Origin of the sequence: Kitasatospora sp. NPDC001261 (genome assembly GCF_042896795.1) — a bacterium.
In the GTDB taxonomy this organism is placed as follows: Bacteria; Actinomycetota; Actinomycetes; order Streptomycetales; family Streptomycetaceae; genus Kitasatospora.
The window spans coordinates 1-56,172 of the sequence record NZ_JBIAXP010000043.1 but is presented as its reverse complement, the minus strand read 5'-3'; the positions used below and the strand labels follow the sequence as shown (position 1 = coordinate 56,172).

The following is a 56,172-nucleotide window of genomic DNA, read 5'->3' as shown; positions in this document are numbered from 1 at the left end:
GGTGGACTCGGCGTACGACCTGTTCGAGGAGAACCTGCGGTACTTCCCCGCGCTGCTGCCGATCTGCGACGACGAGGACCCGATGAAGGTGCTGGCCTCCGGCGGCGCGCCCAGGCTCGCCGAGATGCGGCTGCACAACGGCACCATCTACCGCTGGAACCGCCCGGTGTACGACATCGCGGGCGGGGTGGCGCACCTGAGGGTGGAGAACCGGGCGCTGCCGGCCGGGCCGACGGTCGCCGACACGCTCGCCAACGCCGCCTTCTACTACGGGCTGGTGCGGGTGCTGGCCGAGCAGCCCCGGCCGATCTGGACCCGGCTGCCGTTCGAGCGGGCGGACGAGAACTTCCAGCAGGGCGCCCGGTACGGCATCGACGCGGTGTTCCAGTGGCCGCGCTCGGGGCGGGCCGGGCGCGGCGGCGGGCTGCAGACCGTGTCCGCGGTCGACCTGGTGCTCAACGAGCTGCTGCCGATGGCCTACCAGGGGCTGGACGAGTGGGGCGTGGAGCCCGCCGACCGGGACCGCTACCTGGGCATCATCGAGCAGCGCTGCCTGCGCCGCACCAACGGCGCGTCCTGGCAGACCGCCACCTTCCACCGGCTGCGCGAGCAGTACGGGATGGACCGGCCGGCCGCGCTCGCGGCGATGACCAGGCGCTACGCCGAACTCATGCGCGGCGGCGAGCCGGTGCACACCTGGCCGGTGGGCTGAGCCCTCCCCGTCGGGGCGGTCCGGCGGCTGTGTCAGGATGATCGCTCCGGTGGTCGGCCGACGGCCGGAGCGACCGCCCGTCCGCTGGAGCCCCCGTGACCACCGTCCCGACCGCGCCGGAGACCGCGAAGCCCACCCGTCGGCTGTTCGGCGCGGAGCTGCTGATCGTCCTCGGCCTCTCGCTCGGGGCCAGCGGGATCAGCGCGCTGATCAGCTTCACCGGCTCGCTCACCGAACCGCTCAAGCTCGGCCAGCAGGTCGCCACGCTGAACGGCTCGCGGGCGCCCGGGCGGCCCTGGCTGGACCTGGTGTGGCAGCTGTACTACATCGGGCGCGGGCTGATGCCGGTGGTGCTGGTCGGGTACCTGCTGGTGCGCGAGGGCGTCGCGCTGCGGGTGCTGGGCTTCGACCTCGGGCAGAAGCTGCGCGACCTGGGGCGGGGCGCCGCCGTCGCGGCCGCGATCGGCGGGTCGGGGCTGGCGCTCTACCTGGCCTCGCAGGCGGCCGGGTACAACCTGACGGTGGCGCCGTCCGGGCTGCCGGACGTGTGGTGGCGGGTGCCGGTGCTGCTGCTGTCGGCCTGGCAGAACGCGATCCTGGAGGAGGTCGTCGTCCTCGGCTACCTGCTGCGCCGGGTGGGGCAGGTCGGGTGGTCCTGGCCGGCGGCGGTGGCGGCGAGTTCGGTGCTGCGCGGCTCGTACCACCTCTACCAGGGGGTCGGCGGGCTGGTCGGCAACATGGTGATGGGCGTGGTGTTCTGCCTGCTGTACCGGCGCTGGGGGCGGGTGATGCCGCTGGTGGTGGCGCACGCGCTGATCGACACGGTGGCCTTTGTCGGGTACGCGCTGCTGGCCGGGCACGTCAGCTGGCTGCCGACCCCTTGAGCGACCGCGCCCGGCCGCGCGGCGGACGGGCGAGCAGCCGGTCGACGTGTCGGCGCTCCAGGCCCTCGCCGGGGTCGACGGGCAGCAGCAGGCGGTCCCGGCGCAACCGGGAGCGGCGGACCAGCCGCGGCGGGATGACGTCGTCCACCCAGGCGAACGGCCGGCCGGCGGCGTAGCGCAGCAGCGGGGCCCACTTGGCGGCGGAGAACAGCTCCATCAGCGGGACGCGCGGGTCGCCGGGCCGCGGGACGTAGCCGGTGAAGGTGACCACCGGGAGCGGGTCCAGGCCGATCGCCGGGGCGATGTGGGTGTTCGCGTTCTCCTCCCACGTCGTCGCCCAGACCAGGTCGTACGTTCCGGCGAGCTCGCGCAGCCAGGTGCCGTGCCGGGCGGACAGCAGGACGGTGTAGCCGAACAGGGTGTGGGTGTCGAACCCGGCGTCCGGGTGGGGGCGGACCGGGTTGAGGACGCCGTCGACGTCCAGGAACAGCAGTGGCTTCGGCACCGGTGGCCCCTCGGAGACGGTGGTTTTTCCTGACACTTCGGACGTCACCCGCGCACCTGCGGTTGCCCACGGGCGGGCGCACGCGGGGCGCACAGGGGGCTCACGGAGCGGGCGCGGGCTCGCTGACGGGCACCGGTGCGTCCGTCGTGCCCCGACGGCTCAGCCGGCGCACCTGCGGGTCCAGCAGGACGACCGCGCTGAGCACCAGACAGGCGGCGGCGCACGCCCAGAGCGCGCCCGACAGGCCGAGCGCCACGGCGGCGGGGCCGGCCAGCGCGGTGCCGACCGGGGCCAGCGAGTAGGAGCCGAGCTCGTCGTACGCGGTGACCCGGGAGAACATCTCCTCGGGTATCTCCTGCTGGAGCGCGACCATCCAGTTGACGCCGAAGACGGTGACGCCGACGCCGGACAGGAACATCGCGACGACCAGCAGCGGCAGCGGCACCTCGGCGGCGAGGGCCAGGGCGGGCACGCCGAACAGGAAGACCCCCCAGTTGCCGACCAGCAGGATCCGGCGCGGCCGCCAGCGCGTCATCAGCACGCCGGTGGCCACCAGGCCGACGCCGTAGGCGGCCATCGCCAGGCCCCAGGCGCCCGCCCCGCCGAGCCGCTCCTTGGCGGCGGTCGGCCCGTACACCGACTCCACCGCGTTGATGCAGGCGACCAGCACCGAGAACTGGAGCACGATCACCCAGAGCCAGCGGCGGGAGGCGAACTCCCGCCAGCCCTCGCGCAGGTCGCGCAGCATGCTGCTGCCGGAGGACGCGGGGGCCTTCTCCGGCTCCAGGAAGAAGCGGAGGGCGGCGGCGACCAGGAAGCACAGGGCGTCCAGGGCGAGCACCCAGCCCGGGCCGACGAGGGCGGTGAGCGCCCCGCCGAGGGCGGCGCCGCCGATCTGGGAGGCGTTGAGGCCCATCCGGAAGACCGCGAAGGCGCGGGCGGCATGCTCCTGGGGGACGGCCTGCATGATCATGCCGCCGGAGGCGGGGGAGTAGAGGGCGTAGCCGGCCCCGCCGGCCGCGGAGAGCGCCAGCATCTGCCAGAGCCGGACGTCACCGGTCAGCACCAGGGCGGCCAGGACGGCCTGGGAGACCCCGCTGAACACGTTGGCGGCGACCATGATCAGGTGGCGCGGCAGCCGGTCGGCGAGGGTGCCGCCGACCACCATCAGCAGGACGGTGGGCACCAGCCGGGCGGCGGTGACGTAGCCGACCTCGGCCGTGGTGCCGCCGGTGCCGAGCACGGCGAAGGCGGTGGCGATGGGGGCGCCGGCGTTGCCGAGGCCGCTGACCACGGTGGCGGCGGTCTGGATGCGGAAGTTGCGGCTCGCCCAGGCGAAGCGGCGTGAGGGTGGGGTCGGCACCCGGAGACTATGCCGTGGGGGCGTACGGGTGTCCATCCGGTTGTCGTACCGGGGCGTCGGGAGGGTGGGGTTTCAGCCGAGCTTGCCCCGTCGGCCGAGTTCGCTCCGTCGGCCGAGCTTGCCCCGTCGGCCGAGGTGGCCCCGTACGTCGAGGTCTGCCCCGTCGGCCGTGCCGGCCCCGTCAGCCGAGGTGGCCCCAGAGGAAGGTGACGGTGCGGCGCCAGGCGATCCGGGCCTGGAGCGGGTCGTAGGTGCCGATCAGGTTCTCGTCGTTCATGAAGGCGTGCCCGGCCGGGTAGAAGTGGATCTCCGGGCGGACGTCGGTGGCCTCGCCGATCCGGATCGCCGCCTCGTCCACGGCGGCCATCGGGATCGAGCCGTCCAGCTCGCCGAAGTGGCCGAGCACGTGGGCGGTCAGGCCGCGGTAGTCGAAGTCCGGGTCGGGCGGCAGGCCGTAGAACGGGACCACGGCGGCCACCCTGTCGCCGGCCCGGGCGGCCAGCAGCAGGGCGAAGCCGCCGCCCATGCAGAAGCCGACCACGCCGACCGCGTCGCCGACCACGCCGTCCAGCGCGAGCAGGTGGTCGACCGCCCCGGCCAGGTCCTCCACCGCCCGGTCGACCGGCAGCTCGCGCCGGAAGCGGGCCGCCTCGGTGCCGTCGTGGGTGGTGGCGCCGCCGAACAGGTCGGGGGCGAGGACGGTGAAGCCCTCGGCGGCGAAGCGGTCGGCCATGTCGGCGATGTGCGAGGTCAGGCCCCACCACTCCTGCACCACCACCAGGCCCGGTCCGACGCCCTGCGGCGGGCGGGCCAGGTAGCCGTGCGCGGTACGGCCGTTGCTCGGGAAGGTGACGTTCTGCCGGGAGCCGCCCTGGTCAGCCCATCTCCTCCAGGGCGCGTCCCTTGGTCTCCTTGATGCAGAAGGCCACGAACGGGATGGAGAGCAGCGCGAAGGCCGCGTAGATGACGTACGTCGCGGAGAGGTTCCAGTCGGCGAGGTCCGGGAAGCTGACGGTGATCGCCCAGTTGGCGATCCACTGCGCCGAGGCGGCGACGGACAGCGCCAGCGCGCGGATCCGGTTGGGGAACATCTCGCCGAGCAGGACCCAGACCACCACGCCCCAGGAGAAGGCGAAGCAGAGCACGAAGACGTGCGCGGCGACCAGGGCGACGGTGGCGTGGGTGTTGTCCAGGGTGGCGGTGTCGCCGGTGCCCTCCCGGTAGGAGAACGCCCAGGCGGCGGTGCCCAGCGCGGCCGCCATGCCGATCGAGCCGGCCAGGGCGAGCGGCTTGCGGCCGATCCGGTCCACCAGGGCCATCGCGATCACCGTGCCGATCACGTTGATGATCGAGGTGGAGAGGCTGATCAGCAGCGAGTTGGACTCGTTGATGCCGACCGACTGCCACAGCAGGGACGAGTAGTAGAAGATCACGTTGATGCCGACGAACTGCTGGAACACCGAGGCGCCGATGCCGACCCAGACGATCGGCAGCAGGCCGAAGCGGCCGCCCATCAGGTCCTTCATCCGGGGCTTGTGGCTGGACTCCAGTACCGAGCGGATCTCCGCGACCCGGGCGTCCAGGTCCACGCCCTCGCCCTCGACCTCGACCAGGACCTTGCGGGCCTGCTCCTCGCGGTGGTCGGCGATCAGGAAGCGCGGCGACTCCGGGATGGCGAGCGCCATCAGCCCGTACACCAGGGCCGGGATGGCCTCGACGCCGAGCATCCACTGCCAGGCCTGGATGCCGCCGAGGTGGTTGGTGGACTCGCCGCCGGCGGCCTGGTTGAGGGCCCAGTTGGCGAGCTGGGAGACGGTGATGCCGAGCACGATCGCCATCTGCTGGAAGGAGGCGAGCCGGCCGCGGTACGCGGTCGGGGCGACCTCGGCGATGTAGGTCGGGGCGATCACCGAGGCGATGCCGATCGCGATGCCGCCGACCACGCGCCAGGTGGCGAGGGTCTCGATGTTCGGCGGGAACATCGAGCCGATGCCGCTGGCCGCGAACAGGGCGGCGGCCAGCAGCATCGTGCGGACCCGGCCGAGGCGGTCGGCGAGCCGGCCGGCGATCACCGCGCCCACCGCCGAGCCGAGCAGCGCGATCGCCACCACGAAGGCGGTGGTGCCGTGGCCGACCCCGAAGTGCTTCTGGATGCCCGTCACGGCGCCGTTGATCACCGCGCTGTCGTAGCCGAACAGGAAGCCGCCCATGGCGGCGGCCGCCGAGATGAACACCACGTGGCCGAGGTGGGCCTCGCCGGCCGCCCGTTGGCTGTTGACTGAGGACACGCGCGCTCCCGGGGGTGGACGGGCCCGCTCTGACGCCGAGTGGGCAGGGCTCGTCTCACATTCGAGCAGCGCGGCGGCCGACCTGCCCGAGGGGGCGGCCGACCGGGTGATCCGGGGTCAGTCGGCGGCGCGCGGCCGCTCGGTGCGCCGGTCGACGGTGCGCGGGAGGTCGGCGCGGAGGTTGTCGCCCACGGGGCCGGCCGCGCCCCGCGGCCCGTCGGTGCGCCGCCGGTGACGGCGGAGCAGCTGGGCCCGGGCGGCGGCGTACTGGTCGCGGCCGCGCCCCCGGCCGTCGGCGCGTTCGGCGAGCCGGTCGGCGATCGCGTACTGCGCCTCGGCGGGCTTCTTGTCGTCGTACTTGAACTTGGCCCGCACCTCGTCGACGGTCAGCCGGAGCCCGCGCAGGCCGGGCAGCTGCCGGGCCGGCTCGCCCTCGCCGGGCACCACCCGGACCTCCGGCGTCTCGGGCTGGAAGTGCGCCAGCTGGCGGTTGAGGATCTCGGCCTTGCCGGCCGCGGACTCCACCACCTCGGCGGTGCAGTGGAAGTGGACGGAGGCGTAGTAGCTGGTGGGCGTGCCCGGTGCGCCGCGCCAGTGGCCCGGGGCGAAGGCGTAGCCGTCGGTGACCGCGAGGGTGACCTTCGGGTCGGCCCGGACGGCGGCCAGCAGCGGGTTGGGCGCGGCGAGGTGGAGCAGGATCTCGCCGCGGTCGGCGTCCAGCAGGAAGTGCGTCGGCACCAGCACCGGCCCCTCGCCGGGGCCGCCGTTGGCGGCGAGCAGGCCGAAGTCGCGGCCCTCGGCCAGCCAGGCGCGCCACTCGGCCTCGTCGCCGCGGTCCCAGGATCTGATCAGCACGGGTGGGCCTCCCGTCAGCGGGGGTAGCCGCGCAGGTGCGCGGGGAGCGGGACGGCGGTGCCGGGGTGCGGCTCGGGGGTGCCGTGCACGGTGGTGACCGGGATCAGCCCGGACCAGTACGGCAGGCCGGTGTCCTCCGGGTCGTCGGCGGCGCCGTCCTCCCGGGTCTTGGCCGAGACCTCGTCCAGCTCCAGCCGGACGACGGCGGTGGCGGCGAGCTCCTTGGCGTTGGCCGGACGGACCTCGGCGGAGCGCCCCGGTATCGCGTGGTCGACCAGGGCGGCGAGCGCGACGTCCAGTTCCTCGGGGTCGGTGACCTGGTGCGCGGTGCCGTGGGCGACCACCGAGCGGAAGTTCACCGAGTGGTTGAACGCGGACTTGGTCAGCACCAGCGCGTCGACCTGGGTGACGGTGACGCACACCGGCATGCCCTGCTCGCCGGAGGCGTTGCGCATCGGGCGGCTTCCGGTGGAGCCGTGGACGTAGAGCCGGCTGCCGACCCGGGCGAAGATCGTCGGCAGGACCACGGGGGCGCCGTCGACGACGAAGCCGAGGTGGCAGATGTAGGCGCTGTCGAGGATGGCGTGGATCGCCTCCTGCTCCCAGGTGGCCCGGTCCCGGTAGCGGGTGGGGGTGGTCCTGGGGGTGCGGGAGTAGCTGGGCGAGTCTTCCGGGTTGGCCGACATGACATCCTCTATGTACTAGTGCATACTTAGCTTTGTGCTAGGAGACTATCCGCTGAAAGGGCGACGCGCCAGCGAAATCGCGGCCCACGTCGAGCAGGGCGTGAGCAGCGGGCAGCTCGCCCCGGGAACCGCGCTGCCCCCGCTGCGCGACCTCGCCGCCGAACTGGGCGTCAACCCCAACACCGTCGCCGCCGCCTACCGGCTGCTGCGCGACCGCGGCGTGATCGAGACCGCCGGCCGCAAGGGCAGCCGCATCCTGCCCAGACCCGCGCTCACCCCGCGCGACCAGATCCGCATCCCCGTCCCGCCGCACGCCCGCGACCTGTCCACCGGCAACCCCGACCCGGCCCTGCTGCCCGACCTCGCCCAGGCCCTCGCGGCCGCCGCCGAGGCCGCGCGCACCGACCCCGTGCTGTACGGCCACGCCGGCGTCGACCCGCGGCTGCTCGCACTCGCCCGCGCCTCCTTCGAGGCCGACGGCCTGCCCGGCGGCCCGATCGCCGTCGCCTCCGGCTCGCTGGACACCGTCGAACGGATCCTCGGCGCCCGGCTGCGCCCCGGCGACGCGGTGGCCGTCGAGGACCCGGGCTGGGGCAGCCTGCTCGACCTGCTGCCCGCGCTGGGGCTGAAGCAGGTGCCCGTCCGGCTGGACGACGAGGGCCCGCTGCCGGGGTCGCTGGCCGCCGCGCTGGCCGAGGGCGTCCGGGCCGTGGTGGTCACCAGCCGGGCGCAGAACCCGACCGGTGCGGCGCTCACCGCGCGGCGGGCCGAGGCGCTCAAGGCCGTCCTGGCCGAGCACCCCGGGGTGCTGCTGATCGAGGACGACCACGGGCACGGCATGGTCGACCAGCCGTACCACCCGCTGGTCGGGGCGGGCACCCGGCACTGGGCGGTGGTGCGCTCGGCGGCCAAGGCGTACGGGCCGGACCTGCGGGTCTCGGTGGCGGTCGGGGACGAGGAGACGATCGGACGGGTGACCGGCCGGCTGCGGCTGGGCGCCGGCTGGGTCAGCCACCTGCTGCAGCGCACCGTCGCGGAGCTGTGGAGCGGCGACGCCGCGCCGGCCGACCGGGTGGCCGCCGCGTACCGGGCCCGGCGGGACGCGCTGCTGGACGAGCTGGCGGCGCGCGGGATCGCGGCGCACGGGCGGAGCGGACTGAACGTCTGGGTGCCGGTGCCGGACGAGACCTCGGTGCTGGCGGCGCTGGTGCAGCGCGGCTGGGTCGCGGCGCCCGGCGCGCGGTACCGGATCCAGTCGCCGCCCGGGTTGCGGTTCACCACGGCGCGACTGGAGGCGGCCCAGGCGCGGGAGCTGGCGGAGGACCTGGCGGCGGTGCTGGGTGCGGGCGGGGGCGGGTCGCGGCTGGTGTGAGTCGTGGTCGGGCCCTGGGGTGCGGGGCGGGTGGGGCAGGTGTGGCGGGTATGAACCGCGGGCGGCGTCCGGGCGTCGCCCGCCCGGTTGGTCTGAACCCGGCGGTAACAAAAGCGGAAACCTCCCGCAGACGCCTAGCGGTGGTGGGCGCGCGCATGTCATCTTCATCGCGCCACCGGCCGGCGGCCCACCCTCACCCAGGCGTCCTCCCGTTCCCCGTTTCCCCGGGAGGACCGAGCCGCAGGAGTTCCGCAGTGCCCGAGAACTGTTCGAGCAGCGCCCGCAGCACCCGCAGCACCGGCAGCGCCCCTCGCCCCGGCCGACGGCTGCTCGCCGCGGCCCTGGCCCTCCCGATCGCCGTCGCGGGGCTGGCCGTCGCCTCGCCGGCCTCCGCCGCTCCGTCCGCCCCGGCCGCACCGGCTGTCGTGCCGTCCGGGCCCACCGCCAGCGTCACCCTCGGCGACAGCTACATCTCCGGCGAGGCCGGCCGCTGGAAGGGCAACGCGGCCGGCACCGGCGGCGGCCGCAACGGCACCGACCGGGCCTGGACCGGCAGTTCGTACGACCCCTCGCGGGTCTACGGCGCCACCGCCGCGAGCGGGTGCGACCGCTCGGACGTCGCCGAGGTGCTCAGCGCCTCGACCGGGGCCCAGAACGAGATCGACCTGGCCTGCTCCGGCGCCGTCAGCGCCAACGTCTTCCGTGCCGCCAACGGCGGGCAGTCGCTCAAGGGCGAGGCCCCGCAGGCCGACCAACTCGCCACCGTGGCACGGCAGAACAACGTCAAGCTGATCACCCTGTCGATCGGCGGCAACGACCTGGGCTTCTCGGACGTCATCTCCACCTGCGTGCAGGACTACCTGATCTGGTACTCCTACTGCCACGACTCCGCGCAGTCCGGGATCGACGCCAAGATGCCCGCCGCGATGGCCGGGGTCGGCAAGGCGATCGACGAGATCCGCGCGGTGATGGCCGGCGCCGGCTACGCGCAGTCGGACTACCGCCTGGTGCTGCAGTCCTACCCGTCGCCGATCCCGCGCGGCGCCGAGATGCGGTACCCGGAGAGCGGCTGGACCCGCTCCAACACCGGCGGCTGCCCGTTCTGGGACGGCGACGCCGACTGGGCCCGCGACTCGATGGTGCCGCAGATCTCCCAGGCGCTGGCGGGCGTCGCCACCGCCAAGGGCGCGCAGTTCCTGGACCTGTCGGACATGCTGCAGGGCCGCGAGGTCTGCTCGACGGCCACCCGGCAGCCGACCGCGAGCTCCGGTCCGTCCGCGACCACCAGCGAGTGGGCGCGCTTCCTGGACGGCGGCCTCAACTCCACGCAGGGCGTGCTGCAGGAGTCGATGCACCCCAACTACTACGGCCAGCAGGCGGTCGGGCGCTGCCTGACGCTGCTGTGGGCGCGCCCGAGCGGTGACTACGCGTGCCGCAACACGGCCGGGCAGGACGCGAGCGGGATGTACCTGACCGCACGGTGAGCACACGGTTCGGCGCCCCCGCGGCCTCGGCCGTGGGGGCGCCGTTCCGCCGTTCCGCGGTGCTCAGCCCTTGGCGAGCAGGGACTGGGCGTGCGCGATGACCTGATCCTTCGTCAGGTACGCGTCGGTGTACTCGAAGTCCTGCAGCCGGGCGGGCTGGCGGGCGAGGAAGCCGGTCCGGACGAAGTCGTCGCCGGCGGTCGCGTTGAGCAGCCAGTTGGCGCCCACCCGGAACTTGGCCGCGTTGGTGCGCATCGCCATCAGGTGGTAGCCGCGCGCCACCAGCTGGGCGGGCACCCCGCGCAGCTCGATGCCGAGCGGCTTGGAGACCGCGTCCTTGCCGCCGAGGTCGACCACCAGGCCCAAGTCCTTGTGGTAGTAAGGCTCCAGGGGCTGGTTGCGGAGCGAGGCGATCACGTTGTTCGCGACCGCGCGGCCCTGACGGGCGGAGTGCTGGGCGGTCGGCGGGCAGACCGCGCCGTCGCCCTTGGCGAGGTCGGGGACGGCGGCGGCGTCGCCGAGCGCGAACACGCCCTCGAACTGCGGCACCCGCATCTCCGCCGTCACGGCGAGCCGGCCGCGGACCGTCTCGGCGTCCAGGGTGCCGATCAGCGGGCTCGCGGCCACCCCGGCCGTCCAGATCAGAGTGCGGCAGGGGAGCACCCGGCCGTCGGTGAACTTGACCGTCTCGGCGCCGACTTCGGCCACCGAGACGCCCAGCGACACCTCGATGCCGCGGTCGCGCAGCACCTCCAGGGCGGCCTCGCCGAGCGGGTCGCCGAGCTCCGGCATCAGCTTCGGGGCGATGTCGATCAGGTGCCACTTGATCTGCCGGGCGTCCAGACGCGGGTAGCGGTGGGAGGCGGCGGTGGTCAGGCGCTGGAGGCAGGCGGCCGTCTCGGTGCCCGCGTAGCCGCCGCCGACCACCACGAACTGGAGCCGGGACTCGCGCTCCTTCTGGTCCAAGGTGGCCGAGGCGAGGTCGAGTTGGGCGATCACGTGGTCGCGGACGTAGGCCGCCTCGGCGAGCGTCTTCATGCCGCGGGCGTAGTCGGTGAGGCCGGGGATGTCGAAGGTGCGGGTGACGCTGCCGGGGGCGAGCACCAGGACGTCGTACTTCTGCGCCACCACCTCGTCGGTGATCTTGCGGACGACGCACACCTTGGAGGCCGGGTCCACACCGATGGCGCCGCCGGGGACGATGTGGGTGCGGCGCAGCGTGCGGCGCAGCGAGACGGCCACGGACTGCGGGGTGAGGACGCCGGCCGCGACATGGGGGAGGAGGGGGAGGTAGAGCTGGTAGCTGAACGGCGTGACCAGCGAGATCTCGGCCTCCGACGGTGACAGCTTGTGTTCGAGGCGGCGGGCGCACTCCAGGCCGGCGAAGCCACCGCCCACGATCAGGATCCGAGGTCGTTCCATCGCTCATCCCTTTGCCGTGAAGGTCCCCATTACTGTCCGCCACACTCGCACGGAGCAGCGGGGGCTGCCACCGGGGCGGGGCCGTGGGGGTGGGGTGGAGGAGGGCGGGGAGAAAAGGGAGAAGAGGGAGAACGGGGTGGCGGCGGGAGGGGGAGAGAGGAAAGGGTGGCGACACCGATAGGCTGTCGGCCGTGCTACCCGAGGTGACGGCGATCCGGTACGTGACGCCACTGCGAGAAGGCGGCTCGATGCCGGGCCTGGTCGAGGCCGACGATCGGCGGCTGTACGCGCTGAAATGGGTCGGTGCGGCGCAGGGCCGCAAGGCGTTGGTCGCGGAGGTGCTGGCCGGGGAGCTCGGCCGGCGGCTCGGGCTGCCGGTGCCGGAGCTGGTGACGGTCGACCTGGACCCGGTGCTCGCGCGCAGCGAGCCCGACCACCAGATCCAGGACCAGATGAGGGCCAGCGGCGGGACCAACCTCGGGATGGCCTTCGTCAGCGGCGCGCTCAACTTCGACCCGCTCTGCTTCGAGGTGGATCCGGAGCTCGCCGGGCAGGTGCTCTGGTTCGACGCGCTGATCGGCAACGTCGACCGCTCCTGGCGCAACCCCAACCTGCTGGTGGCGACCGGCGGGCTGCGGCTGATCGACCACGGCGCGAGCCTGATCTTCCACCACAACTGGCCGGGTGCCGCCGCCTGGATCCGCCGTCCGTACGACGCCTCCGACCACGCGCTGCTGGGGGCCCGGCCGGACCTGGCGGCGGCCGACAAGGCGCTCGCGCCGCTCGCCGAGGCGGCGATCGAGGGCGCGGTGGCGCAGATCCCCGAGGTCTGGCTGGTGGACGAGTTCGGCTTCGACTCGCCCGACGAGGTGCGCGCCGCGTACCGGACCCAGCTGACCGAGCGACTGGCCGGTCCGCGCGACTGGCTGCCGGAGGTGCCCGCATGACCGAGTTCACGCTGTCCGTGCTGCCGGCCACCGTCGAGCTGCACGACTACGAGTACGCCGTGATCCGCGCGGTGCCGAGGGTCGAGCGCGGCGAGTGCGTCAACGTCGGGGTGCTGCTGTACTGCCGACAGGAATCGCACCTGGCCGCCCGGACCCACCTGGACCAGGCCCGGCTGCTGGCGCTGGACCCGGTGGCGGACGTGCAGGGCGTGCGGCGGGCGCTGCAGGGGATCGAGGCGGTCTGCCACGGCGGCCCGCAGGCCGGTCCGGCGGCGGGGGACAGCGCCGGGCAGCGGTTCCGCTGGCTGACCGCGCCGCGCAGCGCGATCGTCCAGCCGGGGCCGGTGCACACCGGGCTGACCGCGGACCCGGAGGCGGAGCTCCGGCGGCTGTTCGACCAGCTGGTGCTCTGACACCGGAGGGTTCCGGGGCGGCTCGCGGACGGTTGCCGTGGTCAAAGCTTGAGTTACTGAAGCACCTGGTCGTACTCTGGCCCCATGGGTTCGACAGCGACGACGACCGTACCGACCAACGCCGAGTTGATGGAGGCGCTGGCCTCCGTCGGTGCCGCGTACTTCCAGGACTTCGCGGCCGCCGCGGCCCGGCACGGGCTCTCCTCCTCGCAGGCCAAGGCGCTGGGCGCGGTGCAGGAGCCGGTGCCGATGCGCGCGCTGGCCGGGAGGCTCGGCTGCGACGCCTCGAACGTCACCGGGATCGTGGACCGGCTGGAGTCGCTGGGCCTGGCCAACCGGGAGGCGGCGGCCGGTGACCGCCGGGTGAAGATCGTGGTGATCACGGCCGAGGGCCGGGAGATCCTGAACCGCATCCGCGGCGAGATGGCCCGGACCCACCAGGCCTTCGAGGCGATGACCGACGAGCAGCGGATCGCCCTGCACTCGATCTGCTCCCAGGTGCTGCCGGTGCTGGCCGGTCGTACGGGCGGCGCGCAGTAGGACCCCGCGCCGCCCGTACGCCACCAGTGCTTCGTCCCGGTCAGAGCAGCCCGGCGAGTTCCGGTGGCAGCGGCCGGTGGTGGAGCAGGGTGAGTGAGCGGGTGGTCCGGGTCAGGGCGACGTAGAGGTCGCGCGGGGCGAGCGCGGCCGGCTCGACCACCACGACCGCGTCGAATTCCAGCCCCTTGGCGTCCGCGACGGTGAGCGCGTCCAGCTCCCCGGCCAGGGCGTCCGGTGCGATCACGCCGAGGGTGCCCGGGCCGACGGGCAGCCGGGCGAGCGCGGCGGCGAAGCCGCCCGCCGGGACGCGGACCGCGCGGGGCCGCTCGGTGCCCGGGCGGATGGACTCGGGCGGCCGGTGGCCGGGTACGGCGGTGCGCAGCACGGCGGCGGCGAGGGCCATGACGGGCTCCGGCGTGCGGTAGTTGACGGTGAGCCGTTCCTCGCGCCAGCGGCCGGGCAAGTGCGGGTCGAGCGTCTCGGCCCAGCTGCGGGCGCCGGCGGGCGAGCCGGTCTGGCCGAGGTCGCCGACGATGGTGAGCGAGGTGGTCGGGACGCGCCGCAGGACGGCGCGCCAGGCCATCGCGGACAGCTCCTGCGCTTCGTCCACGACGACGTGGCCGTACGCCCAGGTGCGGTCGGCGGCGGCGCGCTCGGCGGTGGAGCGGTACGGGCCGTCGTCGCGGAAGCGCTCGGCCAGGGCGGCGGAGTCCAGCAGGGCGTCGTCGGCCTGCCCGGTGATGGTCAACACGCCCTGGGCGAAGGCCAGTTCGTCCGGGTCTTGACCGGTGGGGGCCGAGGGCCCCTCGGCGCCCAGGAGTTCGGCGGCCTCGTCGAGCAGCGGGACGTCCTCGGCCGTCCACTCGGAGCCGGGCGGGCGGAGCAGGGCGGTCACGTGCTCGGGGGCCGCTGCGGCGAGCAACTTCCGGTCGGTGAGCAGGCGTTCGAGCAGCTGCTGCGGGGTGAGCCGGGGCCAGAGCGGGTCGAGCGCGGCGCGGACGTCCGGCCGCTCCCACAGCTCGCGCGGGGCGTAGTGCGCCTCCTCGTCATCGTACGGGCGGCCGAGGGTGAGCGCCTGGCCGATCGCGAGGGCGTCGAGCAGGGTGCCCAGGTAGAAGGCGCGGGCCCGGTTGTGCGGCAGTCGCAGGCCGCGGGCGGCGTCCCGGGCCTCGGCACAGGCCCGGGCGGAGACCCGCAGCCCCTCGCCGAGGTCCAGGCCCTCGGCGGGGGCCGTCTGGTGGGCGGCCACGGCGGCGCGGAGCACCCCGGCCATCCAGGGGCCGCCCTTGGCGAAGGCGGCGGCGGGGTCGTCGGTGCCGGTGGCGGCGAGGCCGGGGAGGAGTTCGGCGACGGTGCGGAGCACCACCTCGGTCTCGCCGAGGGCGGGCAGCACCTCCTCGATGTACCGCAGGAAGCCGGGGTTGGGGCCGATCACCAGGACGCCCCGGCGCTCCAGCGCGGCGCGGTGGGTGAACAGCAGGTAGGCGGCGCGGTGCAGGGCGGCCAGCGTCTTCCCGGTGCCGGGGCCGCCCTGGACGACCAGGGCGCCGCGCAGCGGGGAGCGGATCACCCGGTCCTGCTCGGCCTGGATGGTGGCGACGGCGGTGCCCATCCGGCCGGTGCGCTCGCGGTCGAGGGCGGCGAGCAGGGCGGCTTCGCCGACCAGGGCGCGGCGGCCGGAGTCGTCCAGCCCGGCGAGGTCGAGCGCCTCGTCGTCGAGGCCGGTGAGGGTGCGGCCCCGGGTGTGCAGGTGGCGGCGGCGCACCACCGGGCCGGGGTGGACGGGGGTCGCGGTGTAGAAGGGGCGGGCGGCCGGGGCGCGCCAGTCGAGCAGCAGCGGTTCGTACGTGTCGTCGGTCAGGCCGGTGCGGCCGATGTAGTGGACGGTGCCGTCGCGCTCGTCGAGCCGGCCGAAGCAGAGGCCGCGCTCGACCGCCTCCAGTCGGGCGGCGTGGCGGGCGGCTTCGCGGGAGCGCACCTCGCGCTCCAGCCGGGCCTGGTGGGTGCCGCCGGACCCGGCGCCGTCGTGGGTGCCGTCGGCGGTGCGGCGGGCCCGTTCGCGCTCGGCGTCCAGCCGGGCGTAGAGCCGGGTGAGGTGGGCCTGCTCGGTGCGCAGGGCCGCGGCGAGGGCGCTGGAGTCCCGCGCGGTCACTGGCGGTTCGCTCATCGGTGTGGTATCCTTGCGGTGAGAAGGCTGCGAAGCGTCATCTGAAAGGCGCTCAATTGACCCAGCCTACCCCACTCCGCCGACGTCCGGCGTGACCTCGGCTGTTACTCTTGCGAAGCGTGAGCGCGAAGCCCCAGATCCCCAATGTCCTGGCCTCCCGGTACGCCTCGGCGACCCTGGCCCAGCTGTGGTCCCCCGAGCACAAGGTGGTCCTCGAGCGCCACCTGTGGCTCGCCGTCCTGAAGGCCCAGCAGGACCTCGGCGTCGAGGTTCCGGCGACCGCCGTCGCCGACTACGAGCGGGTGATCGACCAGGTCGACCTCGGCTCGATCGCCGCCCGTGAGCGGGTCACCCGCCACGACGTGAAGGCCCGGATCGAGGAGTTCAGCGAGCTCGCCGGGCACGAGCAGATCCACAAGGGAATGACCTCCCGGGACCTGACCGAGAACGTCGAGCAGCTGCAGATCCGCCAGTCCCTGGAGCACGTGCGGGACCGCACGGTGGCCGTGCTGGTGCGCCTGGCCAAGCTGTCCGCCCAGCACGCCGAGCTGGTCATGGCCGGCCGCTCGCACAACGTGGCCGCGCAGGCCACCACCCTGGGCAAGCGGTTCGCGTCGATCACCGACGAGCTGCTGGTCGCCTTCCGCCGCCTGGAGGAGCTGATCGCCCGCTACCCGCTGCGCGGGATCAAGGGCCCGGTCGGCACCGCCCAGGACATGCTCGACCTCCTCGGTGGCGACACCGACAAGCTGGCCGAGCTGGAGCGCCGGGTCGCCGGGCACCTCGGCTTCGAGAACGTGCTGACCAGCGTCGGCCAGGTCTACCCGCGCTCGCTGGACTTCGAGGTGCTCACCGCCCTCGTCCAGCTGGCCGCCGCGCCGTCCAGCCTGGCCAAGACCATCCGCCTGATGGCCGGCCACGAGCTGGTCACGGAGGGCTTCAAGGAGGGCCAGGTCGGCTCCTCCGCGATGCCCCACAAGATGAACACCCGCTCCTGCGAGCGCGTCAACGGCCTGGCCGTCATCCTGCGCGGCTACGCCTCGATGACCGGCGAGCTGGCCGGCGACCAGTGGAACGAGGGCGACGTCTCCTGCTCGGTGGTGCGCCGGGTCGCGCTGCCGGACGCGTTCTTCGCCTTCGACGGCCTGCTGGAGACCTTCCTGACCGTCCTCGACGAGTTCGGCGCCTTCCCCGCCGTGATCGAGGCCGAGCTGGACCGCTACCTGCCGTTCCTCGCCACCACCAAGGTGCTGATGGGCGCGGTGCGCGCGGGCGTCGGCCGGGAGACCGGGCACGAGGTCATCAAGGAGCACGCCGTCGCCTCCGCGCTGGCGATGCGCGCGGGCGCCCGGGAGAACGAGCTGCTGGACCGGCTGGCCGCCGACGAGCGGATCCCGCTGGACCGGGCCGCGCTGGACGCGCTGCTCGCCGACCGGCTGTCCTTCACCGGCGCGGCCGGTGCCCAGGTCGCCGAGGTGGTCCGCCAGGTAGAGGCCGTCGCGGCCGCCTACCCGGAGGCCGCCAAGTACGCGCCCGGCGACATCCTCTGACGTCTCGTCAGCCCTGAGCCGAGGGCCCCGCCGCCGGACCGGTGGCGGGGCCCTCGCGCGTCGCGGGGACGTGGCCCGGGTCCAGCGGCGGGGTGGTGGTGCCGCACGGCCAGTCGCAGTTCGGTTCGGCCACCTGCTGGTCGTCGGCGGCGAGCACGTTGCCCCGTACGGTCGCGAGGGCGATCAGCCCGCCGGCGGCCAGCAGGCCCGCGCAGATCAGCATCGCGGTGTGGAAGGCGGAGTCGACCGAGGAGGGCACCCGGTAGGCGTCGCCGCTCAGCCCGGCCAGCGCCGGGAGGGCGGCGACCGCGAGCAGGCCGGCCGCGCGGGCGGCGGCGTTGTTGACCCCGCTGGCGATGCCCGCGTGCCGGACCTCGACGGCGGCCAGCACGGTCGCCGTCAGCGGTGCGACCAGCAGCGTCATGCCGCAGCCCATCACCGTGACGGAGGGCAGCACGTCCACCCAGTAGGAGGAGTCCGGGCCGACGCGCAGCATCAGCAGCACCCCGGCGGCGCACAGCAGGGGGCCGACGGTCAGCGGGATGCGCGGGCCGATCCGCTTGCCGAGCCGCCCGGCGCGCGCGGACAGCAGCAGCATCAGCACGGTGATCGGCACCAGCGCGAAGCCCGAGACCAGTGGCGAGAAGCCGGACACGATCTGGAGCTGCACCACCAGCAGGAAGAAGACGCCGCTGAACGCCGCGTACACGCACAGGGTGACCAGGTTCACGGCGGTGAACAGCCGGGAGGAGAACAGTCCGAGCGGCAGCATCGGATCGGGCGCGCGGCGCTCGACCGCCACGAAGGCGACGCCGAGCGCCACTCCGAGCACCCCGCTGACCCAGACGGCGGGGGACAGGCCCTCGCCGGCCGCCGTCAGCGCGTAGGTGATCGCGCCGAGGGCGAGGGCGGCGAGCACGGCGCCGAGGACGTCGAAGCGGCCGGAGGCGCCCTCGTCCCGGCTCTCCGGCACCGACCGGGTGGTGACCGCGATCACGGCGGCGGCGAGCGGCAGGTTCAGCAGGAAGATCCAGCGCCAGCCGGGGCCGTCCACCAGCCAGCCGCCGAGGAAGGGGCCGACCGCCGCCGACACCCCGCCGAGGCCGGACCAGAGCCCGACCGCCGCCGAGCGGTCGTCAGGGTGGAAGACGGCTTGGAGCATGGCGAGCGAGCCGGGGGTGAGCAGCGCCCCGCCGATGCCCTGGACGGCGCGGGCGGCGATCAGCACATGGATGCTCGGCGCGGCGGCGCAGGCCGCGGAGGCGACGGCGAACCAGACCACGCCGATCAGGAAGACCTTGCGCCGCCCGTAGCGGTCGCCGAGCGCGCCGCCGAGCAGGATCAGGCCCGCCAGGGTGAGCAGATAGGCGTTCAGGGTCCATTGCAGGGACGCGAGGGAGGCGCCGAGGTCGGCGCCGATCCGGGGCAGCGCGACGTTCACCACGGTGCCGTCCAGCATCGCCATGCTGGAGCCGAGCACCGTCGCCATTAGTACCCAGCGACCCTGCGCGGTGCCCAGGCGCAGGGTGCCGGCCTCGGAGGTGGCCACGGGCGAATCCTGCGCTGCCGAGGCGCACGTGACAAGGGTCACCGGTGGGTGTGTTGGCGGCTGGCGGTGCGTGAGCGGACGGGTGCGCGGCGTGGCCGATCTCGGCGCAGGGTCGTGGATCAGTGGCGGGGGGTGAATGGGTTGTGTACGCACCGTGGGCTCGGGCCTGCGGAGGGTCACTGGGACAGGGGGGATCGTTGCCGTTTCAAGAGATCGACATTGCTTCACCCGAACGGATGGGTTTTAGTTCAGCGACCGCCCGGCCAGTCCGGACGGATCCGCCGGGTGGAACGCCGAGTCCTGCCGCTGCCCGGTGGTTCGAAACGAACTCTGTACGGCAGGAGCGGGGGACCCACAGGTAAGTCGCCGGACCGGAGTTCGCGCCTCAGGGCGCGGGCGTCCAGGACCGGCTTGGGGTGAAGCCGCGCAAGCGGCCGGGCAACTCCAGCCCGAACCCGACAGCTCACCTCGCAGGCGTCGGAGAGGAAAATTCCATGCCTGCACAGGCTCGTCGTATCGCCCTGCCCCGCGCCGCCCGCATCGGCATCGCCACCGCCGTCACCGGTGTGTCCTTCGCCCTCCCGCTCGTCACCGCGATGAGCGCCCAGGCCCACACCCCGGCCGCTCCGGCCGCCGCCTCCACCGAGGCCAAGCAGGCCGCGAAGGCCGCCGCTCCGGCCGCCCAGGCCGCGCAGGAGAGCTACCGCGTCGTCAGCGGTGACACCCTGTCCAAGATCGCCGACGCCAGGAACGTCGAGGGCGGCTGGCACGCGCTGTACGAGCAGAACCGCTCGGTCGTCGGCGCCAACCCGAACCTGATCTTCCCGGGCCAGCAGCTCGCGCTGTCCGGCCACGCCGCCGCTCCGGCCGCCGACGCCGCCCCGGCGAAGCCCGCCGCTCCGGCCAAGCCCGCCAAGCCGTCCGCTCCGGCGACCCAGGCCGCCAAGCCGCAGGCCCAGGTCCAGGTGCAGACCGAGGCCGCCAAGCCGTCCGCGCAGCTCGAGACCCAGCTCCAGGTCGCCGTTCCGGCCCAGGCCGTGACCGCCACTCCGGTCGCCGCCGCCACCTCCGGCTTCGTCGCCCCGCTGGCGAGCCCGCGGCTCGGCACCGCCTACGGCGTGGCCGGTTCGATGTGGGCCTCCGGCCACCACACCGGCCAGGACTTCGTCGCCTCCACCGGCACCCCGCTGCGCGCCGTCGCCAATGGTGTCGTGGTCAAGGCCGGCAACGGCGGCGCCTACGGCAACGAGGTCGAGATCAGGCTCGCCGACGGCCACTACGCCGAGTACGCGCACCTCTCCTCGATCGGCGTGAGGATCGGTCAGACCGTCACCGCCGGCCAGCAGATCGGCCTCTCCGGCGCCACCGGCAACGTGACCGGCCCGCACCTGCACTTCGAGATCCGCAACGGCTCGGAGTACGGCTCGGACATCAACCCGGTCGCCTACCTGCGCGCGCACGGCGTCGCGCTCTGACCCCGAGAGCTCCGGGGTACCAGGAACCACCGCCGCTGCGGGCGAACCGATCGCCCGGGATGGTCATGTCGGGTGACCGCTCGACCGGGTGATCGCCGCACGGCGGACATGGGCGCGGGACACGCCCAGGCCGGCCCGGCCGCATGAGGACCTCCTCGTGCGGCCGGGCCGGCCGCTTTCGTTCCCGGGCCCGCCCGGGGTGTTCGATCGATCGAACGAAGCGTCAACTCCGGTGTCCCGCAGGGGGTTCGCCGGGATCTCCGGGCGCCTGCGGGCGCCATGCTGGCGGACGGTCAGCGCCCGGCCGGTCCGGCGGTCGGGCGGGCCGGGAGGCGAGGAGGCCGGATGGCGGTCCGCAGCGGGGGCGTGGCGGGGGAGACGGCCGGGCGGGAGCGGCCCGGGGCGGGCGGGGTCGACCGGCTGAAGGCGGACTCGGTCGGCCTGGTCGGCGTGGTGTTCATGGCGCTCGCCACCGCCGCCCCGATCACCGCGATGACCGGCAACCTGCCGATCATCGTCGGTCAGGGCAACGGCGCGGGCGCGCCCGCCGCGTACATCGTGGCGACCGTGGTGCTGACGGTGTTCTCGGTCGGCTACGTGGCGATGGCCCGGCACATCACCGCGGCCGGCGCGTTCTACGGCTACGTCTCGCACGGGCTGGGGCGGGTGGCGGGGATGGCCTCGGGGCTGCTCGCGGTGCTCGCGTACGTCGTCACCGAGGCCGCGGCCCTCGGCTTCTTCGCGTACTCGCTGCGCGGGCTGGTCCGTTCGCAGCTGGGGGTGGACGTCGGCTGGGGCTGGTACGCGCTGTTCGGGGCGGCGGTGATCGGGGTGATGGGCTGGTTCGACCTGCATCTGACGGCCAGGGTGCTCGGGGTCGCGCTGGTGCTGGAGATCGGCGTCCTGTCGGCGGTCTCACTGGCGGTGCTGCTCTCCGGCGGCGGGCCGGACGGGCTCGCGGCCGGGACCCTGAACCCGCTGAACGCGCTGAAGGGGGTGGGGAGTTCGGGCACCTCGGCGGCCGGGCTCGGACTGTTCTTCGCGTTCTGGTCCTGGGTGGGCTTCGAGTCCACCGCGATGTACGGCGAGGAGTCCCGCGACCCGAAGCGGGTGGTGCCGCGGGCCACGCTGATCTCCGTGATCGGGGTCGGGCTGCTCTACGTGTTCGTGTCCTGGATGATCGTGTCCGGCAACGGGGTCGAGCGGGCGGTCGCGGTGGCGGGCGGCGCGGTGCCGGGCAAGGACGGCAACAGCCTGTTCTTCGACCAGCTCGCCGCGCACCTGGGGGCCTGGGCGGTGAAGGTCTTCCAATGGCTGGTCGTCACCGGCTCGTTCGCCTGCGCGATGGCCTTCCACCAGTGCGCGGCCCGGTACCTGTACGCGATCGGGCGGGAGGGGCTGCTGCACCCGGCGCTCGGCCGCACCCATCCGCGGCACGGCTCGCCGCACGTCGCCTCGGTGACGCAGTCGGTCATCGCGGTGGGGCTGGTGGCGGGGTTCCTGGCGGCCGGCATGGACCCGTACGCGCACCTGTACACGCTGCTGGCGCTGCTCGGGACGATGGCGATCCTGGTCGTGCAGACGCTCTGCTCCTTCGCCGTGGTCGGGTACTTCCACGTGCGCGGACGGCACCCGGAGACGGCGCACTGGTTCCGGACGCTGGCCGCGCCGCTGGCGGGCGGGGTGGCGATGGCCGGGGTGGTGGTGCTGCTGGTGCTCAACCGGGACACCGCGGCGGGGGAGGCGGCGCACACGCTGCTGTTCCGGCTGATCCCGTACCTGGTGATCGGGGTGTTCGCGGGCGGGATCGGGCTGGCGCTCGCGGTGCGCCGGTGGCGGCCCGGGCTGTACGCGCGGATCGGGCGGGTGGTGCTGGAGGACGCGGTCGAGCGGTGACCGGGCCGGGGCCGCGGTGGCCGGCGGGCCCGGGCGTTCGCGCCGGGCGGGCCCGGGTTCAGCGCCGGTGGACCGGCAGGCCGTACTGGGCGGCGGCCAGCAGCTCGTGCATCCGGTGGCCGAAGTCGTCGGTGTCCCGGGCGGGTTCGGGGAAGACCAGGCGGACGTCGCGGTGGCCGTGCGAGTGGTCCAGGCGCAGCACCAGGCCGTGGCGGTCCAGGGCGAGCGGGCGGACCTCCGGGGCGTGGGCGAGCACGGCCGGGTCGAGCAGCCGGGTGAGGACGTCGAGCGCCTCGGCGTGGTCGTCGGCGAGGTGGGTGAGCAGCATGGCCTCGTACCGGGCCAGCGGGTCGGGGGTGGCCAGGGCGAGGTCGGCGGCGGTGATCGCGCCGGTGGCGTACGGGGTGGCGAGGACGGCGTGGGCGACGTCCACCCGCAGGTGCACGCCGAGGCCGTCGTCGGTGAGGTGGGCCGGTCGCAGTCGGCCGGCCAGGGTGAGGCGGGCGCGGACGCGGTCGCGGACGGCGACGGGGGCGATGTCGGTGACGTCGAGGACGACGGCGAGGCCCTCGGCGGCGCCGACGGCGGCCGTGGTCAGCGGGTCGTCCAGGGCGGCGCGCAGCCGCAGCCGGGAGCCGTGCACGGAGACCGGGGTGTCCAGGTGGTGGCGCTCGCCCAGGGCGCGGACGGTGAGCGAGGAGGTCGTGCTGAGCAGGCTGTGGATCCGGTCGGCGGTGCTGGGCTCGGGGACCTCGGTGTCGCCGGTGGGCAGGCTCATGGACGGACCTCCAGTTGGTTAGGTGAGCCTAACCTAATGTGCGGCTGGGGGTGTGGCAAGCAGGCGGTGTGGCAAGCAGGCGGTGGGGCGAGCGGGCGGGCCCGGGCAGGCGGAAGGGCCCGGACGCGCGGGTGGCGTCCGGGCCCTTCCGTCGGGCGGGGCCGGGTCAGCCGATGACGGCCTGGGCGTCGATCTCGACCAGCATCGGCTCCTGCGGCAGCTCGACGAAGACGGTGGTGCGGCACGGCTTCACGCCGCCGGGCTTGATGTTCTCGTCGATGAACTCGGCGTAGACCTCGTTCATCAGCGGGAAGTCGGCGCGCTTGGTGAGGTAGACGCGGAACATCACCACGTCCTCGATGGTGGCGCCGCCGGCCTCGACGATGGCCTTGACGTTCTCCAGGGTGCGGCGGGTCTGCGCCTTCACGTCGCCGTGGTGCAGGTACTCGCCGGTGGCCGGGTCCTGCGGGCCCTGGCCGGAGACCTGGAGGAACGGGCCCTTGCGGACGCCCTGGGAGAACATCCAGGCGGGGGCGGGGGCGCCGTCGGTGCGGATCTCGGTCTTCTCGAAGGTCTGGGGGTGCTCGGCGGACATCGGGTTCCTTACGTTGTGTGACGGTTCGTCAGTTGTGGTCGGGGCGGCCGCAGTCGGCCGAGACGGCGCGGGTGGTGGCGAGCAGCTGCGGGAGCAGGTCCAGCACCTGCTCGTACGGCAGGACGACGTCCGGGACGGAGATCGAGGCGGCGGCGACCACCCGCCCGCTGGCGTCCCGGACGGGCGCGGCCACGCAGTTGATGAAGGACTCGTGCTCGGCGTGGTCCTGCGCCCAGCCCTGGGCGGCGACCCTCTCCAGCTCGGCGAGCAGCGCCTCGGGGGTGGTCAGGGTGCGCTCGGTGTGCCGGACGAAGTCGATCCCGGCCACCACCCGGCGCCGCTCCGGCAGCGGCAGGTCGGCCAGCAGCACCTTGGAGACGGCGGCGCTGTGCAGGGCGGCGCGCAGGCCGATCCGGGAGTACATCCGCACCGGGTGGCGGGAGTCGAACTTGTCGATGTAGACCACCTCGCCGCCCTCGTACGCGGCCAGGTGCACGGTCTGGCCGGTGGCGGCGTTCAGCTCGGCCAGGTGCGGGGCGGCGATCCGGCGCACGCCGCGCTGCTCCAGGGCCAGACCGGAGAGCGCGAAGAGGCCGGCGCCCAGGTGGTAGCGGTAGGCCGCGTCGCGATAGACGAACCGTTCCTCTTCGAGGCTCTGCAGCAGTCGGAGCACGGTCGTCTTGTGGACGCCGAGCACCTCGGCGAGCTGGTCGAGGGAGCGCTCGCCCTCGCCGAGCTCGGCGAGGATGCGCAGGGCGCGGGTGACGGTCTGACTCATCGTGCTCCGCTTCGAGGGCTGGGGTTCCCGCTCATTGTGCCCGGGCCCGGTCGGCGGACGACGACCGGTCGGCGCACGGCGTCCGGTCGGCCGGACGCGCGACGCCGGCGGGCAGGGACGGGCCGGTGATGCCCTCCGGGGTGACCCGGGTGGCGGCCCACTGGGCGGGGGAGGCGTCGAGCAGGGCGGCCACCACGGCGGCGTCCGGCAGCTCGGCCTGGTCGCCGGGGGCGGTCAGCGCGCAGGCGGCGCTCAGGTGGCCGAGCCGCAGCCGGCGCCGCTGGTCCAGGCCCCGGACGGTGCCGGCCAGGTAGCCGGCCGCGAAGGCGTCGCCGGCGCCGGTGGCCTCGACCACCTCGACCGCGAGGGCCGGCTCGGTGACCGCCGTACCGTCCTGCTCCAGGGCGGTGACCTGCCGGGCCGCGTCCTTGACCACGACGGTGGCCGGGGTGGGGAAGCGGCGGCGGAGCTCGGCCGGGTCGCCGGTGCCGAAGGCGGCCTCGGCCTCGTCGGCGCCGAGCAGCAGCAGGTCGGCGGCGTCCAGCAGCGGCGGCAGGACGGCCGGGTCGCGGTCGAGCCAGAGCGAGGGGCGCCAGTTGAGGTCGAAGCTGACCAGGCGGTCCGGACGGCGGTCGGCGAGCAGGGCGCGCAGCAGGGCCAGGCAGTCGTCGGAGAGCGCGGCGGTGATGCCGGACAGGTGCAGCAGCCGGGCGCCGGCCAGCAGCGCGGCGGCGGCCGGGTCGGCGAGCAGGCCGGGGGAGAGCGCGGCGGCCGCGGAGCCCCGCCGGTGGTAGTGCAGCCGGCTGCGGCCGGGCCCGAGGTCGTGGCGGTCGCCGGTGGTGCCGCCGACCTCCTTCAGGTAGAGGCCGGTCGGGCGGTGCGGGTCGACCGCGACCGCCGAGACGTCCACGCCGCGGGCGGCGACCTCGGCGAGCAGCCGGCGGCCGAAGCCGTCGTCGCCGACCCGGCTGATCCAGGCGGTCGGCACGCCGTGCGCGGCCAGCGCGCCCGCCACGTTGGATTCCGCGCCGCCGACCGAGAGACGGAAGCTCTCCACCGACTCCAGCGGGCCCGGGCGGTCCGGCAGCAGGACGGCCATCGACTCGCCCACGCACACGGCCGTCGGGGGAGCGCCGGGGCGGGTCGGGCCCTGGGTGTCCTGTCGCGGCATGTGCGGGGCTCCTCGTCTGCGGCCGTTCCGTCGAGAGCGGGCCCACCGGGCCGACTCCGTGGCGCGTGAACGCCGCGTTCGTCCGTGAGCACCGCGTTTCTCCGCGAGCACCGCACGTGAGCCGACCCCGTCGACCGGGAGCCCGGTCCGTTGACCGTGATCCGGCGCCGATGCTAGAACCGTGTTGCCAGCATGTGCAACCCTCGTTGCGCATGTTGCAACCTGTGCGGATGGAGGAACACGGTGGAGCAGACCTTCGCAAGCAGCGGTACCGGGCCGGGGATCGCCCGGGGAGCGGTGGCGGCCCTGGCCGACGAACCGCTCGACTGGCGGTTCAAAGCCGCTCCGCCGCAGTCGTGGGGCCGCAGCACGCGGGAGTGGCTCGCCACCGGCCCCACCCTCTCCTCGCTCGGCACCCCGCTGCTCACCCTCGACGGCGCCGCCCTCGACCACAACGTCCGCACCATGGCCGACTGGTGCGCCAAGGCGGGCGTCGCGCTCGCCCCGCACGGCAAGACCACCATGGCGCCCGCCCTCTGGCAGGCGCAGCTCGACGCCGGAAGCCACGGCATCACCCTCGCCAACCTGCCGCAGGTGCGGATCGCCCGGGCCTTCGGGGTCCAGCGCATCCTGCTCGCCAACGCCCTGCTCGACCCGGCCGGACTCGCCTGGCTCGCCGACGAACTCGCCGCCGACCCGGACTTCGCCTTCCTCTCCTGGGTCGACTCCGTCGAGAGCGTGCGGCTGATGGACGAGGCGCTGCGCGCCGCCGGAGCCGAACGGCCGGTCGAGGTGCTGGTCGAGCTCGGCGGCCCCGGCGGGCGGACCGGCGCCCGCGGCGCGGACGCCGCCGTCGAGGTCGCCGCCGCGGTGCTGCGCGCCCCCACCCTGCGACTGGCGGGCATCGGCGGCTACGAGGGCGCGATCGCGCACGACGCCTCGGCCGAGGGACTGGCTGCTGTCCGCGGCTACCTGCGGGAGCTCGGCGAGCTGCACGGCCGGCTGGCGAGCGCCTACCCGGACGGCACCCCGCCGGTGGTCTCGGCCGGCGGCAGCGCCTACTTCGACCTGGTGGTCGAGGAGTTGGCGAACCTGCCGGAGTCGTTCACGGTGCTGCGCTCGGGCGCGTACATCGCCCACGACGACGGCTTCTACCGGGGCATCTCGCCGCTGGCCCGGGACGGCGGGCGGACGCCGTTCCGCGGCGCGCTGCACGGCTGGGCCCGGGTCGTCTCCCGGCCCGAGCCGCAGCTCGCGCTGCTGGACGCCGGCAAGCGCGACCTGCCCTTCGATGAGGGCCTGCCGGAGCCGCAACGGGTGCGCGGCGGCGCCGAGTTGACCGGAACGGCGGCCCGGATCACGGCACTCAACGACCAGCACGCCTTCCTGCGGGACGCGGGCGACCTCGCGCCGATCGGCGCCGTGCTGCGGCTGGGCGTCTCGCACCCCTGCACCGCCTTCGACAAGTGGACGGCGATCCCGGTGCTGGACTCCGCGGACGCGGCCGAGCCGAAGGTCACCGGCCTGGTCAGGACGTTCTTCTGATGCCCGGGGAGAGAGCGGCCCGCGGGGGCGCGACGGTCTTCCGGGGCGCCACCGTGGTGGACGGCACCGGCGCGGAGCGCTACCGGGCGGACGTCCGGATCGCCGACGGCCTGATCGTCGAGATCGCGGAGACCGGCGAGTCCGGTGAGGGCGGCGGGACCGGCGGGATCGGCAAGGGCCCCGGCACGGCCGAGGTGGTGGACGCCGACGGGCTGGTACTGGCCCCCGGCTTCATCGACATGCACGCCCACTCCGACCTCGCCCTGCTGCGCGAACCCGAGCACCCGGCCAAGGTCACCCAGGGCGTCACCTGCGAGGTCCTCGGCCAGGACGGCCTGTCCTACGCCCCGGTGGACGATGCCACGCTGCCCGCGCTGCGCCGCCAACTCGCGGGCTGGAACGGCGATCCGGACGGCTTCGACTGGGACTGGCGGGACGTCGCCGGCTACCTCGACCGGATCGACCGCAGCGGCGTCGCCGTCAACGCCTGCTACCTCGTCCCGCACGGCACGCTGCGGATGCTCGTCATGGGCTGGGCCAACCGTCCGCCCACCCCCGGCGAACTCGACCGGATGCGGCAGGTGCTGGCGAAGAGCCTGCTGGACGGCGCGGTCGGCATGTCTAGCGGCCTCAGCTACACCCCCGGGATGTACGCGGACACCGCCGAGCTGGTCGAGCTGTGCACCGTCGTCGCGGCCTACGGCGGCTTCCATGCCCCGCACCAACGCTCGTACGGCGAAGGGGCGTTGGAGGGCTACGCGGAGATGGTGGAGATCGCCCGGCGGAGCGGCTGCGCGCTGCACCTGACCCACGCCACGATGAACTTCGGGGTCAACCGGGGCCGGGCCGGCGAGCTGCTGGAGCTCCTCGACCGGGCGCTCGCCGACGGCGTCGACCTCACCCTGGACAGCTACCCCTACCTGCCCGGCTCCACCACCCTGGCCGCCCTGCTGCCGAGTTGGGCCACCGAGGGCGGCCCGGCCGCGACGCTGGCGCGGCTCGACGACCCCGCGCAGTGCGCGAGGATCCGGTACGAGGTGGAGGAGAAGGGCAGCGACGGCTGCCACGGCGTGGTCACCGACTGGGCGACGATCCAGATCTCCGGCGTCGGCTCGGCCCCGCTCGCCGGGACGGTCGGCCGCACCGTCGCCGAACTGGCCGTCGAGGAGCGGCGGACCGGCACCGAGGTCTTCCTGGACCTGCTGCGCCGGGACGGGCTGGCCACCACCATCCTCCAGCACGTCGGGCACGAGGAGAACGTCCGGGCGATCATGCGCCACCGCGCGCACACCGTCGGCAGCGACGGACTGCTGGTCGGCGCCCGGCCGCACCCGCGCGCCTGGGGCACCTTCCCGCGCTACCTCGGCCACTACAGCCGGGAGTTGGGAGTTCTCACGCTGGAGGAGACGATCGCCCGGATGACCGGCCGCCCCGCCGCCCGGCTGGGGCTGGACCGGCGGGGCCGGATCGCCCCCGGCCACCACGCCGACCTGGTGCTCCTCGACCCCGGGAAGGTCCGGGACGCCGCCACCTTCGAGGACCCCCGACTGCCCGCCGAGGGCATCGAGTACGTGTACGTCAACGGCAGCGCCGTCGTCCGGGAGGGCCGCACCACCGGCGCCCGACCCGGGCGTGCCCTGCGCCGAACCGACCGAGGAACCCTGGCCATATGACCGAGCCGTCCGTCCCGACCGACCCCACCTCCGACCCCTCCGTTCCGACCGGGCTTTCCGTCCTGCGCGACGAACCGGTGATCGCGGTGGTCCGCGCACCCCGGATCCCGGACGCCGCCGCGCTTTGCGCCGCCCTCGCCGAGGGCGGCATCAACCTGACCGAATTCACCTACACCACACCGGATGTGACGGACCATCTGCTCCGGGCCTCGAAGGCCGGCTGGCGGGTCGGCGTCGGAACGGTGCTGACCGCCGAGCAGGCGCGGCGCGGGGTCGAGGCGGGGGCGTCCTTCCTGGTCACCCCCGGCTGCCGCCCCGAGGTCGCCGAGGCGGCGGCCGCCGCCGGGGTGCCGGTGGTGCTCGGGGCGCTCACCCCGACCGAGGTGGCGCACGCGGTGGACCTCGGGGCCGCCGCCGTCAAGATCTTCCCGGCCCGGGCGTTCGGGCCCGGCTACTTCAAGGACCTGCGCGGCCCGTACCCCGACGTGCCGCTGGTGGCCTCCGGCGGGGTGAACGCGGGCAACGCCGCCGAGTTCCTGGCGCACGGCGCGCTCGCGGTCTGCGCGGGGACGGACGTGGTGCCGCCGGACGTGGTCGCGGCGGGGGACTGGGCGGAGATCACCCGGCGGGCCCGGGCGTTCACGGCGGCCTGCGCCGGGGCGGCGGGGGCGTAGCGGGTCGTCGGCGTCTGCGGCGGGGGCGCAGTCGGGCCGTCGGTGTTCGCGGCGGGGCATCGGCGTCTGCGGCGGGGCGAGGCGGGCTGTCGGGACGGCCGGGATTGGACGAGAATCGGGGGCACCCGGCTCGGCCCCGGCCGAGCCCGTCCCGGCCCAGCCCCCTCCCCGCCCGGCCAGCCCCGGGCCCCGGACCCGGCAGGAGGAACCGCCCATGACCTCGACCCGCCCCGGCCCCGACTGGCTCGCCGACGCCGTGCTGTACCAGATCTACCCGCAGAGCTTCGCCGACTCCGACGGCGACGGCATCGGCGACTTCGCCGGCATCGCCGAGCACCTGGACCACCTCGCCTGGCTCGGCGTCGACACCGTCTGGCTCAACCCCTGCTTCGCCTCGCCGTTCCGCGACGCCGGGTACGACGTCGCCGACTACCTCACCCCGGCCCCGCGCTACGGCAGCACCGAGGACCTGGCGGCCCTGGTGGAGGCTGCCCGCGGCAAGGGCATCTGGGTCCTGCTGGACCTGGTGGCCGGGCACACCTCCGACCGCCACCCCTGGTTCCTGGCCTCCGCCGAGGACCCGTCCGACCACCGGTACATCTGGTCCGACCGCCCGGTGGACGGCTTCGTCGCCTCGCCCGGCGGCCGCCCCGGCTGGTACCTGCCGAACTTCTTCGACTTTCAGCCCGCGCTCAACTTCGGCTACGCGCGCGGCAGTTCCGAGGAACCCTGGCGGCAGGCGGTGGACGCGGACGGCCCGCGCGCCAACCGGGCGGCGCTGCGCGCGATCATGGCGCACTGGCTCGGCCTCGGGGTGTCCGGCTTCCGGGTGGACATGGCCTACTCGCTGGTCAAGGACGACCCGGGCAAGGTGGAGACCGCCAAGCTCTGGACCGAGCTGCGCGACTGGCTGGACCGCGCCCACCCCGAGGCCGTCCTGCTCGCCGAGTGGGGCGACCCGGCCGCCGCCGTCACAGCCGGCTTCCACGCCGACTTCTTCCTGCACTTCGGCGGCGCGGACCACGGTCTGCCGCTGCGCTCGCTCTGGAACAACAATGGCGGGACGGTCGAGGAGTTCTGGCACCAGGAGGCCTGCTACTTCGAGGCCGAGGGCCGGGGCACCCCGCAGCCCTTCCTGGACGCCTGGCGCTCCGCCGCCGAACTCACCGAGGGCGGCGGGCAGATCGTGCTGCCCACCGCCAACCACGACTTCTCCCGGCTGGCCACCGGTCCGCGCACCGCGGAGCAACTCGCCCCGGCCTTCGCCTTCCTGCTCACCTGGCCCACCCTCCCGGCGGTCTACTACGGCGACGAGATCGGCATGCGCTACCTGCCGGGCCTGCCCGACACCGAGGGCAGCGTCCTCGGGCCGCGGTTCAACCGGGCCGGCTCGCGCACCCCGATGCAGTGGACGCCCGGCCCCACCGCCGGCTTCTCCAGCGCCCCGCCCGAGCGGCTGTACCTGCCGGTGGACCCGGACCCGCACCGTCCGGACGTGCTCTCCCAGCGCGCCGACCCGACCTCGCTGCTGCACACCGTCCGGCGGCTGATCGCGCTGCGCCGGGCGCACCCGGGGCTGGGCGCGGCCGGCGGGGTGGAGGTCCGGCACGCCGGCTACCCGCTGGTGTACACCCGGGCCGGGCGGTACCTGGTGGCGGTCAATCCCCGCCGGGAGCCGGCGTCCGTCCGGCTGCCGGGCCTGCCGGAGGGCGTCCCGTCGGCGCCGGGCGTCCGGCCGCTGGAGGTGCGGGGCGTGCGGGTCGCGGACGGGGAGCTGCGGGCGGACGGGTTCTCGTACGGGGTGTTCGAGCTGGGCTGAGCGCGGGCGGGGCAGCCGGGCCGAGTGCGGCAGCGGTAGCCGGGCCGAGTGCGGCGGGGAGCCGGGTCCTGTTCGGGGCCCGGCTTCCGATCGGTGTCGGATAGTTGTAAGCTACATCGATAGATGGTTGCATTTACCACCCTCATTGGTTGCATTTGCCACCTTCATGATCAAGCTGACAGACACGCCACCGGAGGACGGTACGAACGCCATGAGCACACCCCGGAACCCCGCCGCAGCGCCCACCCTGGGGCACTCGCTCAAGCACCTGGCCATCCACCTGATCACCCCGCTGCTGATGTGCCTGGGGATGGCGCTCGCCTACCAGGGCGCCTTCCACCAGCCCGAGCCCCACCACCTCAAGGTGGCGGTGGTCGGCACCACGCCGCAGGCGCAGGGCCTGGCGCAGGCCATCCAGGGCAAGGCCGGGAACGCGCTCGACGTCCGCACCGTGGACGACCGGGCCGCCGCCGAGCAGCAGCTGCGCGACCGGGACCTGGTGGGCGCCTTCGTGCCGGACGCCAAGAGCCCCGAGCTGATCGTCGCCAAGGGGAACTCGGACACCTCGGTGGTGGCCGCCACGGCGGTGTTCACCAACGTCACCGACCGGCAGGGCGTGCCGCTGCACGTCACCGACCTGACCACCCCGGCCGCGGGCGACCCGACCGGACAGGGCCTGTTCTTCCTGCTGGTCGCGCTGAGCATCGGCTCCTACGCCAGCGTCGCGGTGATCGGCGCCGCCGGCGCGGGGCTGAGCATGGCGGTCCGGGCGCTGGTCGGGGTGGCGGTCTCGCTGGCGGTCAGTGTGATCGGCATCGTCACCGCCGGGCCGGTCTTCCACGTGGTCGACCACGATTACGCGGCGATCTGGGCGCTGGGCTGGCTCTACTCGGCGGGCATCGTGCTGATCGGCATCGGCCTGCACAGCTTCCTGAAGAAGTGGACCACGCTGGCCCTGATGGTGCTGTTCGTGATGCTGAACTTCACCTCCTCCGGCGGCATCTACCGGCCCGAGCTGCAGAACGGGTTCTTCGGCGGCCTGCACGGCTTCTGGACCGGCGCCGGCTTCCTGGAGGGCGCGCGCAGCATCATGTACTTCGACGGCGGCGCGGGCCTCGGCGGGCACGTCGTGACCCTGCTGGCCTGGCTGCTGCTCGGCGGGGCGGCGCTGGTGGCCGCGGCGATGTACGAGGGCCGCGGGCGCCGTCCGGTCGAGACGCCGGCGGAGGCCGAGGAGGAGATGGAGGAGGCGGTCGCGGTCTGACCGCGCCCCTCGGAAGGCTTCACCGGGTGCCGCGGGCATCGGCACCGGGTGGGGATCGGCGGCCCGCGCCCGGCCCTGGACAAGCCGGACGCGGGCCTCGGCGTCCCCCCGTACGCGCCTGGCGGTACGCCGCCTGCCCGGTGAGGGCCTGGCCGGCCACCAGGGTGTGGATCTCGCCGGTGCCCGTCGGGGTCACCCTGGCGTGCGGGTGCGGTGCGGGGTGCTCATGGGCGGTCCTCGGGGTCCTTGTCGTACGGGTCGGTCGGGTAGGTCGGGGCGTCCTGGTCGTGCGGGGCGTGTCGGTCGTACGGGGCGTCCAGCCAGGCGGTGAGCTCGGCGGTGTGCTCGCCGAGCCGGGGCGGGGGCAGGTGGTAGCGGGGCGGGGTGCGGGAGAGGCCGATCGGGTTGGCGACCAGCTCCAGTGGGCGGCCGTCCGGGCCGGGCAGCGGCGCCCGCGGGTGCAGGCCGAGCGAGTCGGCGAGGGCGAAGGCCCCGGCCAGGTCGTTGACCGGTCCGCAGGGCACGCCGAGCGGGGTGAGGACCGCGAACCACTCGGCGGCGGTGCGGCGTTCGAGCCGGGCGGTGAGCTCGCGGGCCAGCGCGCCCACGTGCGCGACCCGGTCGGCGTTGGTGGCGAAGCGTGGGTCGGCGGCCAGCTCGGGGGCGCCCACGCCCCGGCAGAGCGCGGCGAACTGCCGGTCGTTGCCGACCGCGACGACCAGCGGGCGGTCGGCGGCGGTGAACACCTCGTACGGGGCGATGGAGGGGTGGCGGTTGCCGAGGATGCCGGGCACGGCGCCGGCCAGGGTGTAGCCGGCGGACTGGTTGACCAGGCCGGAGAGCAGGGTGGAGAGCAGGTTCAGCTCCACCAGCTGGCCCCGGCCGGTGGCCTCGCGCTCGCGCAGCGCGGCCAGCACGCCGACCGCCGCGTGCAGTCCGGTCAGGACGTCCACCAGCGCGACGCCGGTCTTCACCGGCCCGCCGGGGGCCGGGCCGGTGACCGACATCAGGCCGCCGACGGCCTGCACCAGCAGGTCGTAGCCGGGCAGTCCGGCGCCCTCGCCGGAGCCGAAGCCGGTGATCGAGCAGTAGACCAGCCGCGGGTTGAGCGCCTCGGCGCGGTCCGGGCCGAGGCCGTGGCGGGCCATCGTGCCGGGGCGGAAGTTCTCCACCAGCACGTCGGCGCGGCGGACGAGTTCGACGGCGCGGGCGTGGTCGGCCGGGTCGCGCAGGTCGAGGGTGAGGGAGCGCTTGTTGCGGTTGACGGAGAGGAAGTAGGTGGCCTCGCCCTGGGCGTGCGGCGGGCCCCAGGCGCGGGTGTCGTCGCCGGTGCCGGGCTGCTCGACCTTGATCACGTCGGCGCCGAGGTCGGCCAGCAGCATGGTCAGGTAGGGCGCGGCGAGGACCCGGCCGAAGTCGGCGACCAGGACGCCGTCCAGCGGGAGCCCGGTCACGACCGCCCCCTGGCCGCCCCGGCCGCGGCCGTCGCGTCACCGGTCGCCGCGCCACCGGCCGTCGCGTCGCCCGAGGGGGCGTCGCCGCGCAGGTGCGGGCGGGCCAGCAGGAGGTAGAGGCCGCCGGCCGCGAGCACGACCACCGCCGAGAGCAGCACCAGGTAGTTGTCGTACCAGGCGGCGTCCGGGGTGCGGCCCCAGCAGATGTTGACGATCGCGGCGACGCCGTAGACCAGCGCGCCGATGTTCACCGCCAGGCCCCAGCGGCCGAGCCGGAAGTCCCCGCTCGGGCGCCAGCCGCGCAGTCGGGCCCGCAGGGCGGCCAGCACCACCATCTGGAAGGCCAGGTAGATCCCGATGCTGGAGAAGGAGATGATCTTCGTGAGGGTGCCCTCGGAGAGCGCCGAGGCGCCCACGATGATCACGCCGGGCAGCGCCGCGGCGAGCAGCAGCGCGTACGGCGGCACCCGCAGCCGGCCCGAGACGGTGGCCAGCAGCCGGCTGCCCGCGATCATCCGGTCCCGGGCGAAGGAGTACGCGAGCCGGCTCGCCGCCGCCTGGAGGCTCAGCACGCAGGACAGGAAGGAGATCAGCACCACGCCGATCACCACCCGGGCGCCGGCCGCGCCGAAGGCGTCGTGCAGCACCTTGGCCACCGGGTCCTTGTCGTCGCCGGAGACCACCGCGCCGATGTCCTGGATCGACATCACCAGGGCCAGGCTGACCCCGATCGCCGCCGCGCCGCCGACGTAGATGGTGCGCCGCATCGACTTGGGGATCTGTCGACCCGGGTCGGCCACCTCCTCGGCGACGTCGCCGCAGGCCTCGAAGCCGAAGAACAGGAAGACCGCGATCAGCCCGGCGGCCAGGAAGGCGTCGGCGTAGTTCCCGTCGCCGCCCGCGCCGAAGCGGTCGAAGACCACGCCGAGGCCGTGGTAGCGGTGCGTCAGCAGCAGCCAGGCGCCGACCGCCAGGGCGCCGAGCAGCTCGGCGGCGAAGCCGAACATGGCCGCCGCCGACAGGACCCGGGTGCCGCCGAGGTTGATCACGGTGGCGAGCGCCAGCAGGCCGAGTGCGCACCAGACGGTCGTCGCGGTGCTCGGCTCGACGCCCAGGAGGGCGGCCACGTACGGACCGGCGCCGTAGGAGACGGCCGCGATGGTGGACATCAGCGCCAGCAGGTAGACCCAGCCGGTCAGCCAGCCCCAGGTGCGGCCCCAGAGCCGGCGCGCCCACGGGTACACCCCGCCGGCCACCGGGAACTGGGCGACCACCTCGCTGAACACCAGGGCCACCAGCAGCTGGCCGAGGCCCGCGATCAGGAAGCTCCAGACCATCGGCGGCCCGGCGGTCTGGAGCGAGGTGGCGAAGAGTGTGTACACGCCGACCACGGGGGAGAGATAGGTGAAGCCGAGCGAGAAGTTCGCCCAGAGGCTCATGTCGCGCTTGAACTCGGAGGTGTAGCCGAGGGCGGCCAGCCGTTCGGCGTCCGGGTCGGGGGAGTGGGCGGTGGCACGGGCACTGGCATCGGTCATGACCTGCTCCTGGGAACGTGTCGTGATGCGTCGTCAGGACGCGTCGTCGTGACGCGTCGTCGTGATGCGTGGGGGAGTGCTGCGGGGTGCTGTTCGGGCCGAGGCTGCGGGAAAACATACGAGGTTGAGTTTCTAGCGGCAAGGGTGCGCGCTCGACCGGGAGGTACCCTGCGGGAAACATCCGGTCGGACGGTGATCCGGCGACGGCGGTTCGGAGACGGCGGTTCGGAGACGCTCATCCGGCGGCGGGTGACCCGGCGACGGGCGACCCGGCGACGGTGATCGAGGAGGGGGCGGTGTGACGACCATCGGCAGTGCGACCCCGCTGCTCAGCGCCGTCCTCGCGCCGCTCGCCGACCTCGGTCGCGCCGACGCGGTGGCCCGCCGGATCACCGAGGCGATCGCTCTCGGGCTGGTCGCGGACGGGGACCAACTGCCCAGCGAGAACGACCTCGCCGACCAGCTCGGCGTCGCCAACGGCACCGTCCGCGAGGCCCTCGCCCTGCTCCGCGAGGCCGGGCTGATCGAGACCCGGCGCGGCCGCAACGGCGGCAGCTTCGTCCGCACCCCCGCCGAGGGCTCCCAGCACCTCCAGCTCGCCCGGCTGCGCGACCTCGCCACCGTCGACCTGCGCGACCTCGGCGACGAGGAGCTGGCCGTCTTCGGCACCGCCGCCCGGCTCGCCGCCGAACGCGCCCCGGCCGACCTCGGCCCCAGGCTCACCCGGCTGGTGCACGACCTGCGCGACGCCGCCGGGCCCGCCGAGCGGTGCCGCGCCGACGCCCGCTTCCACATCGAACTCGCCGTCGCCGCCCAGTCGGTGCGGCTCACCCAGCTCGCCGTCCGGCTCCAGGCCGAACTCGGCCCGCTGCTCTGGCTGCCGGCCCCGCACGGGCCGGACCAGGAGCGCTTCGCCGAGCAGCACCGGGAGATCCTGGTCGCGGTGCTGGCCGGCGACGCGGCCGGCGCCCGGGCCGCGGCCGAGGCGCACACGGTGGCCTGCGTCCACCATCTGGTCCGGCGGCACCTGGAGTTGGCGGACGACGGCTGAGCCGGGGCCGGTTGCTCCCGGAACCCGTTGTTCCCGGAGCCGCCCCTCGCCGGAAGTCCGTTCCCGGAGCCGTCCCTCGCCGGAAGTCCGTTGCCGGAAGCCCGTTGCCGCCGGAACCCTCCCTCGCCGCCGGAGCCGTCATGACCAGCGCGTCCAGCCCCGCCCTGCCCGTTGCCCGAGCCCGCGGCGGGCCCGCCGCCGTCGAGCGCTGCGCCCGACGGGTCGCCGCAGCCGTCGACGAGGTGCTCGCCGAACTGGACGGCCTGCGGGCGGCCGCGGCCGACTGCTGGACCCGGGCGGCCGCCGAGGGCCGCCGGCCCGGGGCCGCCGAACTCGCCGCGGTGCGCGGGGCGGTGGGCGAACTGCTGGCGCGGCCCGGCTCGCGCTGGTTCGGCTGCGGAGCGGTCGTGGCACCCGGCGCGCTCGCCGACGCGGACCTGCACGCGGAGTGGTGGTACCGCGGCGCGCGCGGGGCCGGGGAGCGGCGGCTGCGGCTCGTGCTCGACCCGGCGGACGCCGAGTTCTACGACTACCGGGTGCTGCCCTGGTTCGCCCGGCCCCGGGACGAGGGGCGGGCCGTGGTGGCCGGGCCGCAGGTCGACCTGCTCTGTGCCGACCGGTACGTGCTGTGCTGCGCCCGGCCGGTGGTCGTCCCGGGCGCCGGCTTCGTCGGGGTGGCGGCCGGGGACGTCCCGCTGGCCGCGCTGGAACGGCTGCTGGTGCCGCCGCTGCGGGAGCTGGCCGGCGAGGCCGCGCTGCTCGACGGCGAGGGGCGGGTGCTGGCCGCCACCACCCCGGCCCTGCCGGTGGGTTCGCTGGCGCGCGGGCTGCTCGCGGACCCGGCGGCCGGGCGGGCCGGGGTGCCGTCGGCGGCGGTGGACTGGACGGTGGCGCGCGGCTGACGGTTGACCGGACGGTGCCGGCAAGCCGATATGACCTTCATTTGTGAAGGTATTAGTCGTTCCGCTTCCCACGTCCGGGCGGCGTGCTGAAGCAGCAGTCGCCGCAGAGGCCGGCGCCCGGCCCCAGCCGGTAGTAGAGGCAGCAGCTGTTCCGGCGGAACGCCGTACCGCGCGGCCCGGTGCGCAGGGTACCCGACCCGGCCAGCGGCGGACGGTCCAGCAGCTCCGCCACCAACGCCCTTGCGGCGACCGGCGCATGGGCGTCCAGGATCCGCAGCGTCCCGGCCAGCGCGGAGGCGGCGTTGCCGAGCAGCAGGCGGCGGGAGAGCGGGGCGGCCGCCCGGACGGCCGTCGCCAGCGGCTCCAACTGGCCCAGCAGGACGGCCTCGTGCAGCTGGTCGGCGAGCGTCCCGGCGGCCGTCCCGGAGGACGGAACGGCGGATGGAACGGCGGGCGGCCGGACGGGCTCCGGCGGGGTCCACAGGTCGAGCGGGCCCTGGTCCGGGATCCGCACCCAGGCGTGCTCCAGGGTCGGGACCGTCCCCAGCAGGACGGCCGAGCCCAGGCCCACCGACCAGAAGCGGGCGGCCAGTCCCAGGTGCAGGATCGAGGCGGCGACCCGGGGCTCGTCGGTGCCGAGCCGCTGCGCCACCACCCGCAGCCGCGCCGCCAACGGTGCGTCCGGCCCGGTGCCGTACAGCTCGGCCAGCGGCCGGAAGCCCTCGGGCGGCCGGTCGGCCGGTGCGGTGTCCAGCGCGAAGTACGGCCCGACGGCGGCGAGTCGGGCGTAGTCCGGCGGCCGACGGTCGGGTGCGGCGTTCAACGGCCGTCCCCTGTGCGGTCGTTGAACCCCGCACCCGCCCGCGGCGGGGTGGTCGGATGGTCGAGGGGCATCGGGGCCTCCAGGTCTGCGGGTGCTCGGGCGACCATGCGCGTCGCCCCGGTCGGACCCGAGCGGCCCGGGCAGGCCTGGTCGGCCGGGTGTCAGCCGCGCACGGAGAAGTCACCACTGGTCGTGCGGATGAACGGTACCGTGCCCTGGCAGTCCGAGACCGGCTGGCCGAACACGCCCCAGACCCAGCCCATCCGGTCCCCGCGCCGCCCGTTGTCCTCCACCGAGAGCGCGACCTTCTGACCGGTCAGCTCCAGGCCCGGGAACCACGGCGCCTCGCTCTTGGTGATCACCCCGGTGGCGATCGCCTCCCGGCCGCCGACGGCCAGGCAGGTGATGTCGCCCTCGAAGTCGGCGACCAGCCGGCCGTCGGTGTGCACGTGACGGACGTGGAAGTGGCCCGCGGTGCCGCGCGGATCGGTGTTGGTGGAAGTGCGGGCGTCCACCGAGATCTGCACCGGGTCGCCCTCGAAGCCCTGGAAGGCCGTGGTGAGGACGGTGTTGCCGGTGCCGCGCACGCTCACCGGTCCGAAGCCGCCCGCGGGGTCGGCCGGTTCCGTGGCGGACGCCTGTGCTGCGGACGCCTGTGCGGCGGGGACCGGTGCGACGGTGGTGGTCGGTGCGGCGACGGCGGCCGGTGCGGCGACGGCGGCCGTCGCGGTCAGCAGGAGGAGCGAGACGGCGGCAGTGGCGAGGCGGCGGTTCATGGGGGTGGGTTCTCCTTCGGGCTCGGTCGTTCCGGTGCCACTCAGCATGCTTCCGCCCGGCCGCGCGGACCTCCCGCTGCGGAGGGGAGTTGACGGTGGGCCGCTCCTCCCCGGGAAGGAACCGGCCTCCCCCGGGAGAGCTGCCCCCTAGGCTCGGTGGGTGCGCACCGAAGCCCGAACCAGCTCCGCCCAACCCAGCTCCGCCCAACCCAGCTCTGCCCGACCCCGCTCCGCCCGGATCCGCCGGCCGCTCGCCGCCGTCTCCGCGCTCGCCCTGCTGGCGCCCGTCCTGCTGGCGCAACCGGACGCCCGGGCAGCGGCCGCGCTGCTCGCCCTGACGGCGGCGTTCGCCGCGGTGGTGGCGCTGCTGCCCTGGCCCGCCGGGCGGATCACGCTCGGTGCGGCGGTCGGTGCGGTGGCCGGGGCCTCGCTGCTGGTCGACCTGGTCTACCCGGGGCCGTACCGGCTGCCCGCGTTCTGGCTGCCGTTCGAGTGGCTCGCCCTGCTCGGGCTGCTCTTCCGGGCCGTCCGCGGGCTGTCCGACCGCCGGGTCGGCCCGGTCGGCGGGCTGCTCGGGCTCGCGGCGGTGCTGCTGCCGCTGCGGTTCTCCCTGCGGACGCCGCAGGGCGGTGCGGCCTGGTCGGTGGTCGGGGTGCTGCTCTCGCTGCTGCCGCTGCTCGGTGTCGCGGGGGCGGCCCTCTACCTGCGGGTCCTGGACGCCCGACGGGAGCGGGCGGTCGCCCGGGCCCGGCGCGAACAGCGGCTGGAGGTGGCCCGGGGGCTGCACGACTTCGTCGCCCACGAGATCACCGGCATCGTGCTGGAGGCCCAGGCCGGTCAACTCCCGGACCAGGAGCCGGGGGAGACCGCCGCACTGCTGCGGCGCCTGGAGGAGGCCGGGCTGCGGGCACTGGACTCGATGGACGAGATGGTCGGCGCCCTGCGCGAGCCGGGCGGTGAGAGCGGTCGGGACGGCCGGTCCGATCCGCCGGGCCGGGAGAAGGCGTCCGACGGCGCGACCACGCGCCGGCTGGGCCTGGCCGACCTCCCCGAACTGGTCACCCGCTTCGGCGCCACCGGTGCCGGCGGCACCACCGGTGCCCCGCGCGCCACCGCCGAGCTGGCGCCCGAGACCGCCGGCCGGCTCTCCGCCGAGGCCGAGGCGACCGCGTACGCCGTCGTCCTGGAGGCCCTCACCAACATCCGTCGGCACGCGCCGCAGGCCACCGAGGTCACCGTCCGGGTGGCCCCCGGCACGGACGGCACGGTCGAGCTGACCGTCACCGACGACGGCGGCCCGTCCCGCAGGCCGCTGCTGCGCCGCCGCCCCGGCGCCGGCGGCACCGGCCTGGCCGGGCTCACCGCCCGGGCCGCCGCCCACGGGGGCTCGCTGACCGCCGGCCCGGGCACGCCCGGGGGCTGGCGGGTCAGCTGCTCCCTGCCGGGGCGCTGAGGCACGCGCCCTGTGGCGTCGGCCGGCGCGGCAGGGCTGCCCCCGCTTCCGGGTGCGTCGCGCTCAGTGGCCCCGGCCGCCGCCCCGGGTGCCGCGCGGGCGGGTCAGGGTGAAGCGGTCGACCGGGACGAGGTCCCCGTACGGCCCGCTGACGGAGTAGTAGGTGACGCCGATCGTGGTCTGCCCGTTGCGCCCGCCCGGGTCGACGTCGAAGGAGGCGAAGCCGTACGGGTTGTCGGCGTCCCGGAAGGCGGACCAGGGGGCGTCCTCGATCACGTACATCGGCGGGCGCTTGCCGGTGGCCGGGTCGACGGCGCCGACGCCGGTGATCACCCGGGCCTTGGCGGGGCTGAAGAAGAGCTGGTTGGACGGGGCCGAGGTGCCGCCGCCGCCGATGACCATGTGGACGGTGCCCTTGGTGGTGTCGATGGTCTCGGTGCCGGTGGAGACCGGGATCGGCGTGCGGGTGTCGGTCGGCTGCTGGCCGCGGATCGGGTGCGAGCGCTCGTAGTGGTGCTCGTGGCCGCAGACCACCAGGTCCACGCCGTACTTGTCGAACAGCGGTACCCAGGCCTCGCGGACGCCGAGGTCGGCGCCGTTGAACTTGTCAGCGGTGGAGATCACCACCTGGTGCATGCAGACCACGATCCAGTCGATCCCCGGGTCCGCGTTGGCCGCGATCAACTCCCGTTCCAGCCAGCGCTGCTGGGCGCCGCCGGAGTAGCCGTGGACGTAGCTGCTGCCGCCGTCCTGGTAGGCCACGTCGTCGTTGTTGAGGCTGATCACCCGCACCGAGCCGGCCGTGAACGAGTACCACAGGCCGCGCGTCTCCGCGTCGGAGCGGGCGTCCGGCAGCTCGAAGTACGCCTGGTAGGCGCCGTAGCCGATCGGGCCGTTGCCCTTCTCGTTCTCGTGGTTGCCGGCCGCGGGCATCCAGGGGCGGTGGCGGGCCGAGCGGGTGTTGTTCTCGAACCAGTCGGACCAGGTGCGGACCCGGTCGGTGGCGATGTTCGCGTAGCAGAGGTCGCCGTTGAGCAGGTGGAACAGCGGGGCGATCCGCTCGACCCCGGCGGTGGTGTCGCCGGCGGCGGGGCTGCCGAGGTTGTCGTTCACGTAGCCGTTGGCGGTCTTCTTGCCGAGGGTCGGGGTGCCCTGGTCGCCGAAGCTGGTGAAGGTGAAGGCGGACCGGCCGCGCGGGGCGGTGCGGACGGTGCCGAGTTCGGGGGTGGTGCCGTCGTGGACGGCGGCGTAGACGTAGTCCGTGTCGGCGCGCAGGCCGGTCAGCCGGGCGTGGTGCGTCTGGACCTCGGTGCCGGACGCGGCGTCCCGGTAGGTGCGGGTCGCGGCCTGGATCGTCCGGCCGAAGCCGCCGTTCGAAGTCCCGTACACCACCCGGGGGTTGCCGACGGACCGGGTGGTGTGCCAGGAGACCACCACCTCGCGCGAGGCGTCCGAGCCGAACTGGAGGTGGAGGCCGGCCACCCGCGGCGCGCCGGAGCGGTCCGGCCGCTGCCACAGCACCGGGGAGGCGGCGGCGGGGGCGGCCGAGACGCCGGAGAGGGACACGGCACCGCCGAGGCCGACGCCGGTCGCCCCGGCCAGGAGCCCGCGCCTGCTGACGGGGAGACGTCCACTGGAATCGTTCATGGCGGCCAGCCCACCGGACGAAGGTGAACCGCGCCGGGTCCGCCGCGTGAACTTTCCCGTCCGTCACCCGTGCGTCACACTGCTGGGCGTGACGAGGACGAACGGCGACGGCCCGCGGGTGATCCGCACCCTGATCGCGGACGACCAGGAGGCCGTACGGCGCGGTGTGCGGCGGATCCTGACGGCCCAGCCGGACATCGAGGTGGTGGGCGAGGCGGCGGACGGGCTCGCCGCACTGGAGCTGGCGGCCGAACTGCGGCCGGACGTCGCGCTGGTGGACATCCGGATGCCGCGGATGGACGGACTGGAGCTGACCCGGCGGCTGGCCGGGCCGGGGGTGGCGGAGCCGGTGCGGGTCGTGGTGCTGACCACCTTCGACCTGGACGAGTACGTGTACCCGGCCCTGCGGCACGGGGCGTCCGGCTTCCTGCTGAAGCGTTCCGGCCCGTCCCTGCTGGCCGAGGCGGTGCGGGCGGCAGCGGACGGGGAGAGCCTGATCAGCCCGTCGGTCACCGTCCGGCTGCTGCGGCACGTGACGGCTCCGCGCCGCCCGGAGCGGCGGCGGCCCGCGCTCGTGGTGCCGCTGACCGAGCGGGAGGTGGAGATCGCCGGGCACGTCGCGGCGGGCCGCACCAACGCGGACATCGCCGCGGAGCTGTTCATCTCGCCGGGGACGGTGAAGACCCACGTCGCCAGCATCCAGCGCAAGCTCGGGGTGGCGAACCGGGTCGGGATCGCGGTGCACGCCTGGGAGATGGGCTGGGCGGCGCAGGAGCGGTAGCAGGGGTGCCGCGGAGACGGGTGCGCGCCCACGGGGCCGAGGGGATGCTCCGTGGACGCGCGGAACCTACGAGGTGGGGGTGGCCTCCGGACGTGACGTCCTCCGGCCGGTAGTTCGATCGTCGACCGAGGTAGTCATCCAGCGTCGGACCCTGATCCGTCTCGATCCGTCGCCACTGCCTCCTGCGGTCGAACTCCTTCAGCTACCTCGCAGGTCCATCTCCCATCATGCGCCTCCTGCGGGCTGTGCACCAGGGGTGAACGGTATGAATCCAACCAATTTTCGCAACTCGGGCAATCCGGGGTAGATCGGCTTGCGGGGTTGCCGGGCGACGAGACCTCCGTCAGGGGCGCGGCCAGCCGTCCACGAAGGTCAGCGTCCGCTGGTACGACCCGTCGGGCCCGGTGCTGCGGTACTCCTCCGTGCTGCCGCCGGTCCGGACGGTGCGGTCCCCGTCGTGCCGCCGGGCGGTGGGGCGCAGGGTGTGGTCGACGGTGGAGCGCTCGGTGACGTGGCCGCCGGTCGCCGCGGTGGCCTCGCGGTGGTAGCCGAGCTCCATGGCGGTGGTCTGGTCGGTGTTCCCGGCCGCGTCGCGGCTCACCCGGTAGCTGACGTCCAGCGGTTCGCCCTCGTGCACGGTGGTGGTGCGGTGCGGCCCGCCGCCCCAGGTCGCGGTGGTGCGGGTGAGGTCGGTGCCGTTGTGCAGCGTCACGTCGTTGCCGCCGTCGCGCAGCCGCTGGGCGGAGCGGAAGGCGAGCTCGTCGCGGACCTCGGTGGTGATCCGGCCGTGCGAGGTCTGCACCCAGCCCCGGGCGAGGTCGTCGCGGGCGGCGGTGACCGTCCAGTCGCCGCTGCCGCCGCCGTGGTCGGCGAGGTCGGTGGCGACGGTGGCCTCCGGGGCGACCCGGTGGTCGGTGAGCTGTCCGGTGGTGCGGGCGGCGCCGTGGTCGGTCTCGGCGAAGAGGTTGACCTGGCCGGTCCAGACGTCGTTGCTCTGCGCCTCGGCGGTGTTCACGGTGACGCCCACGGTGTGCGGCCGGCCGTCCAGCAGCAGTCCGACGTACGGGGTGAGGTCGAGCCGGTAGGCGGGCAGGTCGAAGGCGAAGACGCCGGGCACGGGCCGCCAGAGCAATGGGTCCCAGCCGCCGGTGTAGATCACCGGGTACGGCCAGACCGCGCCGGCCACCCGGCCGTCCACGGTGAGCCGCAGTTCGCGGAACGGGCCCTTGCCGCAGATGCCGCTGCCGGGGTTGGCGGCGGCGAAGGCGTCCGGTGCGGAGGCGTAGGCGAACTCCTCGCAGGCGCCGCCGCCCCGGGCGTAGACCTCGGCGGTGAGGCGTTCGAGGTTCTGTGGGAAGACGAGGTCGCGCCCGGCGGCGGGGGCGGCCTGGGTGAGCCCGAACGGGCCGGTGGTGAGCAGCCGGTCGGCGGAGCGGGCGGCCGGCCAGTGCGCGTCCGCGGTGTAGAAGGTCAGCTTCGCGCTGATCGTGAAGACGCCGGTGTAGGTGGCGTCGGTGACGTTGGCGAGGTCGAAGGAGAACTCCTGCGGGCCGCCCGCGAAGAGCGGGGCGTAGCGGGTGACGTCGTGCTCGACGTTCCAGGCGATGCCGTCCTTGGACGGCTCCGGGGTGGAGGAGAGCAGCACCTGGACGCCGCCGACGCGGACGCTGAAGATCCGGTCGAACTGCCGCCCGGCGACCTGCCCGTGGAGGTCCATGACCACCGCGGACCAGGGGCCGGCGCAGTCGGCGGGCGGGGTGAGGGTGGCGTTGTACGGGGTGTCCGGCGGGTTGCCGTACCCGTTGCGGAACTCGCGCTCGTGCATCACCTCGACGGTGCAGGAGCGGGTGTCGGGGCGGGTGAGCGGCTTGGTGGCGGTGACCGGGTCGTGGTAGTCGGTGCCGAAGTCGGCGTGGGCCGGGGCGGCGGCGGTGAGGGTGCCGGCCAGGGTGAGGACGGCGGCGCCGATCAGACCGGCGGTGCGGCGGAGCAACGGGCGCAGGGCCAAGGCGGGTTCCCGGGGTCGGGCGGCCCGCGGGCGGGTGCCGCGGGCCGGTCGGATGATCCGGGAATCCTTTCGGGGGTGGCATGCCAGCGTCAAGGATTCGCGCCGACCGGATCCGGGCCGGCGGGTGGGTCGGGTCGGGTCGGTCAGGGAGTGGGTCGGGTCGGGTCGCGCCGGTCAGGGAGTGGGTCGGGCCGGGCCGGTCACGGAGTGCGTCGGGTCAGCGGTCCTCCAACTCCGCGGCCTCCTGTCGGATCAGGTCCCGCAGCGAGGCCAGTCGGGGCCGCCGGTCGTCCGTCCGCCACTGCATCTCCAGCGGCAGCGCGGCCCGCCCCTCCAGCCGTACGGTGGCCACGTCCTCGGTGAGGTGGCCGGTCATCGAGCCGGGCACCAGCGAGAAGGCGCGGTTGCGGGCGAGCAGGTAGAGCCGGGAGCCGACGATCCGGGGCGGGCTGACCAGCACCGGCGGGTCCACGCCGTGCTCCGCGCAGAGGCCGAGCACGTGGTCGTAGTAGCGGGGGTGCTGCTCGCGCGGCCACAACAGCAGGGGCAGGTCGCGCAGTTCGGCCAGGCGCAGGCTGCTCCGGCGGGCCAGCGGGTGGTCCCGGCCGAGCGCGACCAGCACCGGTTCGTCGGCGATCCGCTCCAGCCGGTAGCCGTCCACCGCGTCCAGGAAGCGGCCGAGCCCGATGTCGGCCAGCTCGGCGGCCAGGGTGGCGGAGACCTGCCCGGTGTCCACGGCCAGTTCGGCGGTGTCGAGCGCGGGCAGCTCCTGCTCGGCCCGGCTGACCACGGCGGGCAGCAGGCGGTTCACCACGCTCGGCGAGGCGACGATCCGGGCGGTGCCCAGCCGGGACTCCTCGTGCAGCCGGACCCGGGTCAGCAGCGTCTCGGCCTGCCGGAGCAGCAGAGTGCTCTCGGCGGCCATCACCTCGCCGGCCTCGGTGAGCGCGACCGAGCGGCGGCTGCGGTCGAACAGCTCGACGCCGACGGTCCGCTCCAGCCGGGCGACCTCCTGACTGACCGTCGGCTGCGAGATGTGCAGCCGCTCGGCGGCCCGCCCGAAGTGCAGCGTCTCGGCGACGGTCAGGAAGACCTGGAGCTGGCGCAAGGTGAAACCCATGGGTGGCAGGGTAGACGAACCAATAGGTGATGGCCTATCAGAAACCTCAGTACTCATTCTGGATTCCGATGTGAACCGTCCATACGCTGAGCAGCACGTTGCCCCACCGCAGCGGCAGCCTCACAGAGAGTTCGCATCATGACCGGACTTCTTCCCCCCGCCGCTCCCGCCGTCCAGGTCTCCGAGGAGGTCGCCCGGGCGCTCGCCGACGGCCGGCCGGTGGTCGCCCTGGAGTCGACCATCTTCACCCACGGCCTGCCGCGGCCGCGCAACCTGGCCGTCGCGCTGGAGGCGGAGCGGCAGCTGCGGGCGGCGGGCGTCGTGCCCGCCACGATCGGGGTACACGCCGGGGTGCCCACGGTCGGGCTGAGCACCGGACAGATCACCGAACTGTCCGCCGCCGACGGGCTGGACAAGGTGAGCCTGCGCGACCTCCCGGTGGTCGCCGCGCTCGGCCGGCACGGCGGCACCACCGTCGCCGCCACCGCCTTCCTCGCCCACCGCGCCGGCATCCGGGTCTTCTCCACCGGCGGCCTCGGCGGCGTGCACTTCGGCGCCTCGGAGAGCTTCGACGAGTCGGCCGACCTGACCGCCCTGGCCGCCACCCCGGTCACCGTGGTCAGCGCGGGCGTGAAGTCCATCCTCGACATCCGGGCCACCCTGGAACGCTTCGAGACGTACAACATCCCGGTCATCGGCTACCGCACCCGCAGGTACCCCGGCTTCTACGTCACCGACTCCGGCCACGAGATCAACTTCAGCGTGGAGTCGCCCGAGCAGGCCGCCGGGGTGATCGAGGCCCGCGACCGGCTCGGCCTGCCGCAGGCCGTCCTGATCGCCAACCCGGTCGACCCGGCCAAGCAGCTGCCGCCGGAGGAACTGGACGGCATCCTGGCCCGCGCCTGGGCCGAGGCCGAGCGGCAGGGCGTCACCGGGAACGCCGCCACGCCCTTCCTGCTCGACTTCATCCAGCGGGACACCGGCGGGCGCAGCCTGGACGTCAACGTCGAGGTGTACCGGGGCAACGTCCGGCTCGGCGGGGAGATCGCGACGGCGCTGGCCTCCGGTGCCTCCGGTGCCTCCGGTGCTGCTGCGGCGGGTGCTGCGGCCTCGGCGGGCGCCGTCGAGACCGGGGCCTGAGCCGTGCTGGGGGTGCTCGGGGACCTCGTCGAGGACATCGTGGTCTGGGCCGACGGCCCGCTGCGGCACGGCACCGACTCCGGCGCCCGGGTCTTTCGGCGGCGCGGCGGCAGCGCGGCCAACGTCGCCTGCTTCGCCGCCGGGCAGTACCCGGCCCGCTTCCTCGGCTGCGTCGGCGAGGACGCCGTCGGGGACGGCGTCGTCGCCGAACTGACCGGCCACGGCGTCGACGTACGGGTCTCCCGGCGCGGCCGGACCGGCAGCGTCGTGGTGCTGATCGACCAGGGCGGCGAGCGGACCATGCTGCCCGACCGGGGCGCCGCCACGCTGCTGGAGCGGGTCCCGGACGCCTGGCTGGCCGGACTGACCCACCTGCACGTGCCGGCCTACTCCTTCGACGGCGAGCCGGTCGGCGGTACGGCGGTGGACGCGCTCGCCCGGGTCCGGCGGGCGGGCGGCACCACCTCGGTGGACGCCTCCTCGACCGGGATGCTGGAGCGCTTCGGTCGGGAGCGCTTCCTGGTCCTGCTGGCCGGGCTGGCGCCGACCTTCGTGTTCGCCAACCGCTCCGAGTCGGCGTTCCTCGGACTGCTGGTCGGCGGCCTGCCGGGGCCGGAGCGGGCCCGGCTGGCGGCCACCACGGTGGTCACCAAGGCGGGCGCCGAGGCGACCGCCGTCGACGTCCCGGGCGAGCCGCTGGCCATGGTGCCGGTGCCGCCGGTGGCGGAGGTGCGCGACCTCACCGGGGCCGGGGACGCCTTCGCGGCGGGGTTCCTGGCCGGCTTCCTGGACACCGGGGACCTCCGGCGCGCGGCCGGCCTCGGGCACCGCAGCGCGGCCCGGGTGCTGGCCTCGCCCGGGGCCTCCTTCGGCGGGGAGTGACGGTTCGGCGGGTGCCCTTCGGCGGGCCCGTCGGCGGCGGGCCTGCCCGGAGTTACCTGGGCACCGCGTCCTTGCGGAGGAAGTGCTTCAGCTTCTGCCAGGTCCAGGTGTTGACCACGTCCTCGGCGGTGAGCCAGCCGCGCTGCGCCGTGCCGATGCCGTAGCGCGGGTAGCCGAGCTGGCCGGTGGCGTGCGCGTCGCTGTCGATCGCGAACCGCACGCCGTGCCGCCTCGCCCGCAGGACGTCCTCGTCGCGCAGGTCGAGCCGCTGCGGGGAGCTGTTGATCTCGATCGCGGTGCCGGTGCGCGCGGCGGCCTCGAACACGGCGTCCAGGTCGACGTCGATCGGTCCGCGCCGGCCGATCCGGCGGGTGGTGAGGTGCCCGATGACGTGCACGTACGGGTTCTCGCAGGCGCGGATCAGCCGACGGGTCTGGGCGGCCCGGTCCAGGGCGAAGTGCGAGTGCACGGAGGCCACGCAGACGTCGAAGCCGGCCAGGAACTCCGGTGGCCAGTCCACCCCGCCGTCCGGGCCGATGTTCAGCTCGGTGCCGTGCAGCAGGCGCAACTTCTTGTGCCGGTCGGCGAGTTGCCGCAGCTGCTCGCGCTGGGCGAGCATCTTCTCGTCCGTCATCCGCTGCATCACCAGGTCCGGGGCGTGGTCGGTGACGGCGAAGTAGGAGTAGCCGCGGGCGGCGGCGGTGTCGACCATCTCCTCCAGGGTGGCGAGCCCGTCGGTCAGGTCGGTGTGGGTGTGCAGGTCGCCGCGCAGGTCGGACTCCTGGACCAGGTCCGGGAGTCCGCCCTCCAGCGCGGCCTCGATCTCGCCCCGGTCCTCGCGCAGCGGCGGCGGGATCCACGGCAGGCCGAGCGCCGCGTACACCTCCTCCTCGGTCTCCGAGACCACCTTGGCGCCGCCGTCCACCTCGAACAGCCCGTACTCGGAGAGCTTCAGCCTGGCCCGGACGGCCATCGTGCGCAGCCGGATGTTGTGCGCCTTCGAGCCGGTGAAGTAGACCAGCGCCGCTCCCCAGTCCTCCTCCGGGAGGACCCGCAGGTCCACCTGTACGCCCTGGGTGGTACGGACCGAGGTCTTGGTGCCGCCGCTGCCGATCACCTCGGCGACGTAGGGGAGTTCGGTGAGCGCGGCCATCAGCGGGGCGGAGTCCGCCGCGGTCGCGAGCACGTCGATGTCGCCCACCGTCTCGCGCATCCGGCGCAGCGAGCCCGCGTACGCGCAGCGGGTGCAGCCGGGGACGGCGGAGAGCGCGGCGACCAGCTGCTCGGCCAGCTCGGTGGCGGCGTCCAGCAGGGTGCGGCCGCCGGACTGCCGCATCAGCTCGATGCCGTGCAGGATCCGCTCGCCGCTGCGCTCGCCGAAGCCGGGCAGGTCGGCGAGCCGCTCGGCCCGGGCGGCCGCGGCGAGTTCGTCCACCGAGGCGATCCCGAGGTCGCGGTAGAGGGCCAGGGCGCGCTTGGGCCCGACCCCGGGGACGGCCGTCATCTCCCGTACGCCGGACGGGACCTCGGCGCGCAGCGCCTCCAGGGCGGGGATGGTCCCGGTGGCGAGGTACCCGGCGATCTTCTCGGCGGTGGACCTGCCGACGCCGGGGATCTGCTGCAGGCCCTTGACGTCCAGGCCGGCCAGGTCCTCGGGGTGGCCGCCGACCGCGCGGGCGGCCTTCTCGTAGGCGCGGGCCCGGAAGGCGTCCCCGCCGGTGATGTTGATCAGGTCGGCGTACTCCTGGAGCAGCTCCCTGACCTGGTCGTTGAGCCGGGGCATGGGGCAAGTCTAGGGTCGGTGGGGCGGGGGCGCCGGGTGTACTTCCTCGTGTACTCCGTCAGTCGTACGCGACGGTCAGCAGCAGGACCATGGTCAGCCCGCCGCCGGGGGTCGGTTCCACCGCGAGCCGGCCGCCCGCGGCCACCACCAGGCGGTGCAGGGCGGGCCCGACCGGGCCGTCCGCCCGCACGCCCGGGATCAGCCGCTCGCGCGCCTCGGGCGGCTCGTAGGCGCCCCGGTCGGAGACCCGGACCTCCACCCGGGCGCGGGTCGCCGCCGTCCGTCCGGGCGCCCGCAGCGCGGACGCGCCGCCCGCCACGTCGGCCCGGACCAGCACCCGGCCGCCCAGCGGGCTGCGCCGGATCGCGTGGTCGACCAGCCCGGCGAGGACGGCCTCCAGCCGGCGGGCGTCCCCGGCCACCACCGGGAGCCCGGGGGCCACCCGGACCGTGACGGCCGCCGCCCGCCCGCCGCCGCGCACCACCCGGCGGACCACGTCGGCCACCTGGACGTGCCGGGCCATCGGTTCGCAGCCGGCCTGCCGGCCGGTCCACCGCAGCCGCTCCAGCTCGGTGCGGTCGAGCGCCCTGGGCGCGGCCATCGCGCCGGGCGAGTACGGGCCGGGGCCCTCCTCGACCCCGGTCGGCGCCGCCGCGCCCACGCGCCCGGACCCGCCCCGGCGCCCGGTGCCGACCGCGCCGACGGTGCCGCCGAGCGCGCCGAGCGCCTTGGCTCCCGTCGCGACGTAGCCCCAGAGCCTCCCGCGTGCCATCGCCCTGCCCCTCGTGCTCCCCGGCGGCCGTCATCGAATCCGCGGCCGACCGGGGTGGGCCGGCTTCCGGGCCCTTCCTGCCAGCGTGCGCCTCGGCCGCCCGGGTGACAATCCCGCTCCGGGTCGCGGTCCGCTCCGGGGCCCCCGCCGAGCGGCCGGCCGGGCACCCGCCGACCGGCGGGGCCCGGAGGCGTGGCCTACTGCGGATCGAGTAACCGCAAGGACTTCTTCGCAAAAGATCTTTCGCAAAAAACCCTTTGCAAAGAACTCTTTGGGGTTCTAGTCTCCTGCCATGACCGAAGAACGCGGCTGGAAGCACAGCGACGACCCGCACATCGCCATCACCGCCAAGAACATGCGGGCGATGGCGCATCCCGTGCGGATGCAGTTGGTCGGGCTCCTGCGCAAGCACGGCCCGTCCACGGCGACGAGGCTCGCCGAGCAGCTGGGGCTCAACTCCGGAGCCACCAGCTACCACCTGCGCCAGCTCGCCGCCGCGGGCTTCGTCGAGGAGGACGAGGAGCGCGGCAACGCCCGCGAGCGGTGGTGGCGTTCGGCCCACCCGCTCACCGTCTGGACGGTGGACGACATGGCGGACGACGAGCTCGACACGGCCGCCGGCTTCCTGCGGTCCGTCCTGGCCGCGCACACCCAGACCGCTCAGCGCACGCTGGACGCCTTCGAGACCATGCCGCGCGAGTGGCGCCGGGTGACGGACCTCAGTGACCGGGTCCTGCAGCTCACGCCCGCCGAGGCCGAGCGGCTGTCCGGCGAACTGTTCGAGGTGGTCAGGCGCTACCGGCAGATCGACCACGGCGGGCCCGCGCCGGAGGGCACCGAGCAGGTGTCCGTGGTCGTCCACCTCCTGCCGGACGCGACCGCCACCGCCACCGCAAGCGAGGGGGAGACCGCATGACCACCGGCACCGCCGCCACCGCTGCTACCGCCACCGACGCGCCGGGGCGCAGCTTCCGCCCGCTGGCCGGGGTGCTGACGGCCATGGCCGTCTCCGTGACGGGCACACGCGTCTCGGCCATCGCCCTGCCCTGGTTCGTCCTGGCCACCACCGGCAGCGCCACCATGACGGGCCTCGTCGCGTTCGCCGAGATGGCGCCGTACGTGGCGGTCAAGGCGCTGACGGGCCCGTTAGTCGACCGGCTCGGGCCGCGCGTGGTGTCCTGGACGACGGACGCGGTCAGCGCCGTCGCGGCCGGGCTGGTCCCGCTGCTGCACGCGCAGGGGCTGCTCCCGTTCTGGGTGCTGCTGGTGATGGTCGCGGTGATCGGGGCGATGCGCGGCCCGGGGGACTTGGCCAAGTCCGTCATGGTCCCGGAGGCGGCCGACCACGCCCGGGTGCCGATGGAGCGCGCCACCGGGCTGTCGGGCGTCACCGAGCGGCTGGCCTCCACCATCGGGCCGGCGGTCGGCGGCGGGCTGGTCGCCCTGATGGGCCCGCTGGCCGGGCTGGCGATCAACGCGGTCACCTTCGCGCTCGGCTCGCTGATCATCGCGGTCGCGCTCCCGCGCGGCATGGGGCGCCCGGCGGTGCCCGCCACGGCCGCGGATCCGGCCGCCGATCCGGCCGTTGACGCGTCCGGGGAGGAGCAGCCCGCGGGCTACTGGCGGATGTTCCGCGAGGGCTTCACCTTCCTGCGCTCGGAGCCGCTGCTGCTCACCGTGATCGTGATGATCGGCATCACCAACCTGATCGATGCCGGGTTCATCACCGTCCTCGTCCCGGTCTGGGCGCGGGAGTCCGGCAACGGACCGGCCGCCATCGGCCTACTGGCCGCCTCCATGGGTGCCACCGCGGTCGTCGGCAGCCTGATAGCGGCGGCCGTCGCCTCCCGGCTGCCCCGTCGGACGGTCTTCTTCACCGGCTTCCTGCTGTGCGGCGCACCGCGCTTCCTGGTGCTCGCCCTCGGCGCGCCGATGTGGCTGGTAATCACGGTCTTCGCGATCGGTGGCTTCGGCTCCGGCTTCCTCAACCCGATCCTCGGCGCGGTGCTCTTCGAGCGGGTGCCCCGCCACCTGCTGGGCCGCGTCCATGCCCTTGGCGACTCCCTCGCCTGGGCCGGCATCCCGCTCGGCGGCCTGGTCGCCGGTGCGGCGGTCGCCACGGTCGGCCTCATACCCAGCCTGATCGCGGCCGGCGCCCTGTACTTCGCGACCACCACGCTGGCCGGGCTGCGCCCCGAGTGGCGGGAGATGGACCGCCTCCGTGGCGGCTCGGGCCGAGCGGACAGCGTGGCCGGCGCGAGCGGTGTGGGCGACGCGGCCGACGCGGCCGTCGAGCCGGAACCGGCGCGCAGCGCGTAAGCCGCCCCCCCGGGCGTGGCTAGCGGGCCCGATCGGTGACCGGGCCGGGCTCATCCGCCGGGCGGTGGCCCGCCCAGTGGAGCAGCAACAGGCTGGCCAGGGCGGCGAGGGCGCACCAGGTGGAGACGAAGGCGAGGTGCCAGAGCAGGGCGCAGACGACGGCGCCCGCACCGGTGACGAGACCGAGACGGCGGAGCAGGCGGTCGCCGCTCACCAGGAGGGAGCCGACGGTGGCGAGGAGGTAACCGGCCAGCAGGAGGGCCGGGTACGGGATGCCGACCGCGTAGCCCAGGGTGTGGCCATGCACGGCGGCCGTCACCGGATGGGAGCCGACGGCCACGGCCAGCGGGACGGCGACCGCCGCACCGAGCAGGGTGAGCGCGGCGAGCGCCCGTCGGCGCGGTCCGGCGGCGGCGCACCACACGGCGGCCGGGACCAGGACGGGCAGCAGCGGCAGGGCGACCACCGCCCAGGCGGTGCGGGCCGCTCCGGCGAGGCCGTCCGGCAGCCCGCCGTCCGTACCGAGCCAGACCAGCGCCTCGATCAGCTGGTGCACGCCCAGCACCAGGGGGAGCGCGGCGAGCGGCAAGCGCTCGGGCCGGCCGGCCCGACGGGCACGGACCACACACGCCACGCCCGTGACCGCGACCAGCCCACCGGCCACGGCGTCCGCCTGCGCGCTCCAGCACATCGCGGTTTAGCCGGTGCTCCCGGGGCGGTCGTCCCCCTCGGGCCCCTGCTCCGCTCCGTCCCCGGCCTTGTCCTCCGGTTCGTCCCCGGGTTCTTCCCCGGCTTCGTCCTCCGGTGGCGCCCCGATGCTCTCCAGGGTGTCGCGTGCGGTCCCGGGCATCGCCGGATGGCGGCCGATCACGATCACCCCGATCACGATCGCCAACAGCCCGACCGCCTGCCACGCCAATGCCCCCGGGGTCACCCGCAACCGGTCACCGAGGAAACCCACCGCGCAGGCGATCCCGGCCAGCGGCTGGGCGGCGGTCAGTGCCGGCAGGGACATCCGCAGCGGCGCGGCCTCGAAGGCGCTCTGCACCAGCAGCAGCCCGACCACCCCCGCCACCACCACCGCGTACGGCTGCCAGCTGCGCAGCACCGCGGCCAGGCCCTCGTGGTCGAGGCGCTGGGTGGTGGTCCGGGTCAGCGCGTCCTGGAGGCCGTAGAGCAGCCCGGCGGCGAGCGCCAGCAGGGTCGCCTCCTCGAACAGCGGCAGCCGACGGGCCAGCGAGACCAGCAGCACCACCAGCCCGACCACGGTGCCCACCACCAGCCAGTGCCGCAGCTCCCCGGCGGGCGGCCCGCCGCCGGTCGGCCGCCCGGCCACGATGAAGGCCGTCACCCCGAGGGCCAGCAGCGCCACCCCGGCCCAGCCGGAACGGCCCAGGGTCTGACGGGTCAGCACCCGGGCCAGGGCCATCGCGAAGATCAGATTGGTGGCCAGCAGCGGCTCGACCAGCGACACCTCGCCCTGGTTGAGCGCGAACGCCGAGAGGATCAGCCCGCTGACCATGAACCCGGTGCCGAGCAGCCACTGCGGCATCCGCATCAGGTCCAGCAGCAGCCGCCAGCGCAGCAGATCGGAGCGCGGGGCTTGCTGAGCCGCGTGCTGCTGGAGGACGAAGCCGAGCCCCAGACAGCAGGCCGCACTGAGAGCGAGGAGGAAGACCGCCACGGAGGGACCACCAGGTTGTCGCTGCCCGCGCCGCGCCGACGAGTCCGAGAGGTGGGTCGGGCGTCGCGGCCGCTCCCGTCAGCCTACCGCCGGGCCGGTGCCCGGGCCGATCGCACGACACGCCCGCGGCGGGGCGGGCCACCAGGCCCTCCGGCAGCGCTTGCCGCCATCGGCAGGGCAGGCGCACGCTGGTGTGAGCGGCCGCCACGGGTCACCGTCCGTGCCGGTCCGGACAGGCGCGACGGGGGCCGCCGCCAGGAGGTGTGGCATGCACAACCAGTGGGACGTGGAGCTGAGGTTCGAGGAAGACGGCGTGCACACGGCGTGTGACGCCAGGCTGACCGGCGCCAGGGCGCCTGGCCTGAGCGCGCACGGCGAGTCCGTGAAGAGCGCGGACGACCGTCCGCTTGCCAGGATCGGCGAGGAGGTCGCGGCCTCCCGCGCCCTGGAGGAACTGTCCCGCAAGCTGCGGGCCCAGGCGACCGGGGAGATCGACGACGAAGGGCACCGCCCGGGCTACCTGATCTACTGAGCCCACCGGCCGCCCCGCCCCTCCCGGTCCGCAGCGGCTCCGGGCAGCCCGGCGGCCGCGCGCTCGACGTGGACGGCGCCCACGGAGGCGCGTTCCAGCGAAGGTACGCCATGGCCTCGGAGGGAGGAGGGCCATCACCGGACCGGCCTGTCCGGTCGTCGGCCCTACCGGCGCCACCACGGGGCGCGGAGGACGTCGTCCGGGTCGGTGGCGCAGTTGGTGCCGCTGACCACCTCGTGGGCGGGAACGTCCCAGCCGACGACGCCCGGAGCCTGACGGTCCAGCTCGACCAGCCGGGCGCGCTGCGGGCCGGCGCCGGTGTCGACGTCGCACATCAGCACGCTCGTCCAGGACCGGCCGTCGAGGGCGGCGACGACCGAGAGCACCGGAAGCACCACCAGGGAGAGCAGCAGCGCCGCGACCCGGACCGCCTCGACGGCCCGGGGCCCGAAGGCCACGGCGGTGCGCCCGGTGCGCCGGCCGGTGTCGGCCGAGCGCGCGCCCGTCCGGTACTCGGCCACCACGCCGAGCCGCAACAGGTAGCCCAGGACGCCCGCCGCCACACCCCACCACAGCCCGTTGAACGCCCCGACCACCACCCCGAGCGCCCCCGGCAGGATCGCCGCCCGCGCCGCCGTCTCCGCCAGGGCCCGCCCCTGGCGCCGGGCGGCCCCGCCGTGAGCGGCCCGGTAGGCGTAGCCGATGTAGGAGAGCACCGCCGCCAGCACGACCGCCAGCACCGGCTCGGCGAAGAACATCCCGATGACGACGTCCACCCAGTTCGCCGGCCCCATCGCCAGCAGCGCGTCCCGGGCCGCGTCCCCACCCCCGAGCGTCCACGCCAGCTTCAGCACCGGAATGGCGAACACCACCGCCGGCGCCATCACATGAGCCGCACTCACCTGCGCCGCGCCGCCGCCCCGCGTCCCTTCGGTCATCCGGCAACGCTACGCACGCCCCCCGCACCCCCACACCTCCGACACCCACCCCTGCACCTCGTGGCCTAACCCCAATGCCAGTGACTTAGGTTGTGGCTGCTCTGGTGATCGCGATGACTGCGGGGACTGGTGGTGGCCAGTTGCGGTGTTGGACGCGTTTGAGGGGC

At 74.7% G+C, this 56,172-nt stretch carries 49 protein-coding genes and 1 riboswitch (1 of these 50 only partly in view); of the genes, 24 read left to right on the top strand and 25 right to left on the bottom strand.

Annotated elements, in window-relative coordinates:
- Positions 1-712 carry the 3' portion of a glutamate--cysteine ligase gene (locus ACFY4B_RS39580; RefSeq protein WP_049655516.1) on the top strand. Its footprint begins 794 nt before the window's first position, so only the last 712 of its 1,506 coding nucleotides appear in the window; its start codon lies beyond the left edge, outside the window; the stop codon is at positions 710-712.
- 95 nt (positions 713-807) lie between these two features.
- A complete protein-coding gene (locus ACFY4B_RS39575; RefSeq protein ID WP_117492396.1) occupies positions 808-1,596 on the top strand; it encodes a CPBP family intramembrane glutamic endopeptidase in 789 nt (262 codons plus the stop codon).
- Here ACFY4B_RS39575 and ACFY4B_RS39570 read toward each other — a convergent pair.
- From ACFY4B_RS39570 to ACFY4B_RS39545, 6 genes are all read right to left on the bottom strand, one after another.
- Positions 1,574-2,101 carry an HAD domain-containing protein gene (locus ACFY4B_RS39570; RefSeq protein WP_387976219.1) on the bottom strand — a complete coding sequence of 176 codons (528 nt, stop codon included), beginning with the start codon at positions 2,099-2,101 and terminating at the stop codon, positions 1,574-1,576. The two genes, ACFY4B_RS39575 and ACFY4B_RS39570, sit on opposite strands and share 23 nt — an antisense overlap.
- A gap of 100 nt (positions 2,102-2,201) precedes the next feature.
- Positions 2,202-3,464 (bottom strand): MFS transporter, encoded by a 1,263-nt coding sequence (locus ACFY4B_RS39565; protein WP_387976216.1) that lies wholly within the window; start codon positions 3,462-3,464, stop codon positions 2,202-2,204.
- Between the two features lie 181 nt (positions 3,465-3,645).
- Positions 3,646-4,278 carry a dienelactone hydrolase family protein gene (locus ACFY4B_RS39560; protein ID WP_387976244.1) on the bottom strand — a complete coding sequence of 211 codons (633 nt, stop codon included), beginning with the start codon at positions 4,276-4,278 and terminating at the stop codon, positions 3,646-3,648.
- A gap of 61 nt (positions 4,279-4,339) precedes the next feature.
- Positions 4,340-5,674, bottom strand: a complete 1,335-nt coding sequence (locus ACFY4B_RS39555) for a sugar porter family MFS transporter (protein ID WP_387976241.1) — start codon at positions 5,672-5,674, stop codon at positions 4,340-4,342.
- A 195-nt stretch (positions 5,675-5,869) separates the two neighbouring features.
- On the bottom strand, positions 5,870-6,607 hold the full coding sequence (locus ACFY4B_RS39550) for an FMN-binding negative transcriptional regulator (RefSeq protein ID WP_387976213.1): 738 nt from the start codon (positions 6,605-6,607) through the stop codon (positions 5,870-5,872).
- 14 nt (positions 6,608-6,621) lie between these two features.
- Positions 6,622-7,293, bottom strand: a complete 672-nt coding sequence (locus tag ACFY4B_RS39545; RefSeq protein ID WP_049655499.1) for a pyridoxamine 5'-phosphate oxidase family protein — start codon at positions 7,291-7,293, stop codon at positions 6,622-6,624.
- A gap of 34 nt (positions 7,294-7,327) precedes the next feature.
- On the opposite strand from ACFY4B_RS39545, the gene ACFY4B_RS39540 reads away from it, so the two are divergent.
- Together ACFY4B_RS39540 and ACFY4B_RS39535 are read left to right on the top strand one after the other, a co-directional pair.
- Positions 7,328-8,665, top strand: coding sequence for an aminotransferase class I/II-fold pyridoxal phosphate-dependent enzyme (locus tag ACFY4B_RS39540; protein WP_380744731.1), 1,338 nt, complete (start codon positions 7,328-7,330; stop codon positions 8,663-8,665).
- Positions 8,666-8,919: 254 nt separating this feature from the next.
- Positions 8,920-10,149, top strand: coding sequence for a GDSL-type esterase/lipase family protein (locus ACFY4B_RS39535; protein ID WP_387976210.1), 1,230 nt, complete (start codon positions 8,920-8,922; stop codon positions 10,147-10,149).
- 63 nt (positions 10,150-10,212) lie between these two features.
- Here the strand turns inward: ACFY4B_RS39535 and ACFY4B_RS39530 are convergent, their stop codons facing one another.
- Complete coding sequence (locus ACFY4B_RS39530; protein WP_387976208.1) at positions 10,213-11,571, bottom strand: NAD(P)/FAD-dependent oxidoreductase; 1,359 nt, start codon at positions 11,569-11,571, stop codon at positions 10,213-10,215.
- Between the two features lie 191 nt (positions 11,572-11,762).
- Here ACFY4B_RS39530 and ACFY4B_RS39525 point away from each other — a divergent pair, with 191 nt between their 5' ends.
- From ACFY4B_RS39525 to ACFY4B_RS39515, 3 genes are all read left to right on the top strand, one after another.
- A complete protein-coding gene (locus ACFY4B_RS39525) occupies positions 11,763-12,518 on the top strand; it encodes a HipA family kinase (protein ID WP_049652400.1) in 756 nt (251 codons plus the stop codon).
- The gene (locus ACFY4B_RS39520; protein ID WP_049652398.1) at positions 12,515-12,931 is read left to right on the top strand and encodes a DUF3037 domain-containing protein; all 417 of its coding nucleotides are present in this window, start codon (positions 12,515-12,517) and stop codon (positions 12,929-12,931) included. Before ACFY4B_RS39525 ends, ACFY4B_RS39520 begins: the two co-directional genes overlap by 4 nt.
- A gap of 84 nt (positions 12,932-13,015) precedes the next feature.
- Positions 13,016-13,471, top strand: coding sequence for a MarR family winged helix-turn-helix transcriptional regulator (locus ACFY4B_RS39515; RefSeq protein ID WP_049652396.1), 456 nt, complete (start codon positions 13,016-13,018; stop codon positions 13,469-13,471).
- Positions 13,472-13,511: 40 nt separating this feature from the next.
- Here the strand turns inward: ACFY4B_RS39515 and ACFY4B_RS39510 are convergent, their stop codons facing one another.
- Positions 13,512-15,638 carry a HelD family protein gene (locus ACFY4B_RS39510; protein WP_387976205.1) on the bottom strand — a complete coding sequence of 709 codons (2,127 nt, stop codon included), beginning with the start codon at positions 15,636-15,638 and terminating at the stop codon, positions 13,512-13,514.
- Between the two features lie 119 nt (positions 15,639-15,757).
- Here ACFY4B_RS39510 and purB point away from each other — a divergent pair, with 119 nt between their 5' ends.
- Entirely contained in the window at positions 15,758-17,188 is a 1,431-nt protein-coding gene (purB, locus tag ACFY4B_RS39505; RefSeq protein WP_049652391.1) for an adenylosuccinate lyase, read from the top strand.
- 7 nt (positions 17,189-17,195) lie between these two features.
- Here purB and ACFY4B_RS39500 read toward each other — a convergent pair whose 3' ends face one another.
- Entirely contained in the window at positions 17,196-18,677 is a 1,482-nt protein-coding gene (locus ACFY4B_RS39500) for an MFS transporter (RefSeq protein ID WP_387976238.1), read from the bottom strand.
- 351 nt (positions 18,678-19,028) lie between these two features.
- A riboswitch (cyclic di-AMP (ydaO/yuaA leader) is annotated at positions 19,029-19,229 on the top strand.
- A 2-nt stretch (positions 19,230-19,231) separates the two neighbouring features.
- Here ACFY4B_RS39500 and ACFY4B_RS39495 point away from each other — a divergent pair.
- Positions 19,232-20,212, top strand: coding sequence for a peptidoglycan DD-metalloendopeptidase family protein (locus ACFY4B_RS39495; RefSeq protein ID WP_387976202.1), 981 nt, complete (start codon positions 19,232-19,234; stop codon positions 20,210-20,212).
- Between the two features lie 345 nt (positions 20,213-20,557).
- A complete protein-coding gene (locus ACFY4B_RS39490) occupies positions 20,558-22,108 on the top strand; it encodes an APC family permease (RefSeq protein ID WP_387976199.1) in 1,551 nt (516 codons plus the stop codon).
- Positions 22,109-22,166: 58 nt separating this feature from the next.
- Here the strand turns inward: ACFY4B_RS39490 and ACFY4B_RS39485 are convergent, their stop codons facing one another.
- The 4 genes from ACFY4B_RS39485 to ACFY4B_RS39470 all read right to left on the bottom strand — a co-directional run bounded on the left by ACFY4B_RS39485 (position 22,167) and on the right by ACFY4B_RS39470 (position 25,430).
- Positions 22,167-22,886: a DUF2470 domain-containing protein gene (locus tag ACFY4B_RS39485; RefSeq protein WP_387976196.1), complete on the bottom strand. Its 720-nt coding sequence runs from the start codon at positions 22,884-22,886 to the stop codon at positions 22,167-22,169.
- 166 nt (positions 22,887-23,052) lie between these two features.
- Entirely contained in the window at positions 23,053-23,481 is a 429-nt protein-coding gene (locus ACFY4B_RS39480; protein WP_049652385.1) for a RidA family protein, read from the bottom strand.
- A gap of 28 nt (positions 23,482-23,509) precedes the next feature.
- A complete protein-coding gene (locus ACFY4B_RS39475) occupies positions 23,510-24,259 on the bottom strand; it encodes an IclR family transcriptional regulator (protein WP_380741340.1) in 750 nt (249 codons plus the stop codon).
- A 31-nt stretch (positions 24,260-24,290) separates the two neighbouring features.
- Positions 24,291-25,430 carry a sugar kinase gene (locus tag ACFY4B_RS39470; RefSeq protein WP_387976193.1) on the bottom strand — a complete coding sequence of 380 codons (1,140 nt, stop codon included), beginning with the start codon at positions 25,428-25,430 and terminating at the stop codon, positions 24,291-24,293.
- 243 nt (positions 25,431-25,673) lie between these two features.
- Here ACFY4B_RS39470 and ACFY4B_RS39465 point away from each other — a divergent pair, with 243 nt between their 5' ends.
- From ACFY4B_RS39465 to ACFY4B_RS39445, 5 genes are all read left to right on the top strand, one after another.
- Positions 25,674-26,975: an amino acid deaminase gene (locus ACFY4B_RS39465; RefSeq protein ID WP_380775514.1), complete on the top strand. Its 1,302-nt coding sequence runs from the start codon at positions 25,674-25,676 to the stop codon at positions 26,973-26,975.
- The gene (locus ACFY4B_RS39460; protein ID WP_387976190.1) at positions 26,975-28,648 is read left to right on the top strand and encodes an amidohydrolase family protein; all 1,674 of its coding nucleotides are present in this window, start codon (positions 26,975-26,977) and stop codon (positions 28,646-28,648) included. The genes ACFY4B_RS39465 and ACFY4B_RS39460 overlap by 1 nt, the downstream gene beginning before the upstream one ends.
- Positions 28,645-29,322: a bifunctional 4-hydroxy-2-oxoglutarate aldolase/2-dehydro-3-deoxy-phosphogluconate aldolase gene (locus tag ACFY4B_RS39455; protein WP_387976187.1), complete on the top strand. Its 678-nt coding sequence runs from the start codon at positions 28,645-28,647 to the stop codon at positions 29,320-29,322. The genes ACFY4B_RS39460 and ACFY4B_RS39455 overlap by 4 nt, the downstream gene beginning before the upstream one ends.
- A gap of 214 nt (positions 29,323-29,536) precedes the next feature.
- Positions 29,537-31,141 (top strand): alpha-amylase family glycosyl hydrolase, encoded by a 1,605-nt coding sequence (locus tag ACFY4B_RS39450; protein ID WP_387976185.1) that lies wholly within the window; start codon positions 29,537-29,539, stop codon positions 31,139-31,141.
- 211 nt (positions 31,142-31,352) lie between these two features.
- Positions 31,353-32,405, top strand: a complete 1,053-nt coding sequence (locus tag ACFY4B_RS39445; RefSeq protein ID WP_387976182.1) for a hypothetical protein — start codon at positions 31,353-31,355, stop codon at positions 32,403-32,405.
- A 224-nt stretch (positions 32,406-32,629) separates the two neighbouring features.
- On the opposite strand, the gene ACFY4B_RS39440 is transcribed toward ACFY4B_RS39445, so the two are convergent.
- Positions 32,630-33,787 (bottom strand): CaiB/BaiF CoA transferase family protein, encoded by a 1,158-nt coding sequence (locus ACFY4B_RS39440; protein ID WP_387976235.1) that lies wholly within the window; start codon positions 33,785-33,787, stop codon positions 32,630-32,632.
- 68 nt (positions 33,788-33,855) lie between these two features.
- Positions 33,856-35,394, bottom strand: a complete 1,539-nt coding sequence (locus ACFY4B_RS39435) for an APC family permease (RefSeq protein ID WP_387976180.1) — start codon at positions 35,392-35,394, stop codon at positions 33,856-33,858.
- 298 nt (positions 35,395-35,692) lie between these two features.
- Here ACFY4B_RS39435 and ACFY4B_RS39430 point away from each other — a divergent pair, with 298 nt between their 5' ends.
- Positions 35,693-36,445 (top strand): FadR/GntR family transcriptional regulator, encoded by a 753-nt coding sequence (locus tag ACFY4B_RS39430; RefSeq protein ID WP_387976177.1) that lies wholly within the window; start codon positions 35,693-35,695, stop codon positions 36,443-36,445.
- A gap of 140 nt (positions 36,446-36,585) precedes the next feature.
- Positions 36,586-37,347, top strand: coding sequence for a cache domain-containing protein (locus ACFY4B_RS39425; protein WP_387976174.1), 762 nt, complete (start codon positions 36,586-36,588; stop codon positions 37,345-37,347).
- Between the two features lie 52 nt (positions 37,348-37,399).
- Here ACFY4B_RS39425 and ACFY4B_RS39420 read toward each other — a convergent pair whose 3' ends face one another.
- Positions 37,400-38,170 (bottom strand): (2Fe-2S)-binding protein, encoded by a 771-nt coding sequence (locus tag ACFY4B_RS39420; protein WP_387976172.1) that lies wholly within the window; start codon positions 38,168-38,170, stop codon positions 37,400-37,402.
- Between the two features lie 161 nt (positions 38,171-38,331).
- Positions 38,332-38,946 (bottom strand): hypothetical protein, encoded by a 615-nt coding sequence (locus ACFY4B_RS39415; RefSeq protein WP_387976169.1) that lies wholly within the window; start codon positions 38,944-38,946, stop codon positions 38,332-38,334.
- Positions 38,947-39,106: 160 nt separating this feature from the next.
- On the opposite strand from ACFY4B_RS39415, the gene ACFY4B_RS39410 reads away from it, so the two are divergent.
- Positions 39,107-40,399 (top strand): sensor histidine kinase, encoded by a 1,293-nt coding sequence (locus tag ACFY4B_RS39410; RefSeq protein ID WP_387976166.1) that lies wholly within the window; start codon positions 39,107-39,109, stop codon positions 40,397-40,399.
- Between the two features lie 63 nt (positions 40,400-40,462).
- On the opposite strand, the gene ACFY4B_RS39405 is transcribed toward ACFY4B_RS39410, so the two are convergent.
- A complete protein-coding gene (locus ACFY4B_RS39405; RefSeq protein ID WP_387976163.1) occupies positions 40,463-42,046 on the bottom strand; it encodes a purple acid phosphatase family protein in 1,584 nt (527 codons plus the stop codon).
- Positions 42,047-42,134: 88 nt separating this feature from the next.
- Here ACFY4B_RS39405 and ACFY4B_RS39400 point away from each other — a divergent pair, with 88 nt between their 5' ends.
- A complete protein-coding gene (locus ACFY4B_RS39400) occupies positions 42,135-42,827 on the top strand; it encodes a response regulator transcription factor (RefSeq protein ID WP_304414272.1) in 693 nt (230 codons plus the stop codon).
- A 343-nt stretch (positions 42,828-43,170) separates the two neighbouring features.
- Here ACFY4B_RS39400 and ACFY4B_RS39395 read toward each other — a convergent pair whose 3' ends face one another.
- Together ACFY4B_RS39395 and ACFY4B_RS39390 are read right to left on the bottom strand one after the other, a co-directional pair.
- Complete coding sequence (locus ACFY4B_RS39395; protein ID WP_387976160.1) at positions 43,171-44,835, bottom strand: peptide-N4-asparagine amidase; 1,665 nt, start codon at positions 44,833-44,835, stop codon at positions 43,171-43,173.
- Between the two features lie 217 nt (positions 44,836-45,052).
- Positions 45,053-45,955, bottom strand: a complete 903-nt coding sequence (locus ACFY4B_RS39390; protein ID WP_380775538.1) for a LysR family transcriptional regulator — start codon at positions 45,953-45,955, stop codon at positions 45,053-45,055.
- Positions 45,956-46,093: 138 nt separating this feature from the next.
- Here ACFY4B_RS39390 and ACFY4B_RS39385 point away from each other — a divergent pair, with 138 nt between their 5' ends.
- On the top strand, positions 46,094-47,095 hold the full coding sequence (locus ACFY4B_RS39385; protein ID WP_387976157.1) for a pseudouridine-5'-phosphate glycosidase: 1,002 nt from the start codon (positions 46,094-46,096) through the stop codon (positions 47,093-47,095).
- A 3-nt stretch (positions 47,096-47,098) separates the two neighbouring features.
- The gene (locus tag ACFY4B_RS39380; RefSeq protein WP_387976154.1) at positions 47,099-47,977 is read left to right on the top strand and encodes a carbohydrate kinase family protein; all 879 of its coding nucleotides are present in this window, start codon (positions 47,099-47,101) and stop codon (positions 47,975-47,977) included.
- Between the two features lie 52 nt (positions 47,978-48,029).
- On the opposite strand, the gene polX is transcribed toward ACFY4B_RS39380, so the two are convergent.
- Together polX and ACFY4B_RS39370 are read right to left on the bottom strand one after the other, a co-directional pair.
- Entirely contained in the window at positions 48,030-49,760 is a 1,731-nt protein-coding gene (polX, locus tag ACFY4B_RS39375) for a DNA polymerase/3'-5' exonuclease PolX (RefSeq protein ID WP_387976151.1), read from the bottom strand.
- A 58-nt stretch (positions 49,761-49,818) separates the two neighbouring features.
- On the bottom strand, positions 49,819-50,532 hold the full coding sequence (locus tag ACFY4B_RS39370; protein WP_387976148.1) for a sensor histidine kinase: 714 nt from the start codon (positions 50,530-50,532) through the stop codon (positions 49,819-49,821).
- Between the two features lie 292 nt (positions 50,533-50,824).
- Here ACFY4B_RS39370 and ACFY4B_RS39365 point away from each other — a divergent pair, with 292 nt between their 5' ends.
- On the top strand, positions 50,825-51,448 hold the full coding sequence (locus ACFY4B_RS39365) for an ArsR/SmtB family transcription factor (protein ID WP_387976145.1): 624 nt from the start codon (positions 50,825-50,827) through the stop codon (positions 51,446-51,448).
- Positions 51,445-52,851: an MFS transporter gene (locus ACFY4B_RS39360; protein WP_387976143.1), complete on the top strand. Its 1,407-nt coding sequence runs from the start codon at positions 51,445-51,447 to the stop codon at positions 52,849-52,851. The genes ACFY4B_RS39365 and ACFY4B_RS39360 overlap by 4 nt, the downstream gene beginning before the upstream one ends.
- A 19-nt stretch (positions 52,852-52,870) precedes the next feature.
- On the opposite strand, the gene ACFY4B_RS39355 is transcribed toward ACFY4B_RS39360, so the two are convergent.
- Complete coding sequence (locus tag ACFY4B_RS39355; RefSeq protein WP_387976140.1) at positions 52,871-53,542, bottom strand: DUF6629 family protein; 672 nt, start codon at positions 53,540-53,542, stop codon at positions 52,871-52,873.
- Between the two features lie 6 nt (positions 53,543-53,548).
- Positions 53,549-54,535: a DMT family transporter gene (locus ACFY4B_RS39350; RefSeq protein ID WP_387976137.1), complete on the bottom strand. Its 987-nt coding sequence runs from the start codon at positions 54,533-54,535 to the stop codon at positions 53,549-53,551.
- 268 nt (positions 54,536-54,803) lie between these two features.
- On the opposite strand from ACFY4B_RS39350, the gene ACFY4B_RS39345 reads away from it, so the two are divergent.
- Entirely contained in the window at positions 54,804-55,067 is a 264-nt protein-coding gene (locus ACFY4B_RS39345) for a dsRBD fold-containing protein (protein WP_049655929.1), read from the top strand.
- 164 nt (positions 55,068-55,231) lie between these two features.
- Here the strand turns inward: ACFY4B_RS39345 and ACFY4B_RS39340 are convergent, their stop codons facing one another.
- On the bottom strand, positions 55,232-56,005 hold the full coding sequence (locus ACFY4B_RS39340) for a hypothetical protein (protein ID WP_147409312.1): 774 nt from the start codon (positions 56,003-56,005) through the stop codon (positions 55,232-55,234).
- Positions 56,006-56,172 lie beyond the last annotated feature (167 nt).

Excerpts from the sequence above, each read along its gene's own strand:
- ACFY4B_RS39515 (WP_049652396.1), top strand. The coding sequence starts at position 13,016 with ATGGGTTCGACAGCGACGACGACCGTACCGACCAACGCCGAGTTGATG.
- ACFY4B_RS39425 (WP_387976174.1), top strand. The coding sequence starts at position 36,586 with ATGACCAGCGCGTCCAGCCCCGCCCTGCCCGTTGCCCGAGCCCGCGGC.
- ACFY4B_RS39480 (WP_049652385.1), bottom strand. The coding sequence starts at position 23,481 with ATGTCCGCCGAGCACCCCCAGACCTTCGAGAAGACCGAGATCCGCACC.
- ACFY4B_RS39360 (WP_387976143.1), top strand. The coding sequence starts at position 51,445 with ATGACCACCGGCACCGCCGCCACCGCTGCTACCGCCACCGACGCGCCG.
- ACFY4B_RS39345 (WP_049655929.1), top strand. The coding sequence starts at position 54,804 with ATGCACAACCAGTGGGACGTGGAGCTGAGGTTCGAGGAAGACGGCGTG.
- ACFY4B_RS39520 (WP_049652398.1), top strand. The coding sequence starts at position 12,515 with ATGACCGAGTTCACGCTGTCCGTGCTGCCGGCCACCGTCGAGCTGCAC.
- polX (WP_387976151.1), bottom strand. The coding sequence starts at position 49,760 with ATGCCCCGGCTCAACGACCAGGTCAGGGAGCTGCTCCAGGAGTACGCC.
- ACFY4B_RS39545 (WP_049655499.1), bottom strand. The coding sequence starts at position 7,293 with ATGTCGGCCAACCCGGAAGACTCGCCCAGCTACTCCCGCACCCCCAGG.
- ACFY4B_RS39485 (WP_387976196.1), bottom strand. The coding sequence starts at position 22,886 with ATGAGCCTGCCCACCGGCGACACCGAGGTCCCCGAGCCCAGCACCGCC.
- ACFY4B_RS39510 (WP_387976205.1), bottom strand. The coding sequence starts at position 15,638 with ATGAGCGAACCGCCAGTGACCGCGCGGGACTCCAGCGCCCTCGCCGCG.
- ACFY4B_RS39460 (WP_387976190.1), top strand. The coding sequence starts at position 26,975 with ATGCCCGGGGAGAGAGCGGCCCGCGGGGGCGCGACGGTCTTCCGGGGC.
- ACFY4B_RS39440 (WP_387976235.1), bottom strand. The coding sequence starts at position 33,787 with ATGCTGCTGGCCGACCTCGGCGCCGACGTGATCAAGGTCGAGCAGCCC.
- ACFY4B_RS39365 (WP_387976145.1), top strand. The coding sequence starts at position 50,825 with ATGACCGAAGAACGCGGCTGGAAGCACAGCGACGACCCGCACATCGCC.
- ACFY4B_RS39455 (WP_387976187.1), top strand. The coding sequence starts at position 28,645 with ATGACCGAGCCGTCCGTCCCGACCGACCCCACCTCCGACCCCTCCGTT.
- ACFY4B_RS39355 (WP_387976140.1), bottom strand. The coding sequence starts at position 53,542 with ATGTGCTGGAGCGCGCAGGCGGACGCCGTGGCCGGTGGGCTGGTCGCG.
- ACFY4B_RS39450 (WP_387976185.1), top strand. The coding sequence starts at position 29,537 with ATGACCTCGACCCGCCCCGGCCCCGACTGGCTCGCCGACGCCGTGCTG.
- ACFY4B_RS39500 (WP_387976238.1), bottom strand. The coding sequence starts at position 18,677 with ATGGCGACGGTGCTCGGCTCCAGCATGGCGATGCTGGACGGCACCGTG.
- ACFY4B_RS39530 (WP_387976208.1), bottom strand. The coding sequence starts at position 11,571 with ATGGAACGACCTCGGATCCTGATCGTGGGCGGTGGCTTCGCCGGCCTG.
- ACFY4B_RS39340 (WP_147409312.1), bottom strand. The coding sequence starts at position 56,005 with ATGACCGAAGGGACGCGGGGCGGCGGCGCGGCGCAGGTGAGTGCGGCT.
- ACFY4B_RS39385 (WP_387976157.1), top strand. The coding sequence starts at position 46,094 with ATGACCGGACTTCTTCCCCCCGCCGCTCCCGCCGTCCAGGTCTCCGAG.
- ACFY4B_RS39475 (WP_380741340.1), bottom strand. The coding sequence starts at position 24,259 with ATGAGTCAGACCGTCACCCGCGCCCTGCGCATCCTCGCCGAGCTCGGC.
- ACFY4B_RS39370 (WP_387976148.1), bottom strand. The coding sequence starts at position 50,532 with ATGGCACGCGGGAGGCTCTGGGGCTACGTCGCGACGGGAGCCAAGGCG.
- ACFY4B_RS39435 (WP_387976180.1), bottom strand. The coding sequence starts at position 35,394 with ATGACCGATGCCAGTGCCCGTGCCACCGCCCACTCCCCCGACCCGGAC.
- ACFY4B_RS39555 (WP_387976241.1), bottom strand. The coding sequence starts at position 5,674 with ATGGGCGGCTTCCTGTTCGGCTACGACAGCGCGGTGATCAACGGCGCC.
- ACFY4B_RS39495 (WP_387976202.1), top strand. The coding sequence starts at position 19,232 with ATGCCTGCACAGGCTCGTCGTATCGCCCTGCCCCGCGCCGCCCGCATC.
- ACFY4B_RS39490 (WP_387976199.1), top strand. The coding sequence starts at position 20,558 with ATGGCGGTCCGCAGCGGGGGCGTGGCGGGGGAGACGGCCGGGCGGGAG.
- ACFY4B_RS39415 (WP_387976169.1), bottom strand. The coding sequence starts at position 38,946 with ATGAACCGCCGCCTCGCCACTGCCGCCGTCTCGCTCCTCCTGCTGACC.
- ACFY4B_RS39405 (WP_387976163.1), bottom strand. The coding sequence starts at position 42,046 with ATGAACGATTCCAGTGGACGTCTCCCCGTCAGCAGGCGCGGGCTCCTG.
- ACFY4B_RS39470 (WP_387976193.1), bottom strand. The coding sequence starts at position 25,430 with ATGCCGCGACAGGACACCCAGGGCCCGACCCGCCCCGGCGCTCCCCCG.
- ACFY4B_RS39390 (WP_380775538.1), bottom strand. The coding sequence starts at position 45,955 with ATGGGTTTCACCTTGCGCCAGCTCCAGGTCTTCCTGACCGTCGCCGAG.
- ACFY4B_RS39445 (WP_387976182.1), top strand. The coding sequence starts at position 31,353 with ATGAGCACACCCCGGAACCCCGCCGCAGCGCCCACCCTGGGGCACTCG.